The 57,671-nt window shown below is 37.9% G+C and carries 36 protein-coding genes (1 of these 36 running past the window's edge); 19 read left to right on the top strand and 17 right to left on the bottom strand.

Annotated features, from left to right (window positions below; translation table 11 throughout):
* Positions 1 to 486 carry the final stretch of a sugar ABC transporter permease gene (locus QQK09_RS14385; protein ID WP_284204861.1) on the top strand. 690 nt of this gene lie to the left of the window's left edge, so 486 of the gene's 1,176 nt are visible here — the last part of the coding sequence; its start codon lies off the left edge, out of view; it ends in the stop codon at positions 484 to 486.
* 86 nt (positions 487 to 572) lie between these two features.
* Here the strand turns inward: QQK09_RS14385 and QQK09_RS14380 are convergent, their stop codons facing one another.
* Positions 573 to 1,781: a XylR family transcriptional regulator gene (locus tag QQK09_RS14380; protein WP_284204860.1), complete on the bottom strand. Its 1,209-nt coding sequence runs from the start codon at positions 1,779 to 1,781 to the stop codon at positions 573 to 575.
* A 388-nt stretch (positions 1,782 to 2,169) separates the two neighbouring features.
* On the bottom strand, positions 2,170 to 3,021 hold the full coding sequence (locus QQK09_RS14375; RefSeq protein ID WP_284204859.1) for an AraC family transcriptional regulator: 852 nt from the start codon (positions 3,019 to 3,021) through the stop codon (positions 2,170 to 2,172).
* A 97-nt stretch (positions 3,022 to 3,118) separates the two neighbouring features.
* On the opposite strand from QQK09_RS14375, the gene QQK09_RS14370 reads away from it, so the two are divergent.
* A complete protein-coding gene (locus QQK09_RS14370; protein WP_284204858.1) occupies positions 3,119 to 4,507 on the top strand; it encodes an MATE family efflux transporter in 1,389 nt (462 codons plus the stop codon).
* 223 nt (positions 4,508 to 4,730) lie between these two features.
* A complete protein-coding gene (locus QQK09_RS14365; RefSeq protein WP_284204857.1) occupies positions 4,731 to 6,341 on the top strand; it encodes a glycoside hydrolase family 43 protein in 1,611 nt (536 codons plus the stop codon).
* A 147-nt stretch (positions 6,342 to 6,488) separates the two neighbouring features.
* Here the strand turns inward: QQK09_RS14365 and QQK09_RS14360 are convergent, their stop codons facing one another.
* The 5 genes from QQK09_RS14360 to QQK09_RS14340 form a co-directional block, all read right to left on the bottom strand.
* Positions 6,489 to 6,974 (bottom strand): DUF6653 family protein, encoded by a 486-nt coding sequence (locus QQK09_RS14360; RefSeq protein WP_284204856.1) that lies wholly within the window; start codon positions 6,972 to 6,974, stop codon positions 6,489 to 6,491.
* 175 nt (positions 6,975 to 7,149) lie between these two features.
* A complete protein-coding gene (locus tag QQK09_RS14355) occupies positions 7,150 to 9,378 on the bottom strand; it encodes an endo-1,4-beta-xylanase (protein WP_284204855.1) in 2,229 nt (742 codons plus the stop codon).
* A 425-nt stretch (positions 9,379 to 9,803) separates the two neighbouring features.
* Positions 9,804 to 12,035 carry an endo-1,4-beta-xylanase gene (locus QQK09_RS14350; RefSeq protein ID WP_284204854.1) on the bottom strand — a complete coding sequence of 744 codons (2,232 nt, stop codon included), beginning with the start codon at positions 12,033 to 12,035 and terminating at the stop codon, positions 9,804 to 9,806.
* 396 nt (positions 12,036 to 12,431) lie between these two features.
* The gene (locus QQK09_RS14345; protein ID WP_284204853.1) at positions 12,432 to 13,490 is read right to left on the bottom strand and encodes a glycoside hydrolase family 43 protein; all 1,059 of its coding nucleotides are present in this window, start codon (positions 13,488 to 13,490) and stop codon (positions 12,432 to 12,434) included.
* A gap of 112 nt (positions 13,491 to 13,602) precedes the next feature.
* A complete protein-coding gene (locus tag QQK09_RS14340) occupies positions 13,603 to 14,994 on the bottom strand; it encodes a glycoside-pentoside-hexuronide (GPH):cation symporter (RefSeq protein ID WP_284204852.1) in 1,392 nt (463 codons plus the stop codon).
* A gap of 655 nt (positions 14,995 to 15,649) precedes the next feature.
* Here QQK09_RS14340 and QQK09_RS14335 point away from each other — a divergent pair.
* The 3 genes from QQK09_RS14335 (at position 15,650) to QQK09_RS14325 (ending at position 20,167) form a co-directional block, all read left to right on the top strand.
* On the top strand, positions 15,650 to 16,747 hold the full coding sequence (locus QQK09_RS14335; protein WP_284204851.1) for an AraC family transcriptional regulator: 1,098 nt from the start codon (positions 15,650 to 15,652) through the stop codon (positions 16,745 to 16,747).
* Between the two features lie 172 nt (positions 16,748 to 16,919).
* Positions 16,920 to 19,331 carry a glycoside hydrolase family 3 N-terminal domain-containing protein gene (locus tag QQK09_RS14330; RefSeq protein WP_284204850.1) on the top strand — a complete coding sequence of 804 codons (2,412 nt, stop codon included), beginning with the start codon at positions 16,920 to 16,922 and terminating at the stop codon, positions 19,329 to 19,331.
* A gap of 122 nt (positions 19,332 to 19,453) precedes the next feature.
* Complete coding sequence (locus QQK09_RS14325; protein WP_284204849.1) at positions 19,454 to 20,167, top strand: FadR/GntR family transcriptional regulator; 714 nt, start codon at positions 19,454 to 19,456, stop codon at positions 20,165 to 20,167.
* A gap of 347 nt (positions 20,168 to 20,514) precedes the next feature.
* Here the strand turns inward: QQK09_RS14325 and ushA are convergent, their stop codons facing one another.
* Positions 20,515 to 22,176, bottom strand: coding sequence for a bifunctional UDP-sugar hydrolase/5'-nucleotidase UshA (gene ushA, locus QQK09_RS14320; protein ID WP_284204848.1), 1,662 nt, complete (start codon positions 22,174 to 22,176; stop codon positions 20,515 to 20,517).
* 517 nt (positions 22,177 to 22,693) lie between these two features.
* Here ushA and QQK09_RS14315 point away from each other — a divergent pair.
* The 12 genes from QQK09_RS14315 (at position 22,694) to QQK09_RS14260 (ending at position 42,064) form a co-directional block, all read left to right on the top strand.
* Positions 22,694 to 24,133 carry a TolC family protein gene (locus QQK09_RS14315; RefSeq protein WP_284204847.1) on the top strand — a complete coding sequence of 480 codons (1,440 nt, stop codon included), beginning with the start codon at positions 22,694 to 22,696 and terminating at the stop codon, positions 24,131 to 24,133.
* The gene (locus QQK09_RS14310) at positions 24,130 to 25,104 is read left to right on the top strand and encodes an HlyD family secretion protein (RefSeq protein WP_284204846.1); all 975 of its coding nucleotides are present in this window, start codon (positions 24,130 to 24,132) and stop codon (positions 25,102 to 25,104) included. Before QQK09_RS14315 ends, QQK09_RS14310 begins: the two co-directional genes overlap by 4 nt.
* On the top strand, positions 25,104 to 26,264 hold the full coding sequence (locus QQK09_RS14305) for an ABC transporter permease (protein ID WP_284204845.1): 1,161 nt from the start codon (positions 25,104 to 25,106) through the stop codon (positions 26,262 to 26,264). Before QQK09_RS14310 ends, QQK09_RS14305 begins: the two co-directional genes overlap by 1 nt.
* Complete coding sequence (locus QQK09_RS14300) at positions 26,251 to 27,396, top strand: ABC transporter permease (protein ID WP_284204844.1); 1,146 nt, start codon at positions 26,251 to 26,253, stop codon at positions 27,394 to 27,396. Before QQK09_RS14305 ends, QQK09_RS14300 begins: the two co-directional genes overlap by 14 nt.
* A 577-nt stretch (positions 27,397 to 27,973) precedes the next feature.
* Entirely contained in the window at positions 27,974 to 29,212 is a 1,239-nt protein-coding gene (locus tag QQK09_RS14295) for an ABC transporter substrate-binding protein (protein WP_284204843.1), read from the top strand.
* A 21-nt stretch (positions 29,213 to 29,233) separates the two neighbouring features.
* Complete coding sequence (locus tag QQK09_RS14290) at positions 29,234 to 31,642, top strand: PAS domain-containing hybrid sensor histidine kinase/response regulator (RefSeq protein WP_284204842.1); 2,409 nt, start codon at positions 29,234 to 29,236, stop codon at positions 31,640 to 31,642.
* 366 nt (positions 31,643 to 32,008) lie between these two features.
* A complete protein-coding gene (locus QQK09_RS14285) occupies positions 32,009 to 33,991 on the top strand; it encodes a TonB-dependent receptor domain-containing protein (protein WP_284204841.1) in 1,983 nt (660 codons plus the stop codon).
* Positions 33,992 to 34,336: 345 nt separating this feature from the next.
* Positions 34,337 to 35,767 carry a 6-phospho-beta-glucosidase gene (gene ascB, locus QQK09_RS14280; RefSeq protein WP_284204840.1) on the top strand — a complete coding sequence of 477 codons (1,431 nt, stop codon included), beginning with the start codon at positions 34,337 to 34,339 and terminating at the stop codon, positions 35,765 to 35,767.
* A gap of 462 nt (positions 35,768 to 36,229) precedes the next feature.
* Positions 36,230 to 36,430, top strand: coding sequence for a hypothetical protein (locus QQK09_RS14275; protein ID WP_284204839.1), 201 nt, complete (start codon positions 36,230 to 36,232; stop codon positions 36,428 to 36,430).
* A gap of 825 nt (positions 36,431 to 37,255) precedes the next feature.
* A complete protein-coding gene (locus QQK09_RS14270) occupies positions 37,256 to 38,566 on the top strand; it encodes an ABC transporter substrate-binding protein (protein WP_284204838.1) in 1,311 nt (436 codons plus the stop codon).
* Between the two features lie 4 nt (positions 38,567 to 38,570).
* Positions 38,571 to 41,087 carry an ATP-binding protein gene (locus tag QQK09_RS14265; protein ID WP_284204837.1) on the top strand — a complete coding sequence of 839 codons (2,517 nt, stop codon included), beginning with the start codon at positions 38,571 to 38,573 and terminating at the stop codon, positions 41,085 to 41,087.
* A complete protein-coding gene (locus QQK09_RS14260) occupies positions 41,084 to 42,064 on the top strand; it encodes a diguanylate cyclase domain-containing protein (protein WP_284204836.1) in 981 nt (326 codons plus the stop codon). The genes QQK09_RS14265 and QQK09_RS14260 overlap by 4 nt, the downstream gene beginning before the upstream one ends.
* 38 nt (positions 42,065 to 42,102) lie before the next feature.
* Here QQK09_RS14260 and QQK09_RS14255 read toward each other — a convergent pair whose 3' ends face one another.
* From QQK09_RS14255 to QQK09_RS14215, 9 genes are all read right to left on the bottom strand, one after another.
* Positions 42,103 to 43,839, bottom strand: a complete 1,737-nt coding sequence (locus tag QQK09_RS14255) for an ATP-binding protein (protein ID WP_284204835.1) — start codon at positions 43,837 to 43,839, stop codon at positions 42,103 to 42,105.
* A 12-nt stretch (positions 43,840 to 43,851) separates the two neighbouring features.
* On the bottom strand, positions 43,852 to 44,385 hold the full coding sequence (locus tag QQK09_RS14250) for a heme NO-binding domain-containing protein (protein ID WP_284204834.1): 534 nt from the start codon (positions 44,383 to 44,385) through the stop codon (positions 43,852 to 43,854).
* A 67-nt stretch (positions 44,386 to 44,452) separates the two neighbouring features.
* The gene (locus QQK09_RS14245) at positions 44,453 to 46,930 is read right to left on the bottom strand and encodes a hybrid sensor histidine kinase/response regulator (protein WP_284204833.1); all 2,478 of its coding nucleotides are present in this window, start codon (positions 46,928 to 46,930) and stop codon (positions 44,453 to 44,455) included.
* Positions 46,931 to 47,121: 191 nt separating this feature from the next.
* A complete protein-coding gene (locus QQK09_RS14240) occupies positions 47,122 to 49,275 on the bottom strand; it encodes an ATP-binding cassette domain-containing protein (RefSeq protein WP_284204832.1) in 2,154 nt (717 codons plus the stop codon).
* 1 nt (position 49,276) lies between these two features.
* The gene (locus QQK09_RS14235) at positions 49,277 to 50,806 is read right to left on the bottom strand and encodes an ABC transporter transmembrane domain-containing protein (RefSeq protein WP_284204831.1); all 1,530 of its coding nucleotides are present in this window, start codon (positions 50,804 to 50,806) and stop codon (positions 49,277 to 49,279) included.
* A gap of 2 nt (positions 50,807 to 50,808) precedes the next feature.
* Positions 50,809 to 52,176, bottom strand: a complete 1,368-nt coding sequence (locus QQK09_RS14230; RefSeq protein ID WP_284204830.1) for a TolC family protein — start codon at positions 52,174 to 52,176, stop codon at positions 50,809 to 50,811.
* Entirely contained in the window at positions 52,173 to 54,233 is a 2,061-nt protein-coding gene (locus QQK09_RS14225; protein ID WP_284204829.1) for a response regulator, read from the bottom strand. Before QQK09_RS14225 ends, QQK09_RS14230 begins: the two co-directional genes overlap by 4 nt.
* A gap of 154 nt (positions 54,234 to 54,387) precedes the next feature.
* On the bottom strand, positions 54,388 to 55,737 hold the full coding sequence (locus QQK09_RS14220) for an HlyD family type I secretion periplasmic adaptor subunit (protein ID WP_284204828.1): 1,350 nt from the start codon (positions 55,735 to 55,737) through the stop codon (positions 54,388 to 54,390).
* A gap of 30 nt (positions 55,738 to 55,767) precedes the next feature.
* The gene (locus tag QQK09_RS14215) at positions 55,768 to 56,094 is read right to left on the bottom strand and encodes an Hpt domain-containing protein (protein WP_284204827.1); all 327 of its coding nucleotides are present in this window, start codon (positions 56,092 to 56,094) and stop codon (positions 55,768 to 55,770) included.
* 238 nt (positions 56,095 to 56,332) lie between these two features.
* Here QQK09_RS14215 and QQK09_RS14210 point away from each other — a divergent pair.
* Positions 56,333 to 57,671: cadherin-like domain-containing protein (locus QQK09_RS14210; RefSeq protein ID WP_284204826.1), on the top strand; the 1,339-nt coding region annotated here is incomplete at its 3' end.

Genomic DNA, 57,671 nt, shown 5'->3' with positions numbered 1-57,671 from the left:
TTACTGCTTAATGATTATCGTGGTGTGCCTACCCCTGTACTTTTATTGTGTTTATTTACCTTATTAGGCACCTTTATCGCATCGAAAACACGTTTTGGTCGTCGTATTTATGCGATTGGTGGCAACATAGATGCTGCGCGTTTATCGGGTATTAATGTTGATAAAAACAAGCTTGCCGTCTTTGCGATGAATGGATTTTTAGTGGCGATTGCGGCACTGATTTTGATCTCTCGATTAGGTGCCGGCTCACCCTCTGCTGGTAATATTGCCGAATTAGATGCCATTGCTGCCTGTGTGATCGGTGGTGCGAGTATGTCTGGTGGTGTCGGTATTGTATTTGGTGCCGTCGTGGGCGCTTTCATTATGGCCTCACTCGACAACGGAATGAGTATGATGGATGTACCGACTTTTTGGCAATACATTGTTAAAGGTGGCATTTTGTTATTAGCGGTATGGATGGATAGTGCGACTAAGCAAAAACGATAAACTGTAGCGAATGAGCCTTTTTTGTTAAAAGTGCTTAAGAGGATTGAAGTTAACTTCAGTCCTCTTTTTTTTACGCGCTTTTGAGGTTATTCGATTAAAGATAGCGTTTGATTGATACGGTATTCTTTGGGGGTGATTTTGATATCTTTTTTAAATACTGTATACATATATTGCAATGAAGGATAACCACACAGGGTTGGAATCTCTGCAATTGGAATATTGGTTGATGCGAGCAGTTCACAGGCACGTTTCAATTTTGAGCTGTGAATCTCTTGATGCACCGAATGTCCTCGCTCCTCTTTAAAACGCGTTTCCAAATTAGATCGTGAAATAGTCAACGCATCTAATACCTGTTCAACCTTAATCCCATTAAAGGCATTATTACGAATGTAGTGCATCGCTTTAATGACATAGGGGTCTTTAACTGCTTGAAAATCACTGCTTTGACGGCTAAATACTTCTGCTGCAGGGACAATAATTCGCGTTGCAAAAGACTTTTGTTGTGCCGCTGGTTTATCCGTATTACTTAACGCTAATAGCTGTTTATGCAGTATTTTTGCTGCCGAATAGCCCATCTTTGTACAACCTTGTGCCACAGTACTTAATGATACATTGGTCAGGTAATTAGTGAGCTCTTCGTTATCGATACCGATGATAGCAACCTGATCCGGTATCATTAAATTAAGGTGTTCGCATTGCTGAAGAAGATGACGCGCACGTGCATCGGTGACTGCAATAATACCAATCGGAGTGGGTAAACTTTCTAACCATTCTGCTAAACAACCCATATCTGATTGCCATGTTTTGGGTGTGGTACGGTGCCCACGGTAAACAGAACCGTTGTAATCTTCACTTTCAATAATATGATTGAATACTTTTTCTCGTTCGCTTGCCCAGCGCGTCGAATGACTTTCTGGTAAACCGTAAAAAGCGAAATTTTCTAGCCCTTTGTCCTTTAAATGCTCAAAGGCGGTATTGATCAAGCTTCTGTTATCAGTCGCGACATAAGGAATATCAGGGTATTTGCTTTCATCTTCATAGGAGCTACCAATACCGACCACTGGAATGTTTAAGCGAGATAATAACTGTTCTATTTCAGGATTATCCAAATCAGCAATAATACCATCGCCAACCCATTCTTGAATGTTATCAAGGTGAGTACAAAAATCCTCTTCGAAAAAAATATCCCAATTACATTGTGTTGCTTGCAGGTACTCTCCAATCCCTTTAATAATTTGTCGGTCGTAAGCTTTGTTGGCATTGAATAACAATGTAATACGATAGTTTCTTTTCATGTTCATCACTTCTCATTAATTCTGATTGTCGGTAGTAAACAAGGCAAAAAGTTAAGAGGCTTTTATAGGGAGGGGCTTATAGCTAAGGAGCTAAAAAGAGAACATTATCTGCTTATGGTGATCCTTTTATGATGCAAGATATCGCGCCCAACGCTGATTCTAAAAGTCGAATTTATTAATTTAAAGAATATTAACGCCTATCACGTTTAAATCATGCTTTAACGCTGAAAAAAGTGCTTTCTGTTGATGGTATCTACTGATTTTGTGAGCGAAACCATACTCTTGAAACTAGATAAAGATGTGACAAAAAATATATGTTGGCGCATTGTATGCTTATCATACGAAACTTTTGCTCTTAGTGAGTACTTACTATTATTTTCTGTGTTTATTATTTTTGTTCGGCAATGATATTTTTTCGGTAACGACTTGGAGAGCAACCAAAATTCTTTCTAAAACGATGACTGAAATTATAGGGATCTTTATAACCTAAACGTTGTGCAATCATTGAAATTGTCCATTCTCGGTGGCGTAATAGATCCGCTGCTTTCTCCATACGTAAATCAATTAGTCGGCTTCTGGGAGACATACCATAAAGTTTTTTTGTTATTCGGTTGAGTTGTTCTTCACTAATAAAGCATTGTGCTGCCATCTCTTTAACTGTCCAGGGTAAGTGCAATTGGCTTTCTATATCATTAAATAGCGTATGCACGCGTGATACTGAACGGGTGGACGTTGACTCTACACCACTTAGCATCACCTTGAGCTCACTGACAAGCAAGTGGCGAAAGGTACTTTTACCGTTAATCTCATCATGAATTAAATTGGTGAGAGACCATATTTTTTTGCATTGATGGTAGGGTAAAATTGTTTGCCCTAATGCCGCTAGGTTTTCCCATTTTTCGATGACTAAAGGGAGTAGCCACACCATTTTCCAATCATCTTCGTCTGGGTTCAGTTCGAATCGAAAGGGGATATGAGCTGGAAGCACTAACAGCGTATTAGGTTTGATGAGTTCGACACGATCCCCTGTGGTTAAAATGCCGCTACCTTCTAAAGTAAACAGTAACGTGTGTATATCAACACCTTTACGCTCTACATGATAACCCTCTTTTAGCTCTGCTATACCTGCCATAAAAAAACCTTCCTGATGCAATTCAGGAATATCAGACGTAGTAAGGAACAGCTCTTTACAGGCATCAGATAAATACACCTTGTCATGCCACTCTGTAATCGGTTTCATTTATTCAATGACGGATTCGCACAGGTTTTCTCTGTTTTTGAACATTTTTTTATGGCCTTTATGCACCTATAGTTCGCTTCTAAATTGAGGAACTAATATGAACGTTAAAACTTATCAGAACGAAACCAATAACGCTATACCTAATGGGCTGTTGTCTAAGGTTGCTAAGTTAGCCATCCCCGTTGCAATTCAAAGTGCATTAGTGGCAATACTGGCTATTGCTGATGTGCTAATGGTGAGTGATTTTGGTAAAGAAGCAACGGCATCTGTTGGAATCGCCTCAAAGTGGCAGTTTGTTGCTGTGATGATTATCGCGGGCATGTCATCGGCAAATGGGATATTAGTGGCGCAGTATTGGGGGAAAAACGATCGTAGTTCTGCAAAGACAATTACCATGCTAGCGCTGCATTGCGGTATCAAAATACTGATTCCAGTAACGCTGATAATGACACTGTTTTCTAGTTATCTCATGATGCTGCAAACCAGTGATACGAAGGTGATTGAGCTCGGTGCTACCTACCTTTGGTACAGTTTTCCGGTACTGATTCTTACTCATATGATCAGTATTTCAGAGTCTGCGATGCGCTCTTCTGGGGATACGATGACACCGCTCTGTTTAGGGACGGTGACCATCTTCATCAACATAGCATTAAATTTTTGGCTTATTAAAGGTGGATTTGGTGTGCCAGCAATGGGCGTTGCAGGTGCTGCTTTGGCGACTACACTATCCCGTCTATTACAAGTCGGCTTAATCTTTATGGTGCTATATCGACGACAACACTGGTTATTTACCACGACGACATTAGTGTTAAGTCGTTCAAAAAAGCTGTGGCATTCCTATAAAAAATTAGTGATCCCCTCTACTGCAAGTGCTTTGGTGTGGGCATGCGGAACGCTCACTTATCAAATCGTTTTTGGGCAAATGGGCACCACCGAATTGGCCGTTTTTAGCCTGTTAGGTCCTTTTGAGTCATTGTGCTATTCACTGTTTTTTGGGCTTTCTGTCGCGTGCTCTGTATTGCTGGGGCAAGCGATGGGTAAAGACGATTTTGCACAGGCACAGCAGATGTCGACGTTTTTCATTAAAATCGTATTAGTCGTTGGTGTCGGTACTTGTCTATTGCTATTACAAGGTCAGGATCAACTTTTATCTTGGTTGCACTTAAGTAGCGATGAATTAGCACCACTTGCCTCACCTGCCTTACTGGTACTGTGTTGTGCGTTGTGGCTACGCATGCTTAATATGCTCATCATTAATGGCATTTTACGTGCTGGTGGTGATAATTTATTCTGCTTACGCATGGACTTTATCTCGATGTGGATGGTGGGTGTGCCATTGACGGCAATTGCAGCCTTTGTCTTAAACTGGGATTTTCAATATGTGTATATGATGATGTTAAGTGAAGAGATCATTAAGTTTTCACTTTGTTTCAGCCGTTATTGTAAACGTCATTGGTTGAAAAATTTAACCATTGTTAATGCCTAAGGTGCACTACATAAAATAAAAGCTGGAAGTTAACTCATTGATGCCGTTATTATCGAGAGATAACACACATTAAACAAATTGAGGAATTAACCTATCAAATTTCATAATTGAATTGATAGGTTAAACAGTAAAATATAGTGGTTAATTAATAGATTCTTTAACCCACTCCAGCATTTATTGTACTTTTTCATTAAAAATAAGCGGAGTCTAATCGAGACCAACTATGACGCATAAGATAATAAATCCTGTATTAAAAGGCTTCAATCCTGATCCTTCTATCATTCGAGTTGGCGATGATTATTACATTGCAACATCGACCTTTGAATGGTTTCCGGGTATACAAATTCATCACTCAAAAGATTTGCTTAATTGGCGTTTGATTAGCCATGCATTAACACGTACTTCTCAGCTCGATATGAAAGGTATGGATAATTCAGAAGGGGTTTATGCGCCTGCGCTTACTTATTCTGATGGAAAATATTGGTTATGCTTTTCTAATGTACATGCCTGTCGTGGTGGTAATTGGATGGCAACCCCAAGCTTTGTGGTCACCGCTGATCATCCTGAGGGACCTTGGAGTGATCCGGTATCCATTGGTAACTATGGGTTTGATCCCTCTTTATTTCACGATGATGATGGCAAAAAATATATGCTCAATATGGTCTGGGATGGCCGAGCAAATAAAAACTACTTTGGTGGTATTGTACTGCAGGAATTTGATGCAGATGCAGGTAAGTTAGTCGGCAAAGCGAAAAACATTTTTGCGGGGACTGCACTTGGCTGTACTGAAGGGCCGCAAATGCTTAAAAAGGATGGCTATTATTATTTGATTACCGCTGAAGGTGGTACAGCAATGGATCATGCTGTGACGGTATGTCGCGCTAAAGATATTGCTGGTCCTTATGAAGTGCATCCTGATAATCCTATCTTGACCAGCCGTTTTCAGGAAGGCGCACCTCTTTCACGTGCAGGTCATGGCTTTCTTGTGGAAACTCAAAATGGTGAATGGTACCTAAGTCATCTATGCGGACGCGGTATTACCAACCCTGAGGGTTATCAATTCATGCCTGACTATAATAATCATTTTTCTATTTTAGGGCGTGAAACCGCACTGCAAAAAGCACATTGGCAAGATGATTGGCCATACGTTACAACAGGTAAAACACCGGTGCTTGAAGTCGAAGCGCCTAACTTACCGTTATCTCCTTGGCCTGCTGAAGATGGGCTTGATGATTTTGGTAGCAAGACACTGCGCCTTGATTATCAGACCTTACGTGAGCCCGTTAATGAAGACTGGGTATCGTTGACAGAACGTCCAGGCCACCTACGCTTAAAAGGGCGTCATTACCTCTCTTCACGTTATGAGCAAAGCCTAATCGCACGACGTTTCCAGTCGCACTCTGCCCGTGCTGAAACGAAGATGGAGTTTAGACCTGAAACACCTTATCAAATGGCTGGCTTGTGTGCTTATTATGCAAGAAATGGGCATTACTTCTTGAAAATGACCGCTAATGATGAAGGTGAACGTGTCCTACAAGTCGTTGGCAATATTAATGATGAGTATGGTGAATATTCACAAGAGGTAGGTATTGGTGATGCATGTAGTGTCTATATGCGCCTGACCCTTGATAAACAATGGTATAAATACAGTTACTCGTTAGATGGTAAAACATGGCGTAGCATCGGTCCTGCATTAAATAGCACGCCTTTATCCGATGAGGGCGGCCCTGATATTTTCCGTTTCACTGGGAGCTTTGTTGCGCTGTTTGCCGCTGATATCACAGGACAGAAAGCCCATGCTGACTTTGATTATTTGGAATATTTAGAGCACTAAGCGCTTTATATTGATAATGTTTTTTTACTGTAAATAAAAATGCCTCGTTAATAGCGAGGCATTTTCTTTTCTATATCCTTAACCTGTGAAAAAGGATAGCTATACCATATCGGTGTCATCCTGTTATGTTTTAAACCATTGTTGGTATCATGGATTTGATTCTTTCATCTCCATATACAACCAAACCATGCGATCTACGAACCAGGCTTTAAATATCATTATCCAGAGATTGCCTAGTATCAAAATCCCAATATCTAATGCGTAAAGCCCATACACAAAAAAGGGCAGGCCGATTGCTGAGAGGGATTGCAGCACTCGACAGGTTTTAAGGTGATGAATCGGGATCTCTTGATTGTGCCTATTTAGGTATATTCGCTCTCCAAACGTGCCCATTGATGCCCAGTTGTTAGTACTTTTAGGTACACTGAATAAGCGAGGATTTACCCAAACCCAGAGAAAAGAAAGCGCAATCAATAAAACAGAGTAAATATCAATCCACTCTCGTGACCAAAAGGCCAACGATATTAATGGTAAGGTGGTAAAACGTGAGTAGACACTCCAGGGATTAGCATGCCTATTCCATGCCTCATCATCCATCAACATCGCTTTTTCAGCCCACTTATGAATATCCATTAACTTTCCTTTTTGGGTGAAATTTCGAATGTGATCAGTGTTAGATTTAAATACCTTATCTGTTTTTATGAGAACACAAAAAACAGCAATAAAAAAGGGATGAAATCGCTAAATTTCATCCCTTAAAGTCCTGTTTAATTCCCCTTATAGGATAGAGGGGAGCTTTTAATCGTTTCTATTCAGCGATTAATTTAGTTAACTCTTCGCCTAAGTAAGAGATGTTACTACCCGGTACTGGGTAAAGTTGATGTTTTCTTGTTGTGCCATCATCATTATCCGCAAGGGCAATATTCCACGCGATTGATTCACCATTTTTAAGTGCTGCGCTTAATTCAATAGCAAAGAAAAGCTGTGTTCCCTCATCGTTCCATTGGGCATTGTATTGACCGGTATAACCTATTTTTTCAAAGTCTTTACCTACCACACTACGGAACTGTGTCATTGCCTTTTCACCTTGTTGTACAAACACTTCAACATTATCGTTTTGGTAAGTTTGTGCCATTGAGGTAACCGTTGTATCGTCTACACGATTAACAACACCGTATAGCCAGTTCTCATGGTAGCCAACAGCCCAGCTTCCTGAGATATCTTGGTGGTCTGCTACTGACATATCGCTTTGGTTTAACTGATTGTATGACAATGAATATTCGTAACTTTGGTCTAAAACATCCTGTGCTGAAGTCGGTGCGCTACTGAGTTTTGCCGCTCTAAAGGCTGGTGGCGTAGAAACAGGTATTGATGCAACAACTGCATTTTGACCATTCATGAATATTTCACCAAACTCTTCACCTTGCCAGCCAGTATTGCTGCCTGTTAATGGGTAAAGTTGTGCAGTACGGTTAGTACCATCGTTATCTGCTAACGCAATATTGAAACCAAATGTTTCACCCACTAAATCATCGTATTCAGATAGCTCAACTGTGAAGTTGAAAACACTGCCATCTGCGCTCCATTCTCCGGTTGCTTTACCTGGGAAGCCTAGCGGTGCAAAGTCTTGACCAACAAGAGATCTAAACTGCCAGAATTGTTCTCCGATACGGATGAATAATTCAATATTGTCATTTTCATGTGCCTGTGCATTATCGATGTAAGTGACATTATCCTTACGAATAACTTGGCCAATTAATTTGTTTTTGTAGTACGAAACAGCCCATTTCCCGTCTATTGAGTTACGTTGCTCTGGCGTTAATGCTTGGTTTTTTCCGTTTAATTGGTTAAATGCAAATGGATAAAAAACCGCTTTACTTGCATCGAATTTAGTTGATGTTAACTCTTTTGCATTAAAGGCTTGTACATAGCGCTGTACTTTACTTAGATCTGTCACTGGCTCGTAACTAAAGTTACCTGTTACCGCGTCAGTTAATATGCCTTGCACTGTTTTGTATGCAGGTTTTGTTTGGTAATTCTCATCAAACATTAATGCACGGCCGTAACCATCAAACCAACCTGGTATCCATGAATATTTATCACTGATACCCCAGGTAGTGAACAAGTCCACTTCAGGGTAAAATGCCGCTAATTTCATCAATTTTCCATAACGTTTAGCTTGATTGTCTAAACCATCTTCACTGTTACGAATTCGCACGTCTATCTCAGTGAAATGAACACTCAAGTCAAGATCGGCAAGGCGTTCAATATTACGTGCGATGGCTGAATCGCTGATTGGGTTTTCGGCTGTTAAATGTAATTGAGTGCCTACACCATGAATCGGTACACCTTTTTCAATTAAGGCTTTAATGTGTCGATAAACGGCATTTGATTTTGACGACATACCCTCAGTTGAGTAATCGTTATAGAATAAGATCGCATCTGGATCCGCTTCATGTGCCCAACGGAATGCAAGCTCAATGTACTCTTCACCTAATGTTTTATACCAAAGTGTTTCTCTGAAACCACCATTGTCATCAAATGCTTCGTTCACCACATCCCAATAAGCTAATTTTCCTTTGTAATGACCAACAACGGTTTTAATGTGATTTTCTAGGATATCTTTCAGTTCTTGTTTTGACCAATTTCCATCTTCTAACCATTTAGGGTTTTGGATATGCCAAACCAGTGCATGACCTTTGACCTCCATGTTGTTTTCCATTGCAAAATCGACCAGTTGGTCACCTTTGCTAAAATCAAAGCGATCTTTTTCAGGGTGTACATACATGAACTTCATTTCATTTTCAGGTGTGATCTGTGAGAACTCTCTGATCAATGTTTCTTTGAATTGCGGATCCTGTAAATGTCTTGTTTCTAATGCAGCACCAATACCAAGGTTAACTTGATTGGCTAAATATTTAAGTGGCATCCCAGCACTTTCAGGTGCTGTTTCTTGGACAACTACTTTTTCATCTTGTGTATTAGCACATCCAAATAATGCCACTGTGACCAATGTTGGTAAGAGTACTTTTTTCATTATTATTCCTTGTGTTTTTTATTAGTAAATTCATTGAACTAATTGATAGCGCTTGTAAATAATTACTTATTAGGCAGTTATTTTGTAGGTAATTACCAAGCTTTAACGACAATTTCACTATGAGCCACGCGCCTGTTTTTTTCTTTCCTTTATTTAATAAACTAAGTTATGTATTTTCCCGCAAAATCATAATTGTGAAGATGCGCAAGACGGTAGACAGTGAGATAAAAAGGGAGGGAACAATTCAGTATAATAAATTGAAATAAATTATGATGTGAGTGTTAACTCACATTTTATCCTTTTAATTGTTTGGGTTTTTTATGTGTGGCTTATTGTAAGCTCATTAAAAAAGGAGAGCGAATGCTCTCCTTAGTCTGAATATGGTGATATTAGCCAGAGTGTTTATGATTACTAGCTAGTTGTGATTATTCAACCTGTAATTTAGTAAGCTCTTCACCTAAATAAGCAATATTACTCCCTGGAATAGGGTAAAGTTGGTATTTTCTTTGGGTACCATCATTACCTGCTAGGGCGATATTCCACTTAAGCTGATCACCACGTTTAAGTGCAGAATCTAACTCAATGGCAAAAAATAATTGCGTCCCAGCTTCATTCCACTGTGCTTTATACCCCCCCACATGACCTGTACGCTCAAAATCTTGACCAACAACAGTACGGAAATGAGTCATTGCACCTTCATCATCCTGCTGAATAAAAATTTCAACATTATCATTTTGATAAGATGATTCAAGGTCTGTGACTGTCACCTCATCAATGCGGTTAACCACACCGTATAGCCAGTTTTCGTGATATGCGACAGACCAGTTGCCAGAGAAATTATCTGCACTATCGACGGTCATATCTTTCTGGTTTAGCTGATTAAAAGCGAGTGAGTAGCGGTAGCCTTGATCCCAAACCTCCTGCGCTGAATCTGGTGTACTATCTAACGTAGTTAGTTTAAATGCTGGTGGGTTAGCAACGGGAATAGGGGAGATAACAGCATTTTGACCATTCATAAATAATTCGCCAAATTCTTCTCCTTGCCAGCCAATATTATTGCCACTTAAGGGATACAGTTGGGCGTGACGAGTACCGTTTTTTTGCTCACTATCGTTATCAGATAATGCAATATTAAAGCCGATAGTTTCGCCAACTAAATCTTTATAATCATCGAACTCAACAGTGAAATCAAAGACGCTGCCATCAGCATTCCATGTGCCCGTTGCTTTTCCAGGAAATCCAATAGGAGAGAAGTCCTGCCCGACGATCGCTCTAAATTGCCAAAAGTCATCACCTAAGCGAACAAATACTTCAACGTTATCATTCTCATGGCTTTCTTGATGGTCAATAACAGTGTGCTTATCATTGCGTATTACTTGTCCTACTAACTTATTCATGTGGTACCCAACTGCCCATTTTCCATCGATGGTATGGCGTTCGGGCAAGGTTTGATCTTTGTTATTCAATTGATTGTAAGCAAAGGGGTAATACACTACGTTAGCGGCATCAAATTTATCCGAGGTTAATTGTCTCGCGTTAAATGGTTGTATGCTGCGTTTAAGACCGTTAGATTCGATAGCGGGTTGATAACTAAAATTGCCCGTTGCAGCCTCGTTTAATACATTTTGGACTGCATGGTATGCGGGTTTAGGTTGGTAGCTTTCATCAAACATTAATGCGCGCCCATAACCTTTAAACCAACTTGGTATCCACGAATATTTATCACTTACCCCCCAGGTAGTTATTAAGTCAACTTCAGGGTAATAGGCAGCGAGTTGAGTTAGTCTTTCATAACGTTGTGCTTGATCTTGCAGGTCACTATCATCGTTACTGTCGCGGATACGCACATCTATTTCTGTGAAATGAATATCTAATCCAAGCTCAGATAAACGCTCTATATTACGCGCTATTCTTGCATCATTAACAGGGTGATCACCCGTTAAATGTAACTGCGTACCAACGCCATGAATAGGAACACCTTTCTCAATTAATGTTTTTAGGTGGCGATAAACGGCATTCGATTTAGTATTCATTCCCTCTGTAGAGTAATCGTTATAATGGAGAAGGGCGTCAGGATCGGCTTCATGTGCCCAACGAAATGCCATTTCAATGTATTCTTCGCCTAACGTGCGATACCACAATGTGTCTCTGAATAATCCATTATCATCAAATGCTTCATTGACGACATCCCAGTAAGCTATTTTTCCGCGGTAATGACCAACGACGGTTTTAATATGATTTTCTAAAATATCTTTTAACTCTTGTTTTGACCATTCACCCTCTTCTAACCATTGCGGGTTTTGAATATGCCAAACAAGGGCATGTCCTTTTACTGTCATATCATTTTCAACTGCAAAATCGACTAACTGATCCCCTTTACTAAAATCAAAACGATTTTGTTCAGGCTGTAGATACATGAATTTCATCTCATTTTCAGGCGTAATTTGTGAAAATTCTCTAATCAGCGTTTGTTTAAATAACGGATCTTGTAAATGCGCCGTCTCTAATGCCGCACCAATACCAAGATTAATTTGATTCGCAAGATATTTCAGTGGCATATCCGGTGCTTTCTGAGCCTGTTGTTGCTCTGTCATTGGGGAGCTAGCACAGCCAAATAATGCCATCGATACGAGTGTTGGTAAGAGTACCTTTTTCATTTTTAATCCTTATTATTTTATGTTTATTAGGTTATTAAGTTACTTTAAATCGACTTGATTTTATTTAATTAATTGTTGATTAATCGTTAATATTCAATGTGTTAACTTGTGTTCACTATGCGTTAATGGATATCGTTTATCTTTGTTTTTTTTAATACTTACAGTTATATATTTTCCCTTTTATACATGGCTGTGATATCGCGCAGAAAAGAGAAAAATAGACAATAAATAGGTTGTTTTAAAGCTGAAAGAGGTAAGGTGATTTTGGAAGATAAAAACACAGAGGGGACGTTAACGTATTATTTTAATTCGAGGTTTATACAATATTATTTTATGAAAATAGAAGCCGAGAGGGTAATAAAAGGGTGAGTATTAACTCACCCTTTAAGTTTTGTTTTACTTAGTGTTTTCTAAGTAGGGAGTAATGGTTGCAATCGAGTTATCATCGTTGTGTGTTAACTCCGTCATCTTGATATTTCTTAGGTGTGTTTGACCACCAGAAAGTGAACTATCATGGTAAAACAGATACCATTTACCTTCAAATTTTGCAATTGAGTGATGTGTCGTCCAGCCAATAACAGGCTCCAGAATAACGCCTTGATAATTAAATGGACCGTATGGTGAATCACTGGTTGCGTAGACAATTTTGTGGCTATCACCGGTAGAGTAAGAGAAGTAATAGATGCCATTATGTTTATGCATCCAAGGGCCTTCAAAATAACGGCGATCAATATCACCCGCTAATAATAAATCCCCATTTTCATCTAAAATATCAATCTCTAGTGGTGCTTCTGCGAGATCAACCATGTTATCTGCAAGTTTAGCAATAATAGGTTTTAATGCGGCTTCATTATCAGCTGGGTAAACTTCTTCACCAAATTCACCCTCTCGCCAATTCTGCAATTGTCCGCCCGATATGCCACCAAACAGCAGGTAATATTGATTGTCGTCATCTTGATAAACGGCAGGGTCAATACTAAATGAGCCAGCGATGTGCGTATCCTCTGGTACGAAAGGACCTTCAGGTTGTTCGCCTACTGCAACCCCAATATGGAAAATACCTTGGTAGTTTTTTGCTGGGAAATACAGGTAATACTTACCATCTTTTTCAGCGGCATCGGGTGCCCACATTTGGCGTTCTGCCCATTTTACATCTTTAACATCGAGTGCGTTACCATGGTCTGTCGCTTTACCATGTGGCTTGTCTAGTGAAATGACGTGGTAATCGCGCATATCAAAATGATCGCCATTGTCACCCAGTGGTAAATCATTCTCAACATCGTGAGAAGGGTAGATATAAATTTTGTTTTTAAATACGTGAGCAGAAGGATCGGCAGTATAGATATGGGTCACTAACGGCTCTGATATTGCATTTAATGCACTAGTGCTTTCAACACCTTGCGTTATGATTTCTTCATTTTCTGTGGTTGTTTCTTTACTAGTCGTATTATTCATTATTTTATCTCAATCAGTGTATTGGTTTGCGTTATCAATAGATGTAATGATTGATAACGCTGAAAAATGGTTGGACTGACTCAGGTCAGTCCTTGTTCTTAATAGGTACTTTTTATCCAAGTTCTACATTGTGTGCTAAAGGTTTAACACCTTCATTTTTTTTAGCATCAAGTGCAAGCAGTGCTTTGATTTTATCTAATTGGGCATTATCCAGTTTGTAGAACATCATAATGATAGCGAGTGATGCGTACATCACACCTGGAATAACAGTAAATAGCAGGTTGATTGCATGTACAGCTTCATCTGACTGAACAGGAGAGCCACCCACATAACCAGAGTAAGCAAGGATCCAGCCGACCGATGCACCACCAATCGCAATACCTAATTTAATTGCAAACAGGTTCGTTGAAAATACCATGCCGCTTAGTGAGCGATTACTACGAGTTTTCTCGTGATCAACCACATCAGACATCATGCTCCATAGAATAGGCGTCGTACTCATTTGTACCAAACTCAGTGCAATAGCTAATGCAAAGACCATGGTAAGGTTTGATGGGTCGACAAAATACAGCGCCGCACATAACAGGCCAGACAATACAATTAAGATGCGGTAAACGGTTGGTTTGTTGTATTTTCCTAATAAAGGCGCTGACGCCATTGCACCAACAATGCTTGCTACCATGCACACAACCATGAACATAGTGGCTAAATCTGGGCGGTCCATTACGACGTTAACGTAATACATTGTTGTTGCGCCTTTAAGCACGACACCCGTTAACAGTACAACGTTGACGATGAACAGTACGCGCCACTGGTTGTTTTTCATCAGTAAACCAAGGTCTTTCCATACAGACTGTTTTACTTCAGTTTCTTCTGGTGTGATACGCTCTTTCGTTGTTGCAAAACAAACAAAGAACAGAGCAATTGCACCTACGCCCATCACCGCCATCGCACCTAGGTAACCTTTTTGAACATCGCCTTGGCCAATAATATCAACTAAGGGTAATGCCACCATTGCCACCACTAAACCACCGGCTGTACTTAATGCAAAACGGTAAGATTGTAATGATGTACGTTCTTTAGAGCAGTTCGTCATGGCATTAGCCATTGCACAATAAGGAACGTTAATTGCTGTATACATCAGCGTTAAGAAGATATAAGAAATATATGCGTAAACAATTTTACCTGTTTCACCTAAGTCTGGTGTAAAGAAAGCACACATACATGCTACGCCAAAGGGAACTGCCATCCATAAGATATAAGGACGGTAACGACCATGTTTTGTTTTAGTACGGTCAACTAACGACCCCATTAATGGGTCAGTTACTGCATCAATAAATCGAACCAGAAGAAACATTGTTCCCATGTGAGCTGGCGATAATCCATATATATCGGTATAGAAATAAGCAAGAAATAGCATGACCGTTTGCCAAACAAAATTACAACCGGTATCGCCTAAGCCATAACCAATTTTTTCCTTTATAGATAACTTAATGGTATTCATTTTAATGTTACTCCAGGTGAATTATTGTATGCATTCATTATTCTCCGGCTACGAACATTTATCAATTTGTCTAAATTCGTAACGTATTTACGTTATTTAGTATGTGTGAGTGCGATCATAATACTTGTCGGGAAAATAGCATCTAACTCTCTTTAATCAGTTGCTTAGGTGTATTTTGTGTGTTTTGTAATGATTTTCAGGTGAATTTTTGCGAGCTAGGGCACGTTTAGGTTAAATAGATAGGAAATGCTTTGGGGAGGTGGCAAAGGGAGGTTGCTTTTTTTATAAAGTTCTGTGTATTTTATGTTTGTCATTTAAAATGCAAATAATTATAATGGTTTTTTAGCTTTTTTAGGTTCTTTTTTATTTTCAATTAATTACCTTATTGCTTTGATTTTATTGTTTAAAATTGTAGTTTTCTATTGGTGTCGGCCAGTGCAATTAACACCTTAGTAAGTTGTTAATCAAAAAGGGGCGTAGAGAACAAAAAAAGGGGGGAGGGTACTTGTTTCTAACATTTAAGGTAATGTGCATCGCCATAAAAATGTTAGATATCATAAAAAAGAGAATTTTATTTATTAGTAGTTGTTTATGTTATTTAGCACTTCTTTGCTCTTTTATTACCAGTTTACTTTAGCTAATGGAAAAGCACTTTATGATTAAGTTATTGTTATTGATCGACACGATGTTCTATTACGACCGAGAAGTGTTGAAAGGTATAAAATCTAAAGCGGATGAATGCCCGTTTAAATTCTCGATTCATATTGAATCAATTGAGAATGCAGAGGATATCTTATCGCAACAGTGGGATTATGTGATTGCTGATTTTGATAAAGTCGATCGTTTTGATGTGATTTCACAATTAACGTGTCATGTACTTATTTATTCTAGTTATCGTATTGAAAATGCACCTAAATCCGTTTCAACAGTGACGAATGATAATCAATATTTATCTTGCTTAGCATTAGGGCAGTTCATTCAAAACGATATTCAAAATGTGACCTTTTATATGGACCCGAGTGAAATGAATGCCGGTTGGGCAAAAGAACGCCATCTATATTTTAAACAGCATGCTTCGTTACTCGATCTTAATTATGTTAGTAATTTACAAAACGCGGTGTCTACAAAGCAGTTTCCACTCGGTGTTTATTGTGCATCAGATCGATCTGCAAGAAAATTAGTTGATTTTTGCACGCGTAATAAGATATCTATTCCGGGACAAGTATCGATTATTGGCACTGACTATGATGACGCAGAATGCTATCTGTCAGATGTGCCTTTAACCTCGATTTATCTTGATCCGTACCGGCTGGGTAAAAAATGCTTACAAGTATTACTTAAAGCAAAACGCTTTAATAAATTATTGCATGAGAAATATCAGCCTAAAAATGTGCTCAATGAAAATACGACGATGGTAGACAGCTCTCAGGATGAGATTGTAAACAATGCATTATATTTCTTACATAATAATTTCCATACCAATATAAAAGTTAATCATGTGGTCGATTTTTGTAAAACCTCTCGAAAAACGCTGGATAAACGATTTAGTGCGAATAAAGGGATGACAGTGCATCAATATTTATCTGATTTACGAATTAGTAAATCAAAAAAACTACTGAGAAGCAGTAGTGAGTCGATAGAATCTATCGCATTACAGTGTGGTTACCCAAGTCAAAGCTATTTATATCAAGTGTATAAAAAGTTATTTGATTATACCCCCTGCAAATATCGACAAAATTTAACAATTTCTTAATAAATTAGCTTATTAAAACGCTTTTTCATTTGTAATTTAGTTTATTTTAATTGTGTTATTTGGTTGATCTGTTTAGTGATTTTGCAACTGTGCGCAAGATCGGATATTAAGTTTTTCAAATCATTCATATTAACGCTACTCCCATTATTAATTTACTACTGAGAAGCATAATATGAGCACTTATAAAAATCCGAATAATAGCGTTCAAGAAAGACTTGATGACCTGCTGAGTCAAATGACGTTGGCTGAAAAAATAGCACAATTAGGTGCACAATGGTTAATTTTGGATCCTGAAGGTGATCATCAAGATCGCGAATTAGAGATGACTTCTAGCGAAGCACGTAAACCGATTAAAGAGCGTTTACAACATGGTTTAGGGCAAATTACACGACCACTTGGTACACATACCATTACGGCAGAAGAGGGCGTTAAAGCACTTAATCTTTTACAGAAATATTTAGTAGAAGAAACACGTTTGGGTATCCCTGCTATGTCGCATGAAGAATGTTTGGTCGGGTTAATGGCTAAGGGGGCAACACTGTTCCCATCGTCACTTAATTATGGTCATACATGGAATCCTGAATTAATTGAAGAGATGGGTAAAATTATTGGTGAAGAAGTACGCCAAGTAGGTGCTCATCATGGTCTAGCGCCGGTACTTGATGTTTCGCGTGATGTTCGTTGGGGACGCACAGAGGAAACCTTAGGTGAAGACCCGTACCATGTTGGTGTACTGGCAACGAGTTATGTTAAAGGACTACAAACTGAAAAACGTGACTTATTAGCAACGCTAAAACATTATGTTGGACATTCATTTAGTGAAGGCGCACGTAACCATGCACCTGTTCATCTTGGTTTTAAAGAGCTTAATGATACGTTCATGTTGCCTTTTGAAATGGCTGTTAAGCTAGGTAATGCGGGTTCAGTTATGCCTGCTTACCATGATATTGATAATGAACCTTGCCACAGTTCTGAATATTTATTAACAACCGTTTTACGTGATGAATGGGGCTTTGATGGTTTGATTGTAGCCGATTACGGCGGTGTAGATTTACTTGCTTCTCACCACGGTATTGCTGCTGATAGTACAGAAGCCGCTGCACTCTCTTTTAATGCTGGCTTAGATATCGAATTACCAGATGATGCATGTGCGAGTCACATTCAAGAAGCGATAGAGCGCGGCTTAATTTCATTAGATAAGATCGATGAAATTGTATCACGTGTATTAAAAACGAAATTTGAATTAGGTTTATTCGAAAACCCGTACTGTAAAGAAGATAACATTCAACTTCAGACCGATGAAGCGAAAAAAGTGGCTTACCAAGTGGCTTCTCAGTCAGTGGTATTGATGGAAAATAATGGTACGTTGCCTGTGAGAACGGCACAAAAAATTGCCGTTATAGGGCCAACAGCAGATGATCAACTTGCACTGCTGGGCGGTTATAGTTTCCCAATCCATTTGATTTTGAGCAGCATGGATGATGATTCGAAAGTATCAAAAACAATTTTAGAAGCGGTAAAAGATCAGTTTGCTGATGTTTCATACCTCAAAGGTTGTGAAATATTAACTGAGCGTCATGCAAACGCACCGGTTTTCCCGGGTGATGTTGATATGGCAATGGGGCAACAATTAGAGTCACCAGTATCAAAAGATACAAGCCAAATTGCAGCCGCTGCAGGATTAGTTGCCGATGCGGATATTGCATTAGTGTGTGTGGGGGATTTAGCGGGTTTATTCCAAACAGGTACCATTGGTGAAGGTTCAGATACTGATAGCCTTGATCTACCGGGCGTACAGCAAGAACTTATTGATGCTGCAATCGCAACCGGTAAACCGGTTATTATTTTAGTAACAGGCGGACGTCCATATAACTTAAATGGCGCAGAAGAAAAAGCCGCTGGTGTTCTTTTTGGTTGGGCACCAGGCCAAGAAGGTGCAGATGCGATTATCGACATTGTAACGGGTAAAGCATCCCCATCAGGTCGTTTAACACTATCTATCCCTAAAAATGCAGGGGCAGTGCCTTATTACTATAACCACAAATTGAAGAGCGGTGGTACACCAATCGCTTATCACTTTGGTTCTAAATATAACTTTGGTTACGGTTTAACCTACACCAACTTTGATTATAAGAAAATGGTAATTGAAGCGCACTCTGTGGATATTAATGGCGAGATTAATGTTTCAGTTGAGATTGAAAATAGCGGTGCTGTAGATGGTTGCGAAGTGGTTCAGTTATACATAAAAGATAAATTATGTTCTTTAGTAAGACCAATTCGTGAATTAAAAGGCTTTGTAAGGGCGAATATCAAAGCGGGCGAAACAGCTATTGTTAACTTCTCTTTACCTGTTGATATGCTTAATTTTACTGATAATAAACATCGTCGAGTAGTAGAACCCGGTGACGTTGAAATAATGATTGGTCGCTCAGCAACAGATATCGTATTTAATGAAACAGTAACAGTAACGGGTGAGCTAAATGTATTACCTAAATACTGGAAAATGTTATGTGCAACAGAAGTGAACGCTAAACGAACGTTCGCTGCAATCAATGATGAAAAAGTTTTACAACACACGGAATGATTAGCGCCTTTATTAGTTTAAGTAATTTCAGTTACTTGGCGGCTAAATCATAAAGTAACTTAGAGATTACCAAAACACCGACTAACAACCCGTTAGTCGGTGTTTTTATTAAAAGGACTATCATGAACAATACATTTTTAAAAATAGCAGGCGAGAAACGTAGCCTGCACGTACAAGTTGCACGTGAAATTGCACGTAAAATACTTTCTTTTGAATTACCACAAGATAAAATTATCCCGAGTGAAGTGGTGTTATGTGAGCAATTTAAGGTAAGTCGTACCGCATTACGTGAAGCCATTAAGTTATTATCCTCAAAAGGTTTACTTGAGTCTAAACCGAAAGTCGGCACGCGTGTTAGAAGCCGTGAAAGTTGGAACTTTTTAGATCCTCAATTATTATTATGGTTAACTGATTTAGGTGATAATGAACGTGTTTATCAAGAGTTTTTAGCGTTACGTAGAGCGATAGAACCGGGTGCTGTCGCGTTGGCTGCGACTAATGCGACTGCTGAGCAGCGTGTTTTATTATCAGCAATATTTCAAGAAATGGATGAAATATCTAAGAACTTCGATGCAGAGCGTTGGGCAGAAGCAGATTTACAATTTCATCGATTAATTTTTCTTTCTACAGGTAATAATTTCTATCTGCCGTTTGCAAATATCTTAGAGACCATGTTTAGAAAGTTTATAAGCTATTCATCAGGCAACGGTGATACGTGTATCCATGACCATACTGCTATTTATAATGCAATTATGAGCGGCGATAGTCACAAAGCACGACAAGCCAATATTAGTTTACTTAAGGAATGTACGCAGCGTTTAGCAATGAGTGCTTAGTTCATCACGGCAATAAAAGCACCGAAGAATCGTGTTTTCATCGGTGTTTTGCATGATTTTTTAGCACTCTTTTCTGTTATTTTACCTGTTTACCTGTTTAACTGATTCCAATAATGTAATTTTTAAATTGTATTGAACATCCTTAATTTTAAGGCGTAAGGCTGATAAGTTATTGGATTGGTATTGTATTCTATTGAAAAACAGAATGTTTTTAAATTAATTGAGTTGCTGAGAATATAGGTTTTATTGTCGTGATAAATGCCGATTATGCTTGTGGGGGGGGCTTGTCGCTTTACGTGTTCAAAGAGCCACTATCTGCGATAGTGACTCATTAATTAAATCGCTTCCTAACGGTAAGTTATCTCACCTTTTGGCGCAAAGTCAGCGATATCAAGTGGTGTATTCGCTTCTATGTACTCTTTTAATACTTCAGCATCTACATAACCTGTATTGACATAAGCTGGATGACCTGTGATTTTAGGGTAACCGTCTCCGCCCGCCGCGTTAAACGATGGAATAGTGAAGCGGTATGTGGCATTTAAATCAAGTGCTTTTCCTGCAATCATCACATCGATTACCTGTTGTTCTGCAACGGTCAGTGAGATCCCGGCAAATTGTGCAAAAGCACCAGAGTCTTTGCTTTTCGTTGCGACTTCGTTAAGGTAGTTAATAACCTCAGTACCAGACATATCAACAAACGTAATAGTATTAGCGAAAGGTTGCACCGTTAATACACTTTTATAGGTAATATCACCCGCTTCCAAAGAAGCACGTACTCCACCTGAGTTCATAATTGAAAAGTCAGATTTAGCGCGTTGCATATGGGCTGTGGCAATTAATCGACCTAAGTTAGTCTGGTTATTACGTACGACATTGCGCTCGCCTTGCAATAAACCATTACTCTTACCAATTACAATATTCAGTGCCTCATGACCTTTATCTTGAAACGGTTTTAAGGTGCTTAATACTGCTGGATCTTGTGCTATTTCATCTTGGATAAAGACACGTACCTTTTTACCCTCTGCATTTTTTACTTTTTTCTTTAAGTTAACCGGAATGAGTGCGTAATCTTGCAGGGTAAATTCACCATTTTTAAAGCTGTAATCTGCGCGGCCTACGTATTTACCCCATTCATGGGCCTGTACGATATCGATACCGTTTTGTACATCTGGTTTACAAGCATCACCGGGTTTGAAATCGGCGTATTGGTTTGCTCCCTCCATACAGACTGGCTCTTGTGAGTGCCCACCAATAATCATATCTAAGTCACCCTCATCAAGGTAACGGGCTAATTGCACATCACCTGGCGCATTAGATCCGTTGTCACCATTTAAATAATGACCCATATGAGTTGCTGCAATAATCACATCTGGATTATGCTCCGCTTTGAGTTCAGCAATCACACGTTTTGCTTCAGCTTTAGGGTCTGTAAAGGTAACATCTTCAATAAATTCAGGGTTACCAATTTTAGCGGTGTCTTCTGTGGTTAACCCGATAACAGCAATCTTGATGCCATCTTTATTAAAAATTTTATAGGCGTCAAACAGTCGTTTGCCATCTTTGTAGATATTAGCAGCAAGAAATGGGAATTCTGCCCAATCAGCTTGTTTTGCGAGTACATCAAGTGGGTTATCAAACTCATGGTTACCAACGGCCATCGCATCATAACCAATCATATTCATACCAATAAAATCTGGCTCTGCGTCTTGTAGATCAGACTCTGGTACGCCGGTGTTAATATCACCGCCCGATAAAAGTAGTAATGAACCACCTTCCGCTTTAACCTCTGCTCGAATATTATTAATGAGAGTTGCACGTGCTGCCATGCCACGTTCACCATATTTGTTTTGCCAGAAGTTACCATGATTGTCATTGGTATGGAGGATGGTGATATTGTAATCTTTATCCTTAACCCACTCATGTTGTGCGGTTTGATTAGTGACTGAATTGGAACAGCCCGTTGCAATGAAGAGTGCTAAAGTCGCGAGTGTAAAACGTTTGCTATCCATAAATTTCATTCCTTTAATTGGATTCAAATAATAGTTTGTCCGTAACATGTCTATCTACAAAAAAGTTCAACTCTTAAAGTTACCTCAGTCTAATGATCTCGCAACGTACAAAGTGAGACATTGATCACTAGAATCACTATTATTGTATGATTAATTGTTTTATTAACAAAATATGTTGTTGATGTCTGTGTGACTTGTTGTTTGCTTTTTCTGTGGTCTTTTTTACATCAGTGCATCGAGTGTGGTGCTATTTTTTGACTGGAAAGCTTTTACCTATCAAATAAAGGTAGCAGCGCTTTGTATTGCATTCTATGAACATGAAATTAGCCTTGAAGTTTATATTTTTATCGTATTCAGCTCGCCACTTCTGTTTTTAGGTTCTACCATATTAGTGAAAAACTTCTTTAATAGGTTTGACTTAGCGCCAATTCCTGAGATTGTATGAGTGTTATCATTGTGGTGTAAGATAAGTCACGCAACCATCTATTTAATTTAACTATTGGCTGAATTATTTATAATGCTAAAAAAACAAAAAACAAATATGCTCATTGTTGCAGCCTCTTTGCTGATGGCATTTTCTGCCCATGCTCAAGAAATTCGTTTTGCTGATGCATGGACACTTCTGCAGAAAAAAAATAACTCTCTTGCAGCTCAGCGTGCCAATGTCACGCGTTATCAACAGTTAGAAAAAGCCGACGAAAGCCTTTATCTGCCCTCCATTACGCTAGGGGCAAATTATACTCGATTAGATGACGATATCACTTTGTCTGGTGGACAACTTTTGGAAAGTTTAGATAGCTCAAGTCAAGCGGCACTTGCAGGTCTTGCTAGCTCATTAGCACAACTAGGTATCGATTTTGGTGATATTACTGGTGCAACCTCCACCATTGCCGAAAAAGATATGTTCAATTCCTCGATCCGTGCTATTTGGCCTATTTTCACGGGTGGGAGGATCAGTGCCGCTCATGATTATGCCGCCGGACTCACTGAAGAAGCGGTTGCACAATTGAAAATGGAAACACAAGCGCGCTATGAAGATCTTGGTAAATATTACTTCAGCGTGGTCCTTGCAAAAGAGGTGCTAGAAACTCGCCTATCAGTTGAAGCTGGATTGAAAGAGCATCGTGATTTTGCGCTTAAATTAGAACAACAAGGGCAGATAGCGAAAGTGGAGCGTCTTCAAGCTGAAGCTTCATTGGCTAAAGCGGTTGTTGATAGAAAAAAATTACAGAAAGATCTTTATATTGCTTCTTCTGCACTCACTAAAATACTCAATCAAACGAGTAAGGTTACCCCACAAAGTGAGTTGTTTATTAATCGTACATTGCCCCCCATTTCAGCGTTTACTGATCAGACGCTTGCCACTTATCCCGGTTTAGATATTTTAAATGCGAAAGAGAAACAAGCTGATAGCTCGATAAAAGCTGAAAAAGGCAAATATTACCCGGAGGTTTTTCTTTATGGTGATTACGTACTTTATGAAGATGATAGTATCGCGAGTGAATTGGCACCTGATTGGTTCGTTGGTATCGGTGTTAATGTCCCGTTGATGGAGAGGACGGGACGATCTGACAAAATTCGTGCTTCCCACAGTGCACGATTACAAATTCGCCATTTACGTTATCAAGCAAAACAAGATTTAACGGTATTGGTTGAAAAAACTTATTTTGAAGCTGAGCAAGCAATTGAAGAGTTTCAGGGCTTAGATGCGAGTCTTGCTTTGGCTGAAGAAAATTTAAAATTACGCAAAAAAGCGTTTAACCAAGGTTTATCAACTTCGCTTGATGTGATTGATGCAGAACTGTATATGGCCAGCATCAAAACCCAACAACAGGTCGCTAGCTTTAACTATGTTATTGCTTTAAATAAATTACTGGCTCTGAGTAGCAATATGTCCACTTTTACTGACTATGAGTTAAATGCTTTGCAATTAAATAGAGTAGAGGATAAATCATGAAATATGTTAAACCAGCTGTTTTCAGCTTAATTGGCGCGATAATAGTTGGCTGGATAATTTATAGTTTTTATCTTGCTTACCTGCCTAAACCTGTCTACATCCAAGGACAAATTGAAGCCCAGCAATATAGTATCTCTTCTAAAGTAGCAGGCAGAATTGAAGAGGTGATGGTTAAAAAAGGCGATATTGTTGCCAAAGGTGATCCGGTTTTCACTATCTATAGCCCGGAGATAGAAGCTAAACTTGAACAAGCGATGGCAGGTCAAGAGATAGCAGGTGCGATGGCATTAGAAGCTGAAAACGGGGCGCGTTCACAGCAAACTAGCATGGCACAAGATGAGTGGAATAAAGCCAAAGCAGCGGCAGCACTGATGGAGAAAACCTACCAACGCGTAGATAACTTATACCGAGAAGGCGTGGTTGCAGAGCAAAAACGCGATGAGGCATGGACACAATGGCAAGCCGCTAAATATACGCAAAATGCAGCGTTACAGATGTATCAAATGTCAAAAGAGGGCGCGAGAAGTGAAACTAAACGTGCCGCAGAAGAGCAAGTTAGAATGGCTGCAGGTGCAGTTGCTGAGGTGCAAGCTTATGCGCAAGATACTAAAATCACGAGTTGGTTTGATGGTGAAATATCACAAGTTTTATTGAATAGTGGTGAGTTAGCACCGCAAGGTTTTCCTGTCGTCACCGTTGTTGATATGCAAGATGCTTGGGTGGTTTTTAATGTCCGTGAAGATTTACTAAGTAATTTCCCGCAAGATAAAACCTTTGAAGCTTACTTGCCTGCCTTGGATAAAAAAATAGAGTTTCAAGTTGCTCATATTGCCGTGATGGGAGATTTTGCAACTTGGCGTTCGACAGATTCTGCGAAAGGGTTTGATTTAAGAACCTTTGAAATAGAAGCGAAACCACTTAATTTAACTGATAAGTTAAGAACCGGTATGAGCGTGGTGATTGAGTTGTAATGATGACGGCTACTAAATTACCTCAATGGGGACTACTTAAGAGCGATCGCTGGTTATTATCTAGCTTGACCTGGATTCCGATATTACTTGCACTCTCTATTTGGTGGGTTTTTTCACAAGGAATTGCCAAAGATCTTCCCGTTGGCGTCGTTGACCTACAGCAGAGTGCATTATCTCGACAATTGGTGCGTGAGTTTGATGCAACATCTACATTAAAAGTTGATCATACGTTTAATGACGTTGGTGCTGCAAAAAGTGCCTTCATTAGTAACGAAATATACGCGTACATAGTGATCCCCAAAAATTTCGATCGTGATATTAAGATTAGCAACGCTCCTCAGGTGACTGTTTTTTATAACAGCCAATATATTCTTGTTGGTAAATTGATAAATAGCGCTGCCTTACAAGCACATGGTACTTTTAACGCACAAATTGCGACGTTAAAGCAGATGGCGAAGGGTAACAGTAATCAGTTAGCGGCCATTTCTAAAGCAGTCAGAATTCGTACTCAGATTACCCCTCTATTTAATAAAAACTCGAACTATGCCCAATTTCTTGTTTCTGCCATTGTGCCTGCTTTATGGCAAATTTCTATTGTCGTCTCCACCATCTTATTTTTAACCGCTAACTATCGCCGATATGGATTAAAGAAGATGGTAGGAAAGAATCCTTTGAGCCAGCTTATTAGCATCTCAAGTTTTTATTTACCTTTTTTTATTATGCAGGGTGCTTCCTTTTTGATCTGGTTTTATTACATTCTGAACTGGCCGATGGAAGGGAGTTTGCTGCCTCTCTTTTTTGCCCAGCTAGTCACGGTTATTGCTTGTATGGTGATGGGCGCGCTGTTTTTCTTTTATGCACTTGACCCTGCTAAAGCAATGAGCTTTGCAGGCGCATTTTCTGCACCTAGTTTTGCATTTATGGGGGTCACTTTTCCTGTTACCGATATGAATATGGTTGCACAGGTGTGGCGATCATTACTGCCAATAAGTCATTATATTGAAGCGCAAATAAGCCAAGTTAGTTACGGCGCTTCTGCATGGCAAACGGTGAGTGACTTTATGCCTTCAATGCTAGGGTATCTGCTACCTTTATTACTTACGTTGCTGCTGATAAAAAAACAACTCAGGAAATTGGAAAATAATAATGGGTCTATTTAAATTAATAAAGGCTGAATTAAAGGCAATATTTAGTAACTCTGATATTTTACTAACGGTATTTGGCGGGGTTATTTTTTATTCATTTTTATATCCATTACCCTATACGCAGCAAACGCCACAGGAACAACAGATCACGGTTATTAATCTCGATAGCAGTCAATTAAGTCGCCAGCTTGAACGTATGGTTGATGCAACCGCTCAGGTTAAAATAGTTAAACGAGCACACTCTATTGAAGAAGCGAAAGCACAGTTTTTAAAAGGGGATGTGCGCGGTATTTTATTAATTCCAAAACACTTTAATCGCGATCTTTTATTAGGTAAAAGCCCTGTTCTCTCCTATTCGGGAGATGCTTCCTATTTTTTAGTTTACGGCACCATTGTTGAAGGGCTCGCCAAAGCGGGAGGGACGCTGGCTGCTCAGGCAACTGTTTCACGGCTCGTTATTGATGGCGTGCCATTAGAGTTAGCAACACAGCAATATGCACAAGTAAAACTAAACATGAAACCCACTTTTAACCCGACTATTGGTTACCTTAATTACGTTGTTCCCGCTGTTTTTGTCCTTATTTTACAGCAAACGCTAATCATGGGCGTTGGGTTGCTAGGTGGCAGTGAGAAAATGAACGAAGGTTATTGGCATCAATACTCCCCATTTTTGATATTGGCTGCACGCAGTTTCATTTTTGTTGGTATCTATTATCTATTGGCGCTTTATTATTTTGGTTTTAGTTTTGAGTTTTATGGCGTAAATAAACTGGCCTCTCATACGGTTATTTTGGCGTTGCTCGCTCCTTTTTTATTGACCAGTACCTTTATTGGGATTTTGTTAGGTGCAATTCTGCCGCGAAGAGAGTTAGTCACCTTTATTGTGTTAATTAGTTCAATGCCATTGATATTTAGTACCGGGTTTATATGGCCTCTTGAAAGTGTTCCACTGCCGATGATTTGGTTGAGTAATCTGTTTCCTTCTACCCCTGCTATTCAAAGCTTTTTGATGGTAAACCAAATGGGGGCTGAATTTTCTCAAGTTATGGCACAGTGGAAATTACTTTGGATGCAAGTTGTCGTATGGGGAGTACTTGCTTACTTTTCTTATCAACGTGTTCAACGACGCCGTATTAAAGCAAAATAATGTAAAAGGTAATCATTCTTGCTGATTAAGGTCCTCAATTACGGTATTGATATTTTCGAAGCGAGAATTGTTATTTCCTACAACCCTCTGCTTGCTAGTGATAATTTTTCTATTCATTAGTTGGGAGATTAATCCTATTTAACGTTGTAAATAAGGTGCTATCAAGAGAGATGTTTACTAAAAAAGCATCCTACTTTTACCGTTTCGACAAACATTATTATTCAGAATATTTGGGTGAGGTGTGAGTTAGTATTTACTATTAAAAAGCATTTCCTACCACATGACCGCTTCTAAAATAATAGCAACTTAATATTCTGAACAAATCTCACTTCACTTTTTTGATAAAAAATTGCTGTGATAGTTGAGATCTCAACTAAAGTCAGTTTTAAGTGACCCATTGATATGGATGAAGCTGCTAAGAAATAGCGAGTTAATACTGTGGTTTTTGGTTTGGATAATTTCGCCAAGCTTATTTAACCTCCCTTCTAATTCATGAGGTAAGTACCATCGTGTTCATTATTTTAATGTGGGGTCTATCTTGAATTAAGGTTATTGGTTATTAGAAATGGATTAATTTATGGCAGAAAAAAATTTAAAAAAGGGGGGGGGGGCGATGCTTAGGAACTTATTTTTAATTTTTTTAGCTAGTTACTCTTGTTGCTCTTTTGCATCTCCCGATGTATTTAAAATTTATTTCGATGCAGATAGAACCGGACACCTTGAATCAGCAATGTCGATAGAGCAAGGGGTTAAAGTTGCATTTGCACAACGTGATAATAAGCTATCTGGCATACCTGTTAAGTTTGTAACATTAGATCACAGAGGTAACGTACGCAGAAGCAAAAAAAATATGGATAAGTTTCTTCAAGATCCTAATGCAATTGCGTTTGTAGGAGGGCTTCACTCTTCGCCTTTGATCAAGTATCGCGACTTTATTAATGAATCAAAGCTATTAACACTGGTCCCCTGGGCTGCTGGTGGTCCCATCACTCGATATCCCTCAAAAGATAACTTTGTTTTTCGCTTGTCAGTTGATGATCACAAAGTCGGTAAACACTTGGTCGATTTTGCATTGCAGCAACAATGTGTAAAGCCGCATATGTTGCTTGAAAACACCGCTTGGGGAAAATCAAATTATCAAAGTATAAGCTCAGCATTGAAGGATGATTCACTAAAGGAGACTGAAGTGACCTGGTTTTCGTGGGGCATTAATACCGTACAAGCGCGTCTGTTACTGGAAGGCATAAAAAATGAGAAAGCCGATTGTATATTTATGGTTGCAGGTGCTCGTGAAGGTGCGTTACTGGTCAAAGCGGTCGCCGATTTAAATTTGAACATATCAATATACAGTCATTGGGGTATTAGCGGTGGTGATTTTGCGCAGACAGTGCCTTTTGAAATTCGTAATAAAGCAAATTTACATTTTATTCAATCTTGTTTTAATTTTTATAGTTCAGCAGAAAATGCGTTCAATATGCAGGTTTTTGATGACGCTAAAAGGATGTTTCCGGTGCAGTTTAAGAGCCACAATATAAAAGCGCCTGCAGGCTTTGTGCATGGTTATGATCTGGCTAGCGTTTTCATCAATGCCGCACAGCATGTCAAATTTAGTGACGATATCGTCGACAACCGTATAGCAATGAAAACAGCACTAGAGTCTTCATATGCACCAGTTAATGGGTTAATAAAAAAATATAATGTGCCATTTAGCGAATTTACACGTGATAAACCAGATGCACATGAAGCATTAGATAATGGTGATCTCTGTATGGCGATCTATGATGATATGAATGCGGTTAAATTAATTGAAAAATAAACCATAGGGTTTGGGGTTACGATGTTTTTTGACAAAAAAAATGGAATGCATCTATTTACACTGTTTATCATATTGGGTGCTATTACTTTTATGGCTACCAGTTATATATTTGTGCGTAATCAGGCCATAGAAACAGCAAGAATAATTAATGATGAAAATTTAAAAGGTAAATTTTCGGCTATTGAGCAATATGTGAGTGAATTTTTTGAGTCGCATGAAAGAACAATTCACAAAATATCAGCTTATCCTTATGTTGTGAGTGCAATACTAGAGGGAGGTGAAGATATCGCTGCGATGAAGGACCAAATGTCTCTCATTAAAACTAATGAGGTAGGTACCTTTGTAAACTTGTATGATTTCACTGGAGAAAGTATTTATATTGAGCTGGAGTTATCCGCAGCGGTTAATCAATTTATCGTACAAGGGATAAAGAATGAATCTATTATTAATGATCCGGGGTATATCTTTTTTAAGGATGGTGAGCAAGATTACTTATTGATTACAGAGCCGATAAAATATAACCAATCAGCAGAGGGACTGTCTGCTTATATCATTACACTCAATGGTAATAATCTTATTGGCAGATTAACTGCTGACAGCAATCACTGGTTTGGAATTAGTCAGGATAGGTTTAACTGGTCAATGTCACCTAAGAGCGGTTGGAAGGTACAATCTAAAAAAATTAGTAAGTTTGATATCACTCTGCTCTACGCATCATCACCTACATTTCTTGCCAAGACAGAGTCTGACTTTTTAACCAGCTTACTGATGCGTATGGCATTCGCAACGTTATTCACGATTATCTTGCTCTATTTTATAGGGAGAAGGCTTTTAGTTTCCCCTTTTCAGTCCCTTGCTGAATCAGAACATTTACTGGAGCTGCAAGCTGAAGAATTAAAAATTAAAGGTGCGGAGTCTACTCGCTTAGCTCGAGTGGCAAAATATATGCGTGATGCCGTATTATTTACCGATGTTGAACTCAATATTATATGGGTAAACAGTGCATTCGAAGCGATGACAGGGTTTAAAAAAGAGGAGGTTGCAGGTTTTAAAGCAAGTCAGTTTTTACAAGGGCCTGAGACTGATCCCAAAACAGTAGAAAAAATTCGTACCATCATTGGTAATAGAGAGTTTGGTACCTTTGAAATCGTCACCTATGGGAAAAATAGAGCACCTTATTGGTTAGAGGTACAGGTAAGCCCATTATTCAATGAACAAGGAGATTTAGAAGGTTTTATGGCGGTTAAACGCGATATTAGCAGTCGAAAAGCATTGGAAGAAACACTAAAACAAAGTGCTAAAAAAGCGGAAGCCGCTAATGTTGCTAAATCTCAGTTTTTAGCATCCATGAGCCACGAACTTCGAACACCCATGAATGGGGTGCTCGGTATGAGTGAGTTAATAAAAGACTCTACGTTGACTCCAGAGCAACATGAGATGGTTAATACACTACTGAGTTCAGGAAAACATATGTTATCGGTATTAAATGACATATTGGACTTTTCTAAAATTGAAGCTGGTAAATTAAATTTGAATTTCAGTAGTTTTTCCCTCTGTGAGTTAGAAGCAGAAGTCTCGCAAATCTATCAAGCACTCTGTGATGAAAAAGGGTTAACGTTTAATTTAACTTTTGCCGAAGATGAACGCTATGTGTGCGTCGCAGATAAGGTGCGAATTCAGCAAATATTGCAAAACTTACTAAATAATGCCTGGAAGTTTACCCAACAAGGGCAAATTAGTGCTTCTATTAAAGTCGTAAAAAAGGGGGAAGCAGCGCAGATTGAGTTAGTCGTTTCAGATACGGGGATAGGTATAAAAAAAGAGAAACAAAGCATTATTTTTCAACCCTTTTCTCAGGCTGAAAATGATACCACTCGACGGTTTGGTGGGACAGGGCTTGGGCTTTCTATTGTTTCTGAGCTGATAAATGCCATGCAAGGCACGATAGAACTCGAGAGTACATTGGGTGTCGGTAGCCAGTTTACAGTGATTATTCCTATTAAGTTGGGGGAACGTCTTAAAGATATTAAACGCAACATGAGCTCCATTTTTGATGGTGCTGGGCTAAAAGCGCTTATTGTAGAGGACAATAAAATTAATATTACTGTATTAACCATGTTCCTTAAAAAACGTGGTATCACCTGTGAGGTTGCTGAAAATGGACAAGAAGGTGTCGAAAAAATTAAAAATTATCCCTTTGATTTAGTGATGATGGACAACCATATGCCGGTGATGGATGGTATTGAAGCAACGAAAATTATTAAGGCATTACGACTTGATAGAGAGCCATTAATTATTGGTTGTACCGCCGATGCTTTTGAACAAACTCGAATAGATATGCTTAATGCTGGCTGTAAAGATGTTGTTACTAAGCCTATTCATACATCAAGGTTGGATGAGGTGTTGATAAGTAATTTTAACGCTTGTTAATTCGCTTTAAACATTATTAATGAGAGACCTTAATTTTTTCCCACATCAAAATAGATAACATCGGTGATGATAATTTTAACCCGAATAAATACTCGTTTTTTATTATTCGAGTATTGAATATGTGATATTCAATAAACTTTAAGCAAGATGAGCCTTGGATTTAAACTTCTTTAAAATACAAATGCGCAACGTTACATTTTGCAATATTTCATTAACAATTATAACGTTTTAATTCAATTAGATAGATAAGTGATTATTGTTTGAGCGTTTGAACACTTTGTGAAAAATTTTACTTGCCTTTTATTGTGCCTACCTCTTAAATGCGATGTATTCTCATTATCATTCGTATTTAATTATAAGGCTACCATGTCTAACTACTTTAATTTTGCTCGTAAACCTTTATCTGTTGCTGTTGCATCACTTTGTGTTTCTCTTCCTGTCTTTGCTGAAGAAGTGACCGCCGATGAGCAGATGGTTATTACAGCGACACGCACTGAAATATCTTTGGATAAAGCACCTGCTTCTATGTCGGTGATTACTCAAGATGAAATAATGGCTGAGCCGGGTGTTGCATTAAATGATTTAGTCAAAAATGTAGCTGGCGTTGAAAGTACAATGGATGGTGGGCGTGCTGGCAGAGAGATGATTTCGATTCGTGGGATGGATTCAAAGTTCACCATGATTTTAGTGGATGGACGTAAATTGAGCTCATCAAATGCTATTTTCCGTGGTAATGATTTTGACTTATCAATGATTCCAAAAGATAGTATTGAACGCATTGAAGTGATCCGTGGTCCTATGTCTGCTTTATATGGTTCAGAAGCGTTAGGTGGTGTTATTAACGTGATCACTAAAGGTCCAAGCAACGAATGGCATTCACAATTAAGCAGTGATGCAAGTTTTCGTGATGATGATAATGGCGCGGAATACAGCACTGGGTTTAATACCGGTGGTGCTTTAATTGATGACGAGCTATTTATGTCTTTCTCGGTCAATAAAAGTTCGCGAGATGAATGGAATGCATTCTCTGGCATGGTTGGTGAAGGAGATAGTGCGTACGATCGTTCTGAAGGTTCAACCTTAGAGGAGCGTGATACGCTAGCAATGACGGGTGGTTTATTATGGTATATCAATGAAGATCATGATTTAGCTTTCGATTTTTCATACGCTGATGATGACCGTGAAGGTACGCTTGAGTCTACCTCTGGTTTATTAGATTCAGAAACGCACGTGAAACGTAATACACAAGCATTAACCTATAATGGTTCATTCAATTGGGGTGAAGCGTTAGTACGCTATAATCGTGATGCAGTGGTGAGTGAAGATAATTACAATAGCAAAAATGCTGAGCAGGGTTTATATGATATTGATGAAACTAATCAATCCGTATATGCACATGCAACGACCTATTTAGGTGCACATACATTAACGGTGGGTGGCGAGTTTAATAACAGTAAATTAGTAAACCCGGACAGTTTAACAGTAACTGGTGAAACAGACGTATCGCAACAGGCACTGTTTGTGCAAGACCAATGGGAACTTACCGATTCAACAACATTAACCTATGGGACACGTGTTGATTTTCATGAGCAGTTTGGCGCACATTGGAGTCCACGTGCATATATCGTTAATACGGTAACAGATAAACTGACCATTAAAGGTGGTGTTGGTACTGCATTTAATGCGCCAAGCTTATTACAGTTATCGGAAGAGAATATCATCACTAGTTGTAAAGGCGGCTGTTTGGTTGTTGGTAATCCTGATCTCGCGCCTGAAACAAGTGTAAGTTATGAAGTCTCAGCTATTTATACAGAGAATCGCTGGAGCTTAGAAGCAGGACTTTTCCGTAATGATATTAAAAACTTAATCGACCAAGACCGTGAAAACCCTGTAGGCGGAACGTCAGATCTTCCGACTTATACATACAAAAATATCGACAGTGCACGAGTACAAGGTGTTGAGTTAACAGGTTATTACGCTTTTACTAATAGCATTAATTTAAACGCTAATTACACCTTTATTGATAGTGAAGATCAAACAACTAATGAAGCATTAATGGATCGTCCGGACCATTCTGCAACGGCGCGTCTGAGTTGGGCTGCATCGAGTGATTTAGATACTTTTGCACGTGTTAATTACACCGGTAAAACGTTAATCGATACTGATGTTTATCGTCCGGGATATACAACGCTTGATCTTGGTTTAAATTATACCGTTGCTCAAGAAGTACGCTTAAGAGCAGGCGTTCGAAACTTAACCTCTGAACAGTTTGATGAGTTTGATGTAACTCAGCGTGGGTATAGTGTGTTACCAAGAACATGGTATGTTGGTCTGACAGCAGACTTCTAGAGGCAATCATAAAGTGGTGTAAATTCTTATGCCATAAAACGAATACAGCTCATATATCTAGCCACCTTTAACACAATTATTTTTAAAGGTGGCTACTGCTTTAATTTTTAACAATCCTCCTAATTTATTACGTAGTTGATTACTATTGACTATAAAACAATTGCTTAAGCTTAAAAATATTTGTAATGTTAATCCTTGTTATATGATCGAGTATATTTTAAACAGGTACCTGAACACGGATATGATGAATCAATAATCAGTCATTAAATATAAAGTTCTCTTGTATTTCGTTACCTTCTCTTTGTAAATAGTAATGCTATTTAGCAAACATTAAAGGACTAAAACATGTCTGAAAATACGTTTCCCGATGATTTTTTATGGGGTGGTGCTATTGCTGCCAATCAAGCTGAAGGTGCTTACCTTAGCGGTGGAAAAGGGTTAACAACCGTTGATTTAATTCCTTATGGTGAAAAACGCTTGGCAACAAAATTAGGTCTTTTTGAAACAGTGAACCTTGAACCTAAGGAATATTATCCTAGCCATCAGGGGATTGATTTTTACAATCGTTATCAAGATGATATTGCGTTATTAGCAGAGATGGGATTTAAGGTATTCAGAACCTCAATTTCATGGAGCAGAATATACCCAAAGGGCGATGAGCTAGTTGCAAATGAAGCCGGAATCGAATTTTATAGAAATCTATTTTTAGAATGTAAAAAATACAATATTGAACCGTTAGTAACGCTCTGCCATTTTGATGTGCCGATGCATCTCGTTAATGAGTATGGCTCATGGCGTAGTCGTGAAATGATTGCTTTTTTTGAACGTTATGCTACGACCTGCTTCAATGAATTTGACGGCTTAGTTAAGTATTGGCTTACTTTCAATGAAATTAATATTCTCCTTCATAGTCCATTTTCTGGTGCCGGCCTGTTATTCAAAAATGGCGAAAATAAGGAACAAATAAAATATCAAGCAGCACACTATGAGCTTGTTGCTAGCGCATCAGTCACCCGTATTGCGCATGAGATTAACCCAGATAATCAAGTTGGATGTATGTTGGCTGGCGGGGATTTTTATCCTTACTCTTGTAAACCAGAAGATGTACTGACGGCATTGCAAAAAGATCGAGAAAATCTATTTTTTATTGATGTCCAGTCTCGCGGTTATTACCCGTCTTATGCGAAAAAAGTATTTGCAGAAAAACAGGTTGTACTTGATATAACAGAACAAGATCGTCAAATTTTAACCAATACGGTTGATTTCATCTCATTTAGTTATTATGCATCTCGCTGTGCATCTGCAGACATGAATAGTCATAATACCAGTGAAGCAAATATCGTTAAATCGATTAAAAATCCACATTTACCATCGAGTGATTGGGGGTGGGTTATTGATCCTGTTGGTTTGCGGATCACCATGAATACTTTGTATGACCGCTACCAGAAACCGTTGTTTTTGGTTGAAAATGGCTTGGGTGCTAAGGATAGTCTTGATGAAAATGGCGAGATTCAGGATGATTATCGTATCAATTATCTAAAACAGCATATTAAAGCGATGAAAGATGCTATTTCAGATGGTATCCCTCTCATGGGATATACCCCATGGGGATGCATTGATTTAGTCGCAGCATCAACGGGAGAGATGAGTAAACGCTATGGATTTATTTATGTTGACCGAGATGATATGGGCAATGGTTCTTTGAAGCGAATTAGAAAAAAATCATTTCATTGGTATAAAAGAGTAATCGCAACTAATGGTGAATGTTTAGACTAATTGTTTTTATTAAGATTTTTTATAGCAGTGCTTGATGTACCATTTCCCTTTGTGAAATCATCCAATGCTGATGACGCTAGGTGCACAAGGCTACTTTAAGTATTGCTCAAAAAGGTGATCAAAGGCTCCTATTGTTGTGACTCCACAACTTTAATTACCATCAATCTATTCTTTTTGGTTATGTCCCTCATTATTTTTCTTTGCTATGCCGCCATCCTCTGTAAATATTCATCTTTTACGCTTTCATATCTAGCTATTTTTTCCATGACACTGACCAATTCGTAAGTATATGAAGATTTTTAGAAACTCTTAATATCTACAATATTATTTGAAAGTTTGACGTTGGTCTTTAAATGAACTTTTTATTACAAAGAAAATAGATCTTGATCACATCTTAAAGTTGCCTTATGATACTTATCAAATAGAAATGAAATTTAATTACACAATAAAAAGGAAGTAACTATGTTATCAATTATACAAGCGCTATTTACCCGTACAGAAGATCACGCTGGTCGAGATATCGATAAAGTGATTAAACGATTGGCTAGCAAAATGGGTACAACACCTTATGCTTGGTCATATATTAAAGAGCAATCAGTCTATGAAAATACCACAAATGGCATGCGTGTTTACCCACATGAATTAGAAAAATATGCAGCTTAGTAGTATGTTAATAGTAATAAATTCAACTTACTCTAGCTCTTTTTATAATGAACTAAACCGCTTAAATTTTATTTAAATAGATAGCATCGCATAAATTATTAGACGAGGTTTATTGCGATTGTTATCTATTTAAACTACAAAACATCTATCCTTAAACCCCTCTACGTTATCCTCTTATAATAACCTTGCTTATTATAAATTCATCATTTCCACGTATGTAAAATACAAATCACACTGCTTTTTTCATTTATTGAAATTATTTTACATGTAATAAAACAACGAAAAGTGTTGTTAGTTTTCATCATTACTTCAATTGTAATGCTTTCGTCATTTCCAGATGATTCCTTGTGAATTCATCTTTTTTTTGGGGAAAAATGTTCTAGGGCTAGCGACATATAAAACTCTGACTTTGAGAGATAAATCACACTCTAAAAATTAACCCAAATTACAACATTATCTCAGTTGAAATTAAAGGGGAAATTCACTACTAGAAATTTTAATGAAACGATGAATTCACACTAACTATATGAAATAAAGTATATTATTTTTTGTATGTTAACCAAGCTGATTAAACGCCATGTCTGATGATTTATATAAGTAATGCGAACAATTATTGGTATATATTAATTAGCCTAGGGTTTTAAATAGAATCGTCGCTAAATCAATAATAAATAAGTCTTTCTACGGAGTAAATCCGTGTTGATTTTACATTCCTTACTATAATTTATCTCAACAGTGTTGTTTCGCTTAAATTTATCATTTGGTTCTATTATCTCTATATCGGAAACTATTATGCAATGCAGGTTAACTCTCCTAAGTACCTTCTTGTTAGTTCTTTTTTTAAGTGCCTGTAGCCCTGAAAATAACAGCACAAAAAAGGATCAAGTAACCGATAAGGCTTCCTTTAAAATTGAGAGGGAAGAAGAGATTCCTACTCCCTTAAAACAAGTTATTCTGACTCTTGGCTCATGGCGAAAAGGCGATGTAGAGCAGATAAACTTTATTCTCAGTAAGTTTAGTGAACAGTATCCGCATATAGTCATCAAATTCGACCCAACCGAACAGTCTGAATATAACGACGTAATTGAAGCTCAATTAGAAAGTGGTACCGCGCCAGATCTATTTTATTTACGCTCTTTTTCTCATTCAAGAGTACTTTTTGAAAAAGGGTATTTAGCCTCATTGAATGAGCTCGCTAATATTCAAGAAACTTTTCCCACAGAAATGCTGACAGCTTGGTCATCAAGTGAGGGGGAAGTCTACGCTGTTCCTTTAATGGCGGTATCTCATGGTATCTATTATAACGCCTCACTTTTTGAAAAAATGAACCTCGCGATCCCAGATACTTGGGAGAAACTGTTGAACTTAGCTAGTACGCTCAAAGAAAGTGGTATTACCCCTTTCGCCAATGCGACCGGAGATGCTTGGACGATTAATGGGCTGTTATTACAAAATGTTATTCCCAGTATTATTGGTGGTATTGATGGGCGATTAGCTTATTACAATGGGGAACGTTGTTTTGATGATGATCAGATGGTTGCCTCTTTTCAGGCCGTAAAAGATATTGCTCCCTACCTTTCTAAAAATCAAAAATTATTAAAATATGCAGATAGTCTGCAGCTATTTATTCAAGGAAAGTCACCCATGTGGTTTGGTGGTTCCTGGGATATTCCCTTTTTTGAAACGCAAAATCCAGATTTTAAATGGAGTGTTTTTGCTATTCCAGCCCCGCAAGGGAAAGATAATTATGTGACTTTTCATCCCGATGCAGGTATTGGGTTAAATCGTTCTTCCGCTTATATGGAAGAGGCTAAATTATTCTTACAATGGATGATGACAGAGGAATTTTCATCATTAATCACGCAGCAACTTCCCGGCTTTTTTCCAATGCATAAACAAGTCGCTAAAATAGAAAATGAACATGCGCGCTTATTTTTGGATTTTAATGACAAATATAAAACCGATATTCGTTTTGTTTGGGGGAAAATAAGGGATGGTAATCCTAGCGCATACCAACTGAGCCTGCAGTCTTCAGTAGATGTCATCAATAATTTGATAACGCCCAAACAAGCCGCTGAAAATCTGCAAACAGGGTTATCTTCCTGGTATCTGCCCGCCAGTCGTTGTCGGGAATAAATCTATGGTTTCTCTGTTTAAACGAAAAATTATTATTAGGGTTGTATTGGGTTATTTGTTAGCGCTTGCGTTAACGTTAGCTATTGTTTTTCTGACCCTTAGCCGGCTCAATAATATTAATAACACCGTTGATGAACTTACTAATAGGTTAGCGGTTACGAGAGCACTTTCTCAACGTGTCGTTAGCCAGCTTCATGAAGTCCGTTTTTATGCTGATCGCTACTTACGCTTTTATAACCAAAAGGACTTAGATCTATTTAATACAAAAATTCTTGGTCTGAAGCAAAGCCAACAAGAGATGAGCAAGCACACTAAGAAGGAAAGATCTTTGGGATTAATTCAATATATTAAACAGGAAACAGGGCAATATGAATTGGAATTTTCAGAGATAACAAAACTAATTATGTACCAGCAATCGCTTCTATCGACGGTTTTTATTAAACAAGAATTGTTAATCGAGAACCACTTGTCAGCAATTCGCGTTAATGTGGGTATTGTGCAAATTGGAGAGATATTTCTTTCCTTTGGAAATGCACGTAATTCATTTGAATTAATGCGTTTATTTCAGTCCAAATACTTGAGTGGTAATGATGAAAAGTATTTTGTCATGTTCAAGAAAAACTACCAATATGCCTCCCAAGCTTTTACTGATTTAAGCAACTCACTTAATGCAATTGAAGAGAATCCTCATATTGCGTTAACGGCAGCTAAAGCAAAAGCGGCATTAAAGATTTATTATGAAACATTCATTAAAATTCATTCTGTCAGTATCAAGCTAAATCAATTATCAGGAAAATTAGATCACCATGAGTTTGAGATTAGCCAAGCGGCCTCTCTTTTAGCACAAGGCATCGAAGCGCAATATAAAGCGCATAACGAACTTACTCAAACATTAGTATCGAGAACACAATTTGAGTTATTAGGTGCTGTTATTATTGCTATATTACTTAATTTAGCCCTTATTTTTGTCGTTTTACGATACATCATTGCTCCTATTTTTCAGCGAATGCAGCAAGAAGCGTTACAATTAAAAGCCGCAAAAAATAAAGCTGAAGTGGCCAATCGAGTGAAAAGTGAATTTGTTGCAAATATGAGCCACGAATTACGTACCCCCCTTAATGCCGTTATCGGTTTCAGTGAATTACTTTCCAGTATGGTTGTGGACACTAAGCAGAAGAGCTTCATTCACTCAATAAAAACGGCGGGAAGTAATTTGTTGATGCTGATTAATGATGTACTGGATCTTTCTAAAATTGAGGTTGGTAAACTAAAATTACAACAATCACCCGTCAATCTTGCCCATTTACTTGATGAAATTGAACAGATATTTAGTCTTAATGTCATGGAAAAAAATCTTACTCTGTCTATCTATTGTCCAGTCGAACTGCCTAATTTTCTCTATTTAGATAACCTTCGGTTTAGGCAAGTTTTAATAAACCTAGTAGGTAATGCGATTAAATTTACTGATCAAGGGCATATTAAAGTATCTGTGGGTATTACTGAAAAGAGTCTTGATAGTATCGATTTAGTGATCTCTGTTATTGATACAGGCATTGGTATCCCTCTGGAAAATCAGCAAAAAATATTTAACTCCTTTGAGCAACAATCTAATCAAAATGCCATTAAATATGGCGGCACGGGATTGGGGTTAAGCATTACTAAGCGTCTGGTCGAATTAATGGGGGGGAATATTACTTTAACCAGCATGCCAAAGGAAGGTAGTCAATTTGATGTCTTTATACCAAACGTTAAGATAACTAAATTAGAAACAAGCATGTATGAAACTGAAGGTGGGGTTGTTGAAGCAATTAATTTCTCCCCTGTTAATGTCCTCGTCGCTGATGATGTCGAGTTCAATAGAATATTATTGGATGAGTTTTTAACTAAAAAAGGCTTGAATATTACCACTGTAAATAACGGTCATGAAGCGTTGCTAGCTGTTCAAAAAATGAAACCTGATCTCATTATTATGGACATAAGAATGCCTCTCATGAGTGGTATTGAGGCGGCTAAAAAGCTACAAGAAAATATCAGTACCGCCAACATTCCAATTATTGCACTGACATCCTCTGTTAGCCAGTCTGATAAATCATTTGCTTTAACGCATGGGTTTTCTGATTTTCTGTCAAAACCTATCAATTTTACGCTGCTTCTAAAAGTGCTTTCTGGTTATTTAGCGCATAGCTATGAGCAGCAAGGCGATTTGCTAAGTGAAAAACCACCTGTTGAAATTATATTAGAGAATATCAATCAACCAAGCGTTTTACTCATGAGTTTACAACGAGATATATTGCCAGCTTTAGAGCAATTAAAGAAAGCATTTATTTTAAGTGATTATAAGCAATTAGGTTTGCAACTTAACAAACTTAGCTTCGATCATAAAATAGAACCTTTATTGATTGAGTCAGAAAATATTCGTCATCTGAGCGATTCTTTTAATATTAAAGGGATGAATAAAAGTATTAACAAACTAACACAATCAATGACGGCTTTAGCACTCAGATTGGAGGAAGGGCAATGACCAACGAGTCTCCGTTGATATTAATTGTTGATGATAATCCAGAAAATATTCAATTTCTGGGTAATCTTCTGGTGCAGCAACAATATGAATTAGGCGTAGCCTTAAACGGCATTGAGGCGTTGAAATTTATAGAACACCGACTTCCTGATCTGATTCTTTTAGATATTATGATGCCAAATATGGGGGGCTTTGAAGTCTGCAAGCACTTGAAGCATTCATCGTTGACTAACAATATCCCGGTAATATTTATTTCTGCCAAAGTTGAAACTGAAGATATTATCCAAGGTCTGGAAATGGGGGGCGTTGATTATGTAAAAAAACCATTTAATAGCGCAGAGCTTTTATTAAGAGTTAAAACGCACCTGGAATTAAAGTTCAATAGAGAAACCTTAGAAAAGGAGATACTGAAAAGGATTGATATTCAAAAAGCACTCGAAAAGGCAAATAATGAATTACAACAGCTTTCAAACTTAGATGGGCTGACAAAAATTGCTAACCGAAGACGTTTTGACATTGCGATAAAAGAAGAGGGCGACAGAGCTAAAAGAGAAAATATGCCTCTCTCTCTAATAATGTGCGATGTTGATCATTTTAAAATTTATAATGATACCTATGGCCATCAGATGGGAGATACCTGTTTACAGAAAATTGCTGAGGTAATAAGTGTTGCATGCCAGCGACCGGGTGATATTGCCGCCAGGTATGGTGGTGAAGAGTTTGCGATTATTCTCCCTAACACTGATCCAATTGGGGCGCTAAATATTGCAGATACAATCAATAATGCGCTTACATTATTAAATATTAAGCATAATCAATCACCAGTAGCGCCATTTGTGACCATCAGCATGGGGATTGCAACGTTAGTTACCTCAGGGGAGGTAGTGATTGATCGCTTTATTCACCGTGCCGATAAGGCGCTTTATTGTGCCAAGAAAAGAGGTAGGAACTGTATCGTTGAAGCGTTACATGAAATATAATTTAGGTTAATATCGTTGAAAAATCTTAGTGGATTACCTTACTCTTTATTTTTAAGTAGTGTTTGCCCCCATTTTGCTAAGGCCGCTTTTAGCTCTTCTCCTTTATAGGGTTTATGTAGTATGTCATCCATACCTGAGTCGATGCAGGCTTCAACCTCCATCGATGTTGTACCCGCTGTCAACGCAATTATTGGCTTTGTATAGCCTTGCCCACGAAGTTGCTGTGTTGTTTGAAAACCATCTAATATAGGCATTCTGCAATCCATTAAAATAATATCAACTTCGTTGTCTTTTAAAAAATCTAAAGCTTGTTGCCCATCATCTGCAAATTGATGTTTAATGGCTAGTTTTTTTAGCATCATGCCTAAAATGGTTTGATTCATCTTAATATCTTCAACAGCTAATATATTTAGTTGCTGAATCGGGTAGTCAGAGACCGCTTTATTATCCTCTTCTTTCATTTTTTCTGAAGAAACCTGTAGAGGAAGATGAAAAGTAAATTCAGTGCCTTTATTCAGTTCGCTGGTAAAGTAGATATTTCCATCCATTAGTTCAACGAGCATTTTACAGATTGCTAGCCCTAAACCCGTCCCTTCAAACTTTCTTTGGCTAGAGTTATCAACTTGCATAAAAGGGTCGAAAAGAGTTGCTTGTTTGCTCTTCGGTATACCGCAGCCATTATCAATCACTTTTATTAGCAGTGCATTATCTTGCCAGTTAGCTTCTAAACTTATTTTTCCTTTATCTGTAAATTTAACTGCGTTCCCAATGAGATTCACTAATATTTGTTTAACCCGATCATCATCACCTAGAAGGTATTCAGGCATCTTTTTATCGATGTTAGTGAAAAAATCAAGGCCTTGCTCTTGTACTTTTGAGGAGAATATTTGTTCTATTGATTTAATCAGTTCACTAGGAGAAAAGCGGGTTGACTTGAGCTCTAGCATACCGGCATTAATCTTACTAAAATCAAGTAAGTCATTAATAATAACGCGCAGCATCTCACCTGCCTGATTTACTGTTTTTAGGAGCTCTTCTTGGTACGCGTTTACTTCGGTCTCTTTGATAAGCTCAACGGCACCTAATACGCCATTGAGTGGTGTTCTTAGCTCGTGATTAATCATCGCAACAAAGTCTTTCGTTGATTTCTCTGAGCTCTCTGCGCGCATTTTCTCTTCTATTGTTTTATCAAGCAGAAGTTGACGTTGAAAGGCTGCACTGATCATATCTGCAAATAAGCACAGTTTAGTCTCAATGGTATTATGCCAAGCGGCATTTGGGGGAGTGTGAAACACGACATGAAGGGAGCCTCGTTTTTTTCCCTCTTGATAGATATACACCATTAACTGTGTCTGGCTTTTATTCCATTGGTGCTGCGACTGAGTGACCGAAAAGTCAGCGGTTAAGAAAACCTGACCAGAAAATAGAGATTCGTTTGTTAGGATACCGAGATCAGAGGTGAGATTAATCGCTTTGATGTTTTCTATCGCGACAATATCATCAAGTAATTTTTGGAAAAGGTTGTCGTTAGGGGATTCTTGTAATAAACGTGCATTAAAATTTAAGAGCATGGACTCTAGTATGCTCGTTAGATGAAGTAATTGAACATCTTTTTCTGCTTGCTGACGCACGCTTTCTAAAGAGTTTTCAACCTGCAACTTAGCTTTGTATAACTCATAGCTTTTCTCTTCGAGTAACCGTTCAGCCGCTTTCCGGGTGTTTTTTTCTCGAATAAGCTTTTTCTTGAGTAGCTCTATTGTTTTTAGGTTATCCATGCGTCGGCCTAATTAAAGCATTTTCAGTGTGAAGCGAACTTGTGACCCATCTTCTTGAATAGGGTTCATTTGAATATCTATTTTTTCATTATAATATTCCGCACATCCTTGAATAAGCCCAAAGCAAACGTGAGAGAAGCAACGCGCTGAAATATAATCCAATACCATTTCTGATTCGCTAAGAGAAACAAACACAAACTGTGGTGGTTTTGCATCTGAATAGAGTTTTTTTACTTCGATATGAATATATTCCTCAACTTGATTAATAAACTCAAAGGTTGTAGATGAATTGACTTCTAGTCCTGGCATACTTTTTAATAAACTAGTGAAAACAGATTTACCATAAACTTGCTGTAAATCTTCAATGCTTATATTCGTCAATTTACTTAACGAGACGATTAATTTTACGAGGTCTTTATGATCATAAGTACCGGCAGAGGTATACGACCCTTCATCTAGATTTTCATCGAGCATCTCCTGGCACACTTCTAATCCAAAAGTGTCTTCAACTAACTCTAAAAATTCTGAAAATATTATTCCTTTCATTACTCATCCTTAACATAGTTTGTTTGTTAAATGTTCATTTACCTAAATAGCATCGTACGATTTTTAATTATAAATATTTATTAAGCATGCTTAATAAGTTGTCTTTTTGGATAGGTTTCGAGAGATAATCATCCATACCTACCTGATAACATTTTTTAATATCCTGATCTAAGACGCTTGCAGTTAATGCAATAATCGGGGTTTTAGTCAGGTTAGCCTTTTTTTCTTGTGCTCTAATTGCCGTTGTTGCATCAAAGCCATCAAGTACTGGCATCATACAATCCATCAGTATGGCATCATATCGGTTTTCTGAGACTATTTTATCCACCGCTTCTTGACCGTTATGAGCGATATCTACATCGAAGTCTGCTTTGTTTAAAAATAGTGTCACGACTTTCTGGTTTACCATGTTGTCTTCAACGACTAACACTTTTTTATTCACTAAACCTGTTGGCGGTTGTATTAGAATCTCTTCTGCTAACTCAGTGTCAGTATTCTCAGATTCGAGTCTTTTAGGCGGGAGTAATGGTGCTTCATTACTTCCTTTATGTTCAATGACATATTTTAAGGCGTTGATTAACCTTAGGCCTAAGAGGGGGAATTTTATTAACCCATCAATTTTATTGCCCCAGTCAATATCGCTCTGGTTAATATTTTGGCATAAAATAAGTTTTGCATCGGGATGGGTCACCAACAACTTGGCTTTAAAAGTATCAAACTCCTGCTTACCCTTGTATTGGTAGATAACGTTCACATCACTTTTTGCATGTTTTAAGTCAATGATATTTAAAGCGTAATATTGTAATTTATTTGCAATCAAGAGGTGCGCTTTAGGATCATCAAAGATCAAGCTGTAATATTGATCTTTAAGCTCAATAATCTCAGAAGGTAGTTGCTCGTCAACCGTTAGGTTTAAGGTGAAGTGAAATAAGCTGCCTTTGCCTTTCTCGGAATCTAACTCAATCTCACCACCCATTAACTTAATTAATTTGTTACTGATAGAGAGTCCTAACCCGGTGCCGCCAAACTCTTTTGCTGTAGAGCTGTCTTCCTGTGTGAAGGGGTCTAGTATGGTACCTTGTTTACTTTTTTCTATGCCAATGCCGGTATCTTGTACTGCAAAATGTAAGGTTACATTGGTTGCCTCTTTTTTGATCTGTTTTATAAATACTGTCACCTGTCCTTGGTGGGTAAATTTAACCGCATTCGAAAGCAGATTCATTAAAACTTGGCGTAAACGATGCTCATCAGCATTGAGTCGATAAGCAATATCCTCATCCATCTCAATCACTAAGTTGATGTTTTTTTCAATCGCTTTAGTAATCACTAAGTCTAAGCTATCGTAAACTACTTCACGTAAATTCATGCTGCTGGTGGCAAGTGTTAAGTTGCCAGATTCAATTTTAGAGAGATCTAAAATATCATTAATGAGCATCAACAGGGTTTGCGAGGAGCTCAAAACCGTATTTAAATAATCTTTTTGCGTCAGTGTTAGCTTGGTCTCAGATAATATTACGGCCATACCAATAATCCCATTCAGTGGCGTACGTATCTCATGTGACATATTGGCTAAAAAAGCACTCTTAGCAATATTCGCTGATTGCGCTTCTTCGGTACTATTAATTAACTCTTTTTCAATTTTAGTTAATGAGCGGGTTAGGTAATATAAAGTGGTAATTAATGAAATAAACAGCGTGAAAATGAGAATGTTATTTAGGAATTCAAATCGTGTTAATTTTTTTTCAACAGCCGCTGATACCGCATTTTCAAGTGCTGATAACTGTTTTTCTACTGAATGTGCTTTTGCGGTAAATTGTTCATACAACGCTGTTTTCTGATCCAGCCCTAAGAGGTTTTTGTTTTCATATAACAAACTGAAATTATTGCTGTATTCATACAGTAATAGATGAGATTTGGTACTTTGGCTTGACTCATTTAAGCTATTTTCGATGGTTTTTATATTTAATAAAAAGGCCTTGTAATGCTCTCTTTTTTGGTCAAATAAATAATAATAGATATTTTTCTGTGACTGTAACAGGTTATCTATTATCTCTTTATTATTAAAATTACGATAGGCAATGCCGAGCCAAGCATCTCCGACTAAGTCACTGAGGTCGTTTTTCTCCAATATCACTATATTTGACTCTAGCTGTGCGTATTCGATGAAAGCCCGCTCGTACTCTGTGGTTTCAGAAATAATGTTACTAGCATTAAAGTCGACATCTATATTATTATTTTTAATCAGTTTTTCTATGTCATTAATCTCTTTTTTAAACAGGTTATTTTCAATGGATAAACGTTTTATATAACTATCATCGTCCTTGATTATAAAATCTTTTTCAAAACGTCGAAGCATGAGTAGACTCGCTTCTGAATGTAGCGTTTGTTGTGATAATTGATGTAAGTTCACGGTAGTGTGTATGATGTTTTGCTGTAGAAAAACGTAAAACGCTAAATACAAGACGATAATGAAGGTCGATATTTGCAATTGCAACTTTGTTGAGTGTGAGCGCTTACTTCTGAAATCCTTAATGATATTAAACATCGACCATCCTTTAAATTCAAATACACACAGATAATAAATACACTGAGTCCAATATAAGTGTAGTGAATATAATCCGAGAACAGGCAGATAATTACCATTATTTGACCTAGGTAAGGTATGCGAGAATGTTTAATGATTTTAAATCAAATAAACCCTGCTCTTTCCATCTGCTGGTGGGTAAAAATAGTATATTAATAGAGCATATCGGGTTTAGACGAGAGCACTTTATCGGGAGAACCGAAGAATTTTTGCGCGCTTTCATGATCAAGTAGTAAACAGATATCAGAGGTTGCCACCATCGATTTTTCATTGCTCGTATAAATAACACTGCTATTTTTTAATTTCCCAGAAAAAAGAGAGGTTAAGTAATGGCTACTCTCTTTTTCTGAGCCTGCAAAGGGTTCATCAATAATAATGAGTTTACTTAAGCAGTCACCCAGACCGATGGCTAACTTCAGTTTGCGTTGTACACCATCGGGCAGAGTATTCAATAATTCACTGTTAATAAGGGTGTTAGGGCCGTCGGGGAAAATGGTGTCGAGGTTGAAAAATGCGAGCATCTGGTTGATAGTTTCTGCTGCAGTATAACCGTTATAAATAGTATAATTTGCTTGGATGGTGCCATGATAAAGGTGCATGTCGTAAGGGATATAACAAACACTATTGCGATAACGGAAGTTATTGAATTGGGTACTATTATAACCGTCTAATAGCATCTCTCCCTGAAAGCGCATCTCTATTCCGGCCAATATATTGAGTAACGTTGTTTTACCGCCGCCTGCTGGTGAACAAACAGAGAGTTTTTGTCCTGGTAGCACCTTAAATGATAAATTGGTCAGTCCCTTTGATACACCTAAATAGCGATGCGATAAAGCTGTGATCGTAACCTGCCCTTGAAACTGATTCAATGGTGGGCTTTTCTCCATTTTCAGGCGGTCGTCATTGATCGACATTAATGCATTAATTTGTCCGGTTGATGATTTAATCGTTTCAATTTTTGACAGTGAATTATAGATCCCCATGATAGGTGTCAGTGCTTTCCAAACCAGTATTACCAACGCTAACATCGCCCCTGGATCCGATGTGCCATCCATGACCCCTAATACGGCTACAACGATACCGGTTGCACCTATTACTTGAATAAGACTTGAACCGATGCTCTGTATTCTATTATTGGTATTGCTGACATGCTCAGAATCATTTAAGCGCTGAGACAGGGCGGCGTTAAAGCGTGATTTTAATACGCCTATTAATGGCAAGCCTTGAATCGCACTGGTATTCGATAATACTTCATTCCATTGATAAGAGACCATCGCATTTGCCTGTGAACTTTTAGCGGTTGCTTGTGCATAGGCATAGCGCCCGTAGATACTAAAAATAACCATACCGATGATGCCGACAATAACAACAAGCCCGGCAATACCAGACATCGCGACAATCGCAACAATGAATACCAGTACAAAAGGTAAATCAAAATAGCTCAAACTCGATTCATTGGTGACGAGTTGGCGAAATTGATCAATATCTTTGAGGCGCGCCATTTGTGACGATGTCCCTGCGGAGGAGGTCATCGCATAGGGAAGCCAGAGTAGTTTTGATATAACGCTATAGGAGATATGGCAAGCGAGCTCTTTTCCTGACGTATTTAAAATAATCATGCGCTGTTTTTTTAAACTGTACTCAACAAAAGCGACGAGAATTGCGCCTGCACTGAGCCAATATAAGGTGGAATGAGAAGCGGCTGTTAATGCAAATGCGTACACATTCATAATAAAGAACGGCTGAATGGTGCCGAGTAGATTGATAACCAAACTTAAGCGGACTAAGCTTTTTAATTCATCACTGTAATTGTAAAAAGAGTGCTTTATCCAATTGTTTTTATCTTGGGACTCAGGAGAGGGTTCGCGAAATAAACGCGAATAATTTGAAACATAACAAGTTTCAGCATCGCTGAAGGAATCAGTAGATTGATAAAAAAGGTTATCATTCTCAAAGTCATACATGCAGCAACGGCCGTCATGAATATTAATCAAGATATAGTCTTGTGCTTGGATAGTAATGAAGCAGGGAAAGGTCATCTGTTGTAATTGTACGGTATCAGTTATTTTTTGGGTATTGCACTCATAACCAAGCCGGGTTAACGTTCTGTCAAAGCTAACTTGATTATTTTCTTCATAAACAAACACATCGGATAAAATTTGTGGTGTGCCTTCCCACTCTAAGAGTATCAATGTATAGGATAAACCTAATAAAATAGGGGTTTCGGAAAAGCGATCGCCTAATATGCCATTTTGAAACTCATCAATGCGTTCTTTTATTTCATCAAAATTAATGAGGGTATCCATATTAATCACCTAACTTTATGAGGTTGGTTTGTGAATTTCTCTGGTTAATTTTATTGCTGACAATCACGAAAGTGTAAGAACGTGTTCGCGGTAACATACAAGAGAACATATCAATAACAAATTGTGCATCGTAAACAAGATCAAAATCATCGATGAGAATGATATGTTTATCACTTAATAAGGCACGTACAAGCAATAATGAGAAGTGTATTTGACGAGATATCATCATGTTATTTTTACTGCTTATCTCAGTAAAAAAACCTAATTTTAAGCTGTCTAGCTCATGCTTTATTGCTAGTGCTTCACAAAGTAAGTAGGCGGCACGCTGCAGTTGAGGGCGGAAACAGGTGAGATTATCGATAATAGTCCCTTCTATGAAGGTACTGTCTTTATCAACGACCACCATATCATTTTGGATAGCGGTAAGGTGTGACTCGTTACTTTGTAATAGGTATCTAAACACCGAGGATTTTCCGCTGCCAGAAAGCCCACTTAAAATATTAATTTTTTCGGCTCTAAAGTAGATCTCTTGGTTGTTTATGTTAATCACTGGTAGCACAGGCAATTCAGACTCAGTGTGCTGCTCAAAGTTTTTTTCTATTTCCAAAATCTCATTGAGCTGGGTGATATAAACGCGGTTTACCTTCCACTCTCCCGTAGTACGCATCGCTTGCTGATAAGGTCCAAAATAACGATTAGTTAATAAGATGATAGCCGCCATGATGCCTTGGCTCATTTCCATGTTGATTACCGCGCTCGCGCTGGTAATAACCACAAAGGTAACAGACAGTTGCTGTACAAGGTTCAATAGCAGCGAGTAACTTGCCTGCTGCTCTTCAAATTTGGTGTTGTAGTGCTCTCGTTGTCTCACCATATTTTTCATCAAATTTTCAATGCGATACTCCATCGCTCTACTTTTAATGTCGTGTGGATAGGAGATAATCTCAATCACTTTAGAGTTGGTTAGCCCCTCTATTTCTGACTTCAATTGCAGTAATTTTATTTTTTTATTGGATATCGTGTAAGAGACAATAAACAGAAATATAGATGCAATGATTAAAATAATTCCTATTTTCAAATCAATAACAGAGATGATTAACAGGGTTATAAGGCAGGTAAATAAGTTGATTAAAGATGAAATGACATCGCCACTGAAGAATGCTTTTAATGCCGGAATGGTATTTAAACGTTCAAGGTATTCACCCGTTTCTAGTTTTTTAAATTTATCAATATAGGGGGTGCCGATGGCATGAAAAAGTTGATTGGTTATCTTACTTTCAAATTTTAAGCCTATCTTAGAGATTAAACTGCCCTCAATGGCTTTAATTTTATAATCTAATACGATACTCGCAAGGATAATGGCATAGATATAATAGAGAGTGGAGGTTGCGTTATTGGGTAATACGCGATCAAAAATAATCAAAATAGAAAAGGGTAATACCAGTCCTAGCAAAGTACCCATGATGCTAGACATGAGTAAAAAGAGAGAGTCAAAATAACTGAGTCGAGGGAAATAGTTTAGTTTTTCCAAGGTTACAATACCCCTTTAAACTGTTCTAATAATGTAATATCAAAGCGCTTTTGCAGTGGCACCATGGTACTTGATAATTGCTCAATCTCTTGTAAATTAATAGGGCCAAGTAGGGCCTTTAATTTACTGACGTTGATGATGTAGTTATATTGGTTTTCCTGAAAATCTCGGATGCTGTTGTATAAGTTAGATTCGGCACCGAGCAGGTCGGTTAGGGTTTTTGTACCTATTTTGTAAGCTCGTTGCGATCCTTTATAAACAGCATAATTAGAGATGATCATTGATTTTAATGTGCGCATCGAATTGACATTATTATTAATATCATAAATCAACTCCTTAAAGCTTACCTCACTATCATCGAGTGTTTGTTCATATTGAATATTACTTTGCTCAATTTTATTGGCGTCTCTTTGATAGGTATATAAGTCGCTACCACCATTAGTAATGGGTAAGGTGAGATCCAGAGAATAGACAATATTATCGGTATCTGTACCTGTGCTATTATTGCTATCGGTAAACTCATAATTAACGCTAGCAGAAACGGTAGGGTAAAAACTCGATCTTGATTTTTCAGAGGTTTTAATCGATTTTTGGGTATTGAATTCTGCGATAATAATGTCGTAGTTATTAGTGAGCATATACCCCTGCAGATCTTGCTCTTCCTGCGTACTTATATTTTCATAGTTTTCACTTATTTTTACATCGACACTGGGTATCATTTTTATTTGTGTTGTAGATTGTAATTTGAGTAAAGCTACCTCTAAATTTTTTTCTATATCCGCCAGTTTACGAACATTCCCCTCTTTTTTTGCATAGGCTTCATAAACATCCGTTTTAGCAACATTCCCTAATTCGTGGCTACGCTGAACATGTTTAAATCGGGTTTCTGATGAGATAAGCTCGGATTCTGTGGCAATATATTGAGAGTGATATTTTAAGTATGAAAAATAACCTTCAACGACATTGATAATAATGTCGTTAATTATTTTATGGTGTTTTAGTAGGTTAATTTCATAGTCTAATTCACCAACTTGGTAATTATATACCTTCGATAAATCGATAACACTTTGTGATAAGGAGATGCTATAACCGTTACTGTTGTAACCATTCTTAGTGGAGGTGTAGTTCTCTTTTTCTAAGGTATCGGAGTCATTCCATTTAGTATTTGCTGAGGCATTTATTGTTGGGAAAAATGCGGATAAACCTTTTTTTCGATCATATTCAGAGGAGATAACTTCATACTCAGAAACACGTATCTTATAGTTATTTTTAATCGCTTGCTCGATAGTGATAGACAGTTCACTGGCATGGCCAATCTGAAAAGTGCTTACAAGCACGAGTAAAGCTAGGCATTGTAGGAATCGGCTCATTTTATCTTCCCTATCGCAATATATTTTTTGAGTGAAGCATATATAACGTCTTTCTTATAAGGCTTGTGCAATACATAATCCATCCCTGCATCAATGCATAATTTATGCTCTTCATTGCTTGTTAAGGCTGTGGCACCAATGATGATACTTGGTTGTTTTTTGTGTTGTTTTTCATATGCCCGGATCCGTTTTGTCGCATCTACGCCACCTAAATTGGGCATAATACAATCCATAAAAATAATATCGTGATCTAACTTATCGAGGTTATCTACTACCTGCTGTCCGTCATCCATGGTTTCGCACTCATACTCGAAATCAGAGAGTATTTTCTTCAAGATAAATTGCTGTAGCTTGTCATCTTCTACGATCAGTAGTTTTGGTAATGCTACAGCTGTATCGTCGTGATCTTTCTCAAGGTGCTCAAGCATATTAGAGATAAAGTCAGATGGAGGGCAGGGGTGATAAAAAATATGGTCAATATGTTCAAACACCTCTTTTACCTGATTTGATGTAGAAACAGATAAAAATATTTTGATGTTTTTCTTGCCTAAACGTGCCTTTATTATTTTGCAGAAGGTATTGAGTTTTACCCCTTTGATGGTGTTTGTCAGCAAGATGCCATCATTATCATCTAGCTGATTAATTGATTTAAATATATCGTTAGGTGTATTAGCAACCACCACGTCAGCACCTTGTTCAGTTAACATCTTATCAAGTACATTAGTTTGTATTGCAGAGGCTCCACAAATAAGTATTTTTTTATCCACTAGCAGGCTTGTTTGAGTTTGATAACGCTCTGGTTGAATATCAAAAGAGGTGCTAAAACAAGAGGTATTATCGATAACTTGACGTGTGACTTGGTAGTTTTTTATTTTACCTATCAGGGTTCTAGCCAGTGCTTTGTTGGTAATGAGTGTTTTATGGCTTTTGCTCCAAGGTAACTGTTCAATACTGTCAATTGAAGAGTAGTCAGAAGAATAGAGGTAAAAATTTAGGCTAATCTTCAATTGATCGACACGCTTAGTACCGCTGCAATTAATGGTTAATAGTATTTGTTCGTAACCTTGTGTTGCCAGTGCATCTGACATTTGCATTAATAGCAGCCAAAAAAGTCCAGTTTGATGGCCATAAAATGTTAAAGGTAAGGTGTTATCGACATAACATTCAATGCTTTTAGATAAATTTTTCGATTTACTGGCGAGTAATACAATCAAATCGCTGCTGAGTTTATTAAGGTTAACAATATTGTCATCTTTACTAATATCGATATTGGACAGTTGGTTAAAATTTTCAGCCAGATTTTCTAGCGTATGTGTGGCTGTAATGACGTCCTTAGCTAATACCAATTCACGTTCGTCCTTATCTACTGCAAGTAATTTCACTCCTCCTTGGATAGTATTTGTGATGCCGCGTATTTCATAACCGAGAAGGTTATAAAGACGCTGATAGAGATCTGTTTTTAGTTTTTCATTCTCCAACTTTTCAAAGCTAAACAGTAATAAAGAATATATTTTTTTCTCGTTCGGGTTAGTGTTGATACTTGATAGACGAGATTTTATCGCTTTTAAATCAAGATCTTTGATGCGGTTTAAGACATGATGAAAGAGGTGGGTAAGATCATCTGATTTATGGATTAGTTGTTTAATATACTTGTTTGAATAAAAATAGTGAAAAATGCTAACGACTAGGATTAGTAAGCTGATTAAAATCAATAGTAGTATATGGTATTCAGTCTGTTCTTTTAGATTGTAATGGTAGGCATTAATAACATCATTTAGTGTTGTGCTGATATGTTCTAAAGTAGGCGTAATTTGCTTTTGTAGAAGTTGTGTATCTGAGAGGGCATTATACTGGGCAATATGAACCTTAACTCGGTCAATATTATGCATCGCAACGGTCGAGACGAGTTTTTTTTCAGCTGCGGCTAGTCGCATAAATTCAAATAGGTAGCTGTTTAATTCAGCAGTAAAAATCCTCGTTTGGTTATCGTTACAACTTTCCGCTTGTTCCGCGCATATTATTAGTGCTGAGTTTAAACGCGTTATGCTTTTGAGCATATCCTCTGATACTTCGACAATGAGTTGATTATTTTGATTTTTTAAGCTGTTATTTTGAGATTCTATTATTTGATAAGTAAAAAAAAGTTGTAGGAAAATTAAAACTAGCAAAACCAGTTTTAATGCTTTTATGATAATTATTGCTTTTATCTTACTATCTTTCATTAAACGATTCTTCAAGTGCTGCCATGATTGGCTTTAAAGCATAATCAATAACACGTCGTGTGCCCGTTTTAATATCAGCAGTAAATTCCATATAGGGGGATATGTTGTACTTTACGCCTTTTTTCATTAAATAATCTTTGTCAATCGTGATTTCTGCAAGAAAGAATTCATCTTCCTCTTCAGTATATGAACCGCGTGAAATAGAAGATATAACACCATTAATAACACCATAGTTAGCAAAGTTAAAGGTATCTAACTTTAAGTTAACTAACTGACCTTTTTCTATAAAACCGATATCTTTTCTAGGGATTTTTATCTGTCCGCGTAATGCATTTTTAAGAGGTGTGATTTCTGCAATGCTGTCACCGGGTGAAATGATTGCTGATATGTAATTATAATTTAGTTTATCTACGGTACCGTCAACAGGTGAGTAAACCGTGAGTCTTGATACCTTATCGGACAATGCGATACGTTGTGTTTGTTTAATGCTTAACTCTTTTCTAATTGTAGTAAGCTTATCCAAATACATATTATTACGTGTGGCTGAAGTATTAACCAATTGTTTTTTCATTCGGTTTAGCTGAAATCTTTCATTTAAAACCGCTTCATGTAAATTTTCTATTTCACGTACCATGTTCATGTTTTGTACCCTCATATTAAGTACATCAACGAACGAGGCCATCTCCTCTTTAAAGAGTGCTTCTTTTATAGAAAGCTGCTGTTGTATGAGCCCTAACTGGGTATTAGATGAAATTATGCGTTTATTCATGGATGATATTAATTGTGTTTTATGAACAATATCATGCTTAATCAAGGCATCATCTGAACTGTTTTTATCTTTTTCTACTCGCCATGTTTTATAGTGAGTTTGTACTAGTTCTGGAAAAAGAGTAAACGCTGCTAAATCTAATTCCGTATCATTTAATAGAGAGCTGTATTTAAGGTTTTCAATTGTTAAACCTGCTATTTCGTAATCAGTCACTTGCAACTCATTCTCTCTATCAAGAGAGTTAATCAGTGCTATTTTCTGGCCTTTATAAACAATATCACCAGGGGCTACATACAACGCGAGTAGCATCCCACCTTCTAAGTGCTGAATTTTTTCTATATCAGAATCAAGTAGGATTTCTCCTCTTGTTGATACATTTATTTCAAGCTCAGCTTGAGAGCTCCAAATCAGTGCGATGATAGAGAAGGCAAATATGATGATAGCAATACGCTGCCCGGTATTTTTTTTATTTGCGCTGACTTCATCGATTATATTGGTGCTATGGGCTTTATTGACCGATTGTTCAATAACTTGGTCAAAATTTACATCAATAGAATCATCTTTTTTCATAATGTGGATAGCTGATTTCGCGTACAGATATTAGGCAAGGTACTCCTCCATCTGTAATTTAATTTTATCGAGCTCTGTTTGTATAAGTTGAATATCATCAGCATTAGGCTGTTCTCCATCTCTAGCTAGTTGCTCAACAGTTTTTATTGTTGGTACAATATTTTCATCACAAATGTTTGATAAGGAACCGCTTAATGTATGCATTGTATGGAAAAGGGTGTCATATTGTTCGTTGTTGACCTGCTCTTCTATTCTTGTGTTGATATCTTTGTTATCAGAAAGGTATTGTTGAAAAATTGTTGATACAAATTCTGTATCGCCTCCAAACATCTCGGTAAGCATCTCTATATTTATCATTTTAAACCTGCCAAATCATTAAATTATAAGGGATCTATGCGTATTGTGGAATACGTCATAGGTAAAACTTAGCATACAATTAATAGACTTCTTTCAGGGGTGTTGCTGTTTAATATATAACTATGCCTTCGATCACATATTTTTTATATTTCGCCCTGTGTTTTTGGAATAATCTGCATATGAACATATTATAAAAAAACAAGGTGATTGTTTTTATTATAAAAATAAGGTCTAAATTATGTCAGAGTCTGAAAATAATGAATTAAATGATGCAGTTGAGCAAGTATCTACTGATGATAGTGCAACTTCTGGTGCAGAATCAAATTCAGGACAGAATCGTGAATCTACAATAACGAGTACTGTTGCTACGGGTGTCGATTCTGTAGCCGCTGACCTTGCTGAAAGTAACCTTGCAGATGGTGGGGGAGGTGTTGAAAGCTCTGGTGCCGATGTAGGGAGCGATGAAGGCGAAAACTCTGATGATGGTGGGGCCGCTGCCGCCGCTGCCGCAAGTAGCGCTGACTCTCAAGCTGTTGAGGGTGCTGCTGAAAGTACAGAAGAAGGGGCACAAAGTAGTGCTTCAGCAAGCGCTGAAGCGCCAGCTGAAAGTGAAGCGTCTTCAGGGGCACAAAGTGTAGGTGGTACTGATACATCAGGCCCTACCGCGACCGCGGGAGCACAAGTAAGCTCTGCTGATGTGGCTTCTGCTGCAACAGAAGAAACAGTTGTCTCAGAAGGTGCTGAAGCGACAGAAGACGATTCTGATTCAATAACCAACAGCCAAACCTTTGAAGTGAATGTTGAAAGTGATATTAATGAAGATGGAACTATTGATGCAGATGATCTGCCTACTTCTGATACAGCAACAGACTCACTCACCTTCGAGGTTGATGTTACCCCAGAAAATGATGCGCCCACCGCCGTTGATAAACTATTTAGCATGCAAGAAGATGGCATTATTACCTTCACTGCAGAAGAGCTGCTAGTTGGTGCTACAGATATTGATGGTGATGATCTTTCTATAGAGTCTGTTAATTACAGTGGTACAGATGGTGTTCTAACTGCCAATCAAGATGGCTCCTTTTCTTTTGCTCCAAACGAAAATTTCAATGGTAATGTTGATGTTACATTTACGGTCTCAGACGGAACAACAACCGTTGATGCAAATATTGATCTGTCTATACAGGGGGTAAATGACTTTCCTGTAGCTGGTTCAACTTCATACCAAATGAATGAAGATGGCAGTATCAATTTAAGCCCAAACCAGCTACTTGCAAATGCAAGTGATGTTGAAGGTGAAGTCGCACTTGATAGCGTGACCTATTCAGGAACTGATGGTGTATTAGTTAATAATGAAGATGGATCCGTCACATTCTTACCGAATGAAAACTTCAATGGTGATATTAGTTTAGATGTAGCTGTTGTAGATGAAGCAGGAGCAATCACTGTTGGTAATGCTGGCATTGAAGTGCTCGCTGTTAATGATTTACCGATTGCAGGTGAAACTTCATATACCATTGATGAAGATAGCGTGCTTATCTTCAATGAAAGTCAAATACTCGCTAATGCCTCAGATA

The sequence above is a fragment of the Psychromonas marina genome, from assembly GCF_030161115.1.
In the GTDB taxonomy this organism is placed as follows: Bacteria; Pseudomonadota; Gammaproteobacteria; order Enterobacterales; family Psychromonadaceae; genus Psychromonas; species Psychromonas marina.
Note: the sequence above shows the minus strand (reverse complement) of the source record. Positions and strands in the feature narration are given on the sequence as shown.

What these genes read in the sequence shown, in the direction of transcription:
- QQK09_RS14365 (WP_284204857.1), top strand. Translation starts at nt 4,731, where the DNA reads ATGACGCATAAGATAATAAATCCTGTATTAAAAGGCTTCAATCCTGAT.
- QQK09_RS14345 (WP_284204853.1), bottom strand. Translation starts at nt 13,490, where the DNA reads ATGAATAATACGACTAGTAAAGAAACAACCACAGAAAATGAAGAAATC.
- QQK09_RS14315 (WP_284204847.1), top strand. Translation starts at nt 22,694, where the DNA reads ATGCTAAAAAAACAAAAAACAAATATGCTCATTGTTGCAGCCTCTTTG.
- QQK09_RS14335 (WP_284204851.1), top strand. Translation starts at nt 15,650, where the DNA reads ATGATTAAGTTATTGTTATTGATCGACACGATGTTCTATTACGACCGA.
- QQK09_RS14375 (WP_284204859.1), bottom strand. Translation starts at nt 3,021, where the DNA reads ATGAAACCGATTACAGAGTGGCATGACAAGGTGTATTTATCTGATGCC.
- QQK09_RS14370 (WP_284204858.1), top strand. Translation starts at nt 3,119, where the DNA reads ATGAACGTTAAAACTTATCAGAACGAAACCAATAACGCTATACCTAAT.
- QQK09_RS14240 (WP_284204832.1), bottom strand. Translation starts at nt 49,275, where the DNA reads ATGGATACCCTCATTAATTTTGATGAAATAAAAGAACGCATTGATGAG.
- QQK09_RS14295 (WP_284204843.1), top strand. Translation starts at nt 27,974, where the DNA reads ATGGCAGAAAAAAATTTAAAAAAGGGGGGGGGGGCGATGCTTAGGAAC.
- QQK09_RS14330 (WP_284204850.1), top strand. Translation starts at nt 16,920, where the DNA reads ATGAGCACTTATAAAAATCCGAATAATAGCGTTCAAGAAAGACTTGAT.
- ascB (WP_284204840.1), top strand. Translation starts at nt 34,337, where the DNA reads ATGTCTGAAAATACGTTTCCCGATGATTTTTTATGGGGTGGTGCTATT.
- QQK09_RS14250 (WP_284204834.1), bottom strand. Translation starts at nt 44,385, where the DNA reads ATGAAAGGAATAATATTTTCAGAATTTTTAGAGTTAGTTGAAGACACT.
- QQK09_RS14245 (WP_284204833.1), bottom strand. Translation starts at nt 46,930, where the DNA reads ATGTTTAATATCATTAAGGATTTCAGAAGTAAGCGCTCACACTCAACA.
- QQK09_RS14355 (WP_284204855.1), bottom strand. Translation starts at nt 9,378, where the DNA reads ATGAAAAAAGTACTCTTACCAACATTGGTCACAGTGGCATTATTTGGA.
- QQK09_RS14215 (WP_284204827.1), bottom strand. Translation starts at nt 56,094, where the DNA reads ATGATAAATATAGAGATGCTTACCGAGATGTTTGGAGGCGATACAGAA.
- QQK09_RS14380 (WP_284204860.1), bottom strand. Translation starts at nt 1,781, where the DNA reads ATGAAAAGAAACTATCGTATTACATTGTTATTCAATGCCAACAAAGCT.
- QQK09_RS14275 (WP_284204839.1), top strand. Translation starts at nt 36,230, where the DNA reads ATGTTATCAATTATACAAGCGCTATTTACCCGTACAGAAGATCACGCT.
- QQK09_RS14305 (WP_284204845.1), top strand. Translation starts at nt 25,104, where the DNA reads ATGATGACGGCTACTAAATTACCTCAATGGGGACTACTTAAGAGCGAT.
- QQK09_RS14285 (WP_284204841.1), top strand. Translation starts at nt 32,009, where the DNA reads ATGTCTAACTACTTTAATTTTGCTCGTAAACCTTTATCTGTTGCTGTT.
- QQK09_RS14350 (WP_284204854.1), bottom strand. Translation starts at nt 12,035, where the DNA reads ATGAAAAAGGTACTCTTACCAACACTCGTATCGATGGCATTATTTGGC.
- QQK09_RS14260 (WP_284204836.1), top strand. Translation starts at nt 41,084, where the DNA reads ATGACCAACGAGTCTCCGTTGATATTAATTGTTGATGATAATCCAGAA.
- QQK09_RS14290 (WP_284204842.1), top strand. Translation starts at nt 29,234, where the DNA reads ATGTTTTTTGACAAAAAAAATGGAATGCATCTATTTACACTGTTTATC.
- QQK09_RS14220 (WP_284204828.1), bottom strand. Translation starts at nt 55,737, where the DNA reads ATGAAAAAAGATGATTCTATTGATGTAAATTTTGACCAAGTTATTGAA.
- QQK09_RS14340 (WP_284204852.1), bottom strand. Translation starts at nt 14,994, where the DNA reads ATGAATACCATTAAGTTATCTATAAAGGAAAAAATTGGTTATGGCTTA.
- ushA (WP_284204848.1), bottom strand. Translation starts at nt 22,176, where the DNA reads ATGGATAGCAAACGTTTTACACTCGCGACTTTAGCACTCTTCATTGCA.
- QQK09_RS14300 (WP_284204844.1), top strand. Translation starts at nt 26,251, where the DNA reads ATGGGTCTATTTAAATTAATAAAGGCTGAATTAAAGGCAATATTTAGT.
- QQK09_RS14360 (WP_284204856.1), bottom strand. Translation starts at nt 6,974, where the DNA reads ATGGATATTCATAAGTGGGCTGAAAAAGCGATGTTGATGGATGATGAG.
- QQK09_RS14325 (WP_284204849.1), top strand. Translation starts at nt 19,454, where the DNA reads ATGAACAATACATTTTTAAAAATAGCAGGCGAGAAACGTAGCCTGCAC.
- QQK09_RS14230 (WP_284204830.1), bottom strand. Translation starts at nt 52,176, where the DNA reads ATGAGCCGATTCCTACAATGCCTAGCTTTACTCGTGCTTGTAAGCACT.
- QQK09_RS14310 (WP_284204846.1), top strand. Translation starts at nt 24,130, where the DNA reads ATGAAATATGTTAAACCAGCTGTTTTCAGCTTAATTGGCGCGATAATA.
- QQK09_RS14225 (WP_284204829.1), bottom strand. Translation starts at nt 54,233, where the DNA reads ATGCTCAAAAGCATAACGCGTTTAAACTCAGCACTAATAATATGCGCG.
- QQK09_RS14255 (WP_284204835.1), bottom strand. Translation starts at nt 43,839, where the DNA reads ATGGATAACCTAAAAACAATAGAGCTACTCAAGAAAAAGCTTATTCGA.
- QQK09_RS14265 (WP_284204837.1), top strand. Translation starts at nt 38,571, where the DNA reads ATGGTTTCTCTGTTTAAACGAAAAATTATTATTAGGGTTGTATTGGGT.